Origin of the sequence: Streptomyces mayonensis (genome assembly GCF_018982965.1) — a bacterium.
GTDB lineage: Bacteria > Actinomycetota > Actinomycetes > Streptomycetales > Streptomycetaceae > Streptomyces > Streptomyces mayonensis.
The window spans coordinates 56726-113582 of record NZ_JACBYP010000007.1 but is presented as its reverse complement, the minus strand read 5'-3'; the positions used below and the strand labels follow the sequence as shown (position 1 = coordinate 113582).

50 protein-coding genes and 1 pseudogene (2 of these 51 cut by a window edge) are annotated in these 56857 nt (G+C 72.0%); 17 read left to right on the top strand and 34 right to left on the bottom strand.

Annotation, left to right across the window (positions count from 1 at the left end; all coding sequences use genetic code 11):
* A protein-coding gene (locus HZS56_RS04425) for a CaiB/BaiF CoA transferase family protein (protein WP_216719336.1) crosses the window boundary here: on the top strand, positions 1 to 582 show its end. It extends 618 nt beyond the left edge of the window; 582 of the gene's 1200 nt are visible here — the last part of the coding sequence; the start codon falls outside the window, past its left edge; its stop codon occupies positions 580 to 582.
* A 48-nt stretch (positions 583 to 630) separates the two neighbouring features.
* Positions 631 to 1797 (top strand): acyl-CoA dehydrogenase family protein, encoded by a 1167-nt coding sequence (locus HZS56_RS04420; protein WP_216719335.1) that lies wholly within the window; start codon positions 631 to 633, stop codon positions 1795 to 1797.
* A gap of 326 nt (positions 1798 to 2123) precedes the next feature.
* Here the strand turns inward: HZS56_RS04420 and HZS56_RS04415 are convergent, their stop codons facing one another.
* From HZS56_RS04415 to HZS56_RS04400, 4 genes are all read right to left on the bottom strand, one after another.
* Positions 2124 to 3449 (bottom strand): MFS transporter, encoded by a 1326-nt coding sequence (locus tag HZS56_RS04415; RefSeq protein WP_374201073.1) that lies wholly within the window; start codon positions 3447 to 3449, stop codon positions 2124 to 2126.
* Between the two features lie 247 nt (positions 3450 to 3696).
* Complete coding sequence (locus HZS56_RS04410; protein WP_216719334.1) at positions 3697 to 4863, bottom strand: M20 family metallopeptidase; 1167 nt, start codon at positions 4861 to 4863, stop codon at positions 3697 to 3699.
* Between the two features lie 17 nt (positions 4864 to 4880).
* Positions 4881 to 6116, bottom strand: a complete 1236-nt coding sequence (locus tag HZS56_RS04405; RefSeq protein WP_216719333.1) for a dipeptidase — start codon at positions 6114 to 6116, stop codon at positions 4881 to 4883.
* The gene (locus HZS56_RS04400; protein ID WP_308407992.1) at positions 6113 to 7237 is read right to left on the bottom strand and encodes a CapA family protein; all 1125 of its coding nucleotides are present in this window, start codon (positions 7235 to 7237) and stop codon (positions 6113 to 6115) included. Before HZS56_RS04400 ends, HZS56_RS04405 begins: the two co-directional genes overlap by 4 nt.
* 271 nt (positions 7238 to 7508) lie before the next feature.
* Between HZS56_RS04400 and rpmF the strand changes: the two genes are divergently transcribed.
* The 3 genes from rpmF (at position 7509) to HZS56_RS04385 (ending at position 9787) form a co-directional block, all read left to right on the top strand.
* Entirely contained in the window at positions 7509 to 7679 is a 171-nt protein-coding gene (gene rpmF / locus HZS56_RS04395) for a 50S ribosomal protein L32 (RefSeq protein WP_216719331.1), read from the top strand.
* A gap of 6 nt (positions 7680 to 7685) precedes the next feature.
* Positions 7686 to 8870, top strand: coding sequence for a GTP-binding protein (locus HZS56_RS04390; RefSeq protein ID WP_216719330.1), 1185 nt, complete (start codon positions 7686 to 7688; stop codon positions 8868 to 8870).
* An 89-nt stretch (positions 8871 to 8959) separates the two neighbouring features.
* Positions 8960 to 9787, top strand: coding sequence for a class I SAM-dependent methyltransferase (locus HZS56_RS04385; protein ID WP_216719329.1), 828 nt, complete (start codon positions 8960 to 8962; stop codon positions 9785 to 9787).
* A 183-nt stretch (positions 9788 to 9970) separates the two neighbouring features.
* On the opposite strand, the gene HZS56_RS04380 is transcribed toward HZS56_RS04385, so the two are convergent.
* Positions 9971 to 10273: a hypothetical protein gene (locus HZS56_RS04380; RefSeq protein ID WP_216719328.1), complete on the bottom strand. Its 303-nt coding sequence runs from the start codon at positions 10271 to 10273 to the stop codon at positions 9971 to 9973.
* 425 nt (positions 10274 to 10698) lie between these two features.
* Here HZS56_RS04380 and HZS56_RS04375 point away from each other — a divergent pair, with 425 nt between their 5' ends.
* Together HZS56_RS04375 and HZS56_RS04370 are read left to right on the top strand one after the other, a co-directional pair.
* Complete coding sequence (locus HZS56_RS04375) at positions 10699 to 11724, top strand: permease (RefSeq protein WP_216719327.1); 1026 nt, start codon at positions 10699 to 10701, stop codon at positions 11722 to 11724.
* Positions 11721 to 12473, top strand: a complete 753-nt coding sequence (locus HZS56_RS04370; protein ID WP_216719326.1) for a TIGR03943 family putative permease subunit — start codon at positions 11721 to 11723, stop codon at positions 12471 to 12473. The genes HZS56_RS04375 and HZS56_RS04370 overlap by 4 nt, the downstream gene beginning before the upstream one ends.
* Before the next feature lie 86 nt (positions 12474 to 12559).
* Here the strand turns inward: HZS56_RS04370 and HZS56_RS04365 are convergent, their stop codons facing one another.
* Entirely contained in the window at positions 12560 to 12979 is a 420-nt protein-coding gene (locus HZS56_RS04365) for a Fur family transcriptional regulator (RefSeq protein WP_216719325.1), read from the bottom strand.
* A gap of 198 nt (positions 12980 to 13177) precedes the next feature.
* On the opposite strand from HZS56_RS04365, the gene HZS56_RS04360 reads away from it, so the two are divergent.
* Complete coding sequence (locus tag HZS56_RS04360; protein WP_216719324.1) at positions 13178 to 13822, top strand: choice-of-anchor M domain-containing protein; 645 nt, start codon at positions 13178 to 13180, stop codon at positions 13820 to 13822.
* On the opposite strand, the gene HZS56_RS04355 is transcribed toward HZS56_RS04360, so the two are convergent.
* The 12 genes from HZS56_RS04355 to HZS56_RS04300 form a co-directional block, all read right to left on the bottom strand.
* A complete protein-coding gene (locus HZS56_RS04355) occupies positions 13809 to 14753 on the bottom strand; it encodes an anchored repeat-type ABC transporter permease subunit (protein WP_308407990.1) in 945 nt (314 codons plus the stop codon). The genes HZS56_RS04360 and HZS56_RS04355 overlap by 14 nt on opposite strands.
* Positions 14750 to 15577 carry an anchored repeat-type ABC transporter ATP-binding subunit gene (locus HZS56_RS04350; protein WP_216719323.1) on the bottom strand — a complete coding sequence of 276 codons (828 nt, stop codon included), beginning with the start codon at positions 15575 to 15577 and terminating at the stop codon, positions 14750 to 14752. The genes HZS56_RS04355 and HZS56_RS04350 overlap by 4 nt, the downstream gene beginning before the upstream one ends.
* On the bottom strand, positions 15564 to 16514 hold the full coding sequence (locus tag HZS56_RS04345; RefSeq protein ID WP_216719322.1) for a TIGR03773 family transporter-associated surface protein: 951 nt from the start codon (positions 16512 to 16514) through the stop codon (positions 15564 to 15566). The genes HZS56_RS04350 and HZS56_RS04345 overlap by 14 nt, the downstream gene beginning before the upstream one ends.
* Positions 16511 to 18079, bottom strand: coding sequence for an anchored repeat ABC transporter, substrate-binding protein (locus HZS56_RS04340; protein ID WP_216719321.1), 1569 nt, complete (start codon positions 18077 to 18079; stop codon positions 16511 to 16513). The genes HZS56_RS04345 and HZS56_RS04340 overlap by 4 nt, the downstream gene beginning before the upstream one ends.
* A gap of 200 nt (positions 18080 to 18279) precedes the next feature.
* On the bottom strand, positions 18280 to 20076 hold the full coding sequence (locus HZS56_RS04335; RefSeq protein ID WP_216719320.1) for a choice-of-anchor M domain-containing protein: 1797 nt from the start codon (positions 20074 to 20076) through the stop codon (positions 18280 to 18282).
* A gap of 73 nt (positions 20077 to 20149) precedes the next feature.
* Positions 20150 to 21805 carry a TIGR03773 family transporter-associated surface protein gene (locus HZS56_RS04330; RefSeq protein WP_308407989.1) on the bottom strand — a complete coding sequence of 552 codons (1656 nt, stop codon included), beginning with the start codon at positions 21803 to 21805 and terminating at the stop codon, positions 20150 to 20152.
* A 50-nt stretch (positions 21806 to 21855) separates the two neighbouring features.
* Entirely contained in the window at positions 21856 to 23118 is a 1263-nt protein-coding gene (locus HZS56_RS04325) for a choice-of-anchor M domain-containing protein (protein WP_216719318.1), read from the bottom strand.
* Positions 23119 to 23318: 200 nt separating this feature from the next.
* Complete coding sequence (locus tag HZS56_RS04320) at positions 23319 to 24503, bottom strand: NAD(P)/FAD-dependent oxidoreductase (protein ID WP_216719317.1); 1185 nt, start codon at positions 24501 to 24503, stop codon at positions 23319 to 23321.
* A 173-nt stretch (positions 24504 to 24676) separates the two neighbouring features.
* Positions 24677 to 25861: a MalY/PatB family protein gene (locus HZS56_RS04315; protein WP_216719316.1), complete on the bottom strand. Its 1185-nt coding sequence runs from the start codon at positions 25859 to 25861 to the stop codon at positions 24677 to 24679.
* Positions 25861 to 26634 carry an amino acid ABC transporter ATP-binding protein gene (locus HZS56_RS04310; protein ID WP_216719315.1) on the bottom strand — a complete coding sequence of 258 codons (774 nt, stop codon included), beginning with the start codon at positions 26632 to 26634 and terminating at the stop codon, positions 25861 to 25863. Before HZS56_RS04310 ends, HZS56_RS04315 begins: the two co-directional genes overlap by 1 nt.
* A complete protein-coding gene (locus HZS56_RS04305) occupies positions 26631 to 27566 on the bottom strand; it encodes an amino acid ABC transporter permease (protein ID WP_216719314.1) in 936 nt (311 codons plus the stop codon). Before HZS56_RS04305 ends, HZS56_RS04310 begins: the two co-directional genes overlap by 4 nt.
* The gene (locus HZS56_RS04300; protein ID WP_216719313.1) at positions 27553 to 28485 is read right to left on the bottom strand and encodes an ABC transporter substrate-binding protein; all 933 of its coding nucleotides are present in this window, start codon (positions 28483 to 28485) and stop codon (positions 27553 to 27555) included. Before HZS56_RS04300 ends, HZS56_RS04305 begins: the two co-directional genes overlap by 14 nt.
* 154 nt (positions 28486 to 28639) lie before the next feature.
* Between HZS56_RS04300 and HZS56_RS04295 the strand changes: the two genes are divergently transcribed.
* Both HZS56_RS04295 and HZS56_RS04290 read left to right on the top strand, forming a co-directional pair.
* Positions 28640 to 29536 carry a LysR family transcriptional regulator gene (locus HZS56_RS04295; RefSeq protein ID WP_216719312.1) on the top strand — a complete coding sequence of 299 codons (897 nt, stop codon included), beginning with the start codon at positions 28640 to 28642 and terminating at the stop codon, positions 29534 to 29536.
* A gap of 153 nt (positions 29537 to 29689) precedes the next feature.
* On the top strand, positions 29690 to 31009 hold the full coding sequence (locus HZS56_RS04290; protein ID WP_374201072.1) for an MFS transporter: 1320 nt from the start codon (positions 29690 to 29692) through the stop codon (positions 31007 to 31009).
* 118 nt (positions 31010 to 31127) lie between these two features.
* Here HZS56_RS04290 and HZS56_RS04285 read toward each other — a convergent pair whose 3' ends face one another.
* From HZS56_RS04285 to HZS56_RS04275, 3 genes are read right to left on the bottom strand one after another with little or no spacing between them, the layout of a single operon-like run.
* Entirely contained in the window at positions 31128 to 32135 is a 1008-nt protein-coding gene (locus tag HZS56_RS04285; protein WP_216719311.1) for an ABC transporter substrate-binding protein, read from the bottom strand.
* A gap of 15 nt (positions 32136 to 32150) precedes the next feature.
* Positions 32151 to 32924, bottom strand: a complete 774-nt coding sequence (locus HZS56_RS04280; protein ID WP_216719310.1) for an ABC transporter ATP-binding protein — start codon at positions 32922 to 32924, stop codon at positions 32151 to 32153.
* Position 32925: 1 nt separating this feature from the next.
* Positions 32926 to 33945: a FecCD family ABC transporter permease gene (locus HZS56_RS04275; protein WP_216719352.1), complete on the bottom strand. Its 1020-nt coding sequence runs from the start codon at positions 33943 to 33945 to the stop codon at positions 32926 to 32928.
* Between the two features lie 312 nt (positions 33946 to 34257).
* On the opposite strand from HZS56_RS04275, the pseudogene HZS56_RS38005 reads away from it, so the two are divergent.
* Positions 34258 to 34383, top strand: a pseudogene (locus tag HZS56_RS38005) (VOC family protein); the annotation flags it as partial.
* Positions 34384 to 34605: 222 nt separating this feature from the next.
* Positions 34606 to 34878 carry a DUF5132 domain-containing protein gene (locus tag HZS56_RS04270; RefSeq protein ID WP_216719309.1) on the top strand — a complete coding sequence of 91 codons (273 nt, stop codon included), beginning with the start codon at positions 34606 to 34608 and terminating at the stop codon, positions 34876 to 34878.
* Between the two features lie 36 nt (positions 34879 to 34914).
* Here the strand turns inward: HZS56_RS04270 and HZS56_RS04265 are convergent, their stop codons facing one another.
* The 4 genes from HZS56_RS04265 to HZS56_RS04250 form a co-directional block, all read right to left on the bottom strand.
* Positions 34915 to 35967: an oligopeptide/dipeptide ABC transporter ATP-binding protein gene (locus tag HZS56_RS04265; RefSeq protein WP_216719308.1), complete on the bottom strand. Its 1053-nt coding sequence runs from the start codon at positions 35965 to 35967 to the stop codon at positions 34915 to 34917.
* On the bottom strand, positions 35964 to 37829 hold the full coding sequence (locus HZS56_RS04260) for a dipeptide/oligopeptide/nickel ABC transporter permease/ATP-binding protein (protein WP_216719307.1): 1866 nt from the start codon (positions 37827 to 37829) through the stop codon (positions 35964 to 35966). The genes HZS56_RS04265 and HZS56_RS04260 overlap by 4 nt, the downstream gene beginning before the upstream one ends.
* A gap of 179 nt (positions 37830 to 38008) precedes the next feature.
* Positions 38009 to 38995, bottom strand: a complete 987-nt coding sequence (locus HZS56_RS04255; protein ID WP_216719306.1) for an ABC transporter permease — start codon at positions 38993 to 38995, stop codon at positions 38009 to 38011.
* A gap of 147 nt (positions 38996 to 39142) precedes the next feature.
* Positions 39143 to 40744 (bottom strand): ABC transporter substrate-binding protein, encoded by a 1602-nt coding sequence (locus tag HZS56_RS04250; protein ID WP_216719305.1) that lies wholly within the window; start codon positions 40742 to 40744, stop codon positions 39143 to 39145.
* 519 nt (positions 40745 to 41263) lie between these two features.
* On the opposite strand from HZS56_RS04250, the gene HZS56_RS04245 reads away from it, so the two are divergent.
* The 3 genes from HZS56_RS04245 to HZS56_RS04235 are packed head-to-tail and all read left to right on the top strand — an operon-like array spanning position 41264 to position 42609.
* Positions 41264 to 41575 carry a DUF5132 domain-containing protein gene (locus tag HZS56_RS04245; RefSeq protein ID WP_216719304.1) on the top strand — a complete coding sequence of 104 codons (312 nt, stop codon included), beginning with the start codon at positions 41264 to 41266 and terminating at the stop codon, positions 41573 to 41575.
* 21 nt (positions 41576 to 41596) lie between these two features.
* The gene (locus HZS56_RS04240; RefSeq protein ID WP_216719303.1) at positions 41597 to 41827 is read left to right on the top strand and encodes a hypothetical protein; all 231 of its coding nucleotides are present in this window, start codon (positions 41597 to 41599) and stop codon (positions 41825 to 41827) included.
* Positions 41824 to 42609, top strand: coding sequence for a thioesterase II family protein (locus HZS56_RS04235; RefSeq protein ID WP_216719302.1), 786 nt, complete (start codon positions 41824 to 41826; stop codon positions 42607 to 42609). Before HZS56_RS04240 ends, HZS56_RS04235 begins: the two co-directional genes overlap by 4 nt.
* Positions 42610 to 42771: 162 nt before the next feature.
* Here the strand turns inward: HZS56_RS04235 and HZS56_RS04230 are convergent, their stop codons facing one another.
* Positions 42772 to 43425, bottom strand: a complete 654-nt coding sequence (locus HZS56_RS04230; protein WP_216719301.1) for a hypothetical protein — start codon at positions 43423 to 43425, stop codon at positions 42772 to 42774.
* 228 nt (positions 43426 to 43653) lie between these two features.
* Between HZS56_RS04230 and HZS56_RS04225 the strand changes: the two genes are divergently transcribed.
* Both HZS56_RS04225 and HZS56_RS04220 read left to right on the top strand, forming a co-directional pair.
* A complete protein-coding gene (locus HZS56_RS04225) occupies positions 43654 to 44859 on the top strand; it encodes a sensor histidine kinase (protein ID WP_216719351.1) in 1206 nt (401 codons plus the stop codon).
* A complete protein-coding gene (locus HZS56_RS04220) occupies positions 44860 to 45537 on the top strand; it encodes a response regulator (protein ID WP_216719300.1) in 678 nt (225 codons plus the stop codon).
* A 45-nt stretch (positions 45538 to 45582) separates the two neighbouring features.
* On the opposite strand, the gene HZS56_RS38000 is transcribed toward HZS56_RS04220, so the two are convergent.
* From HZS56_RS38000 to HZS56_RS04180, 8 genes are all read right to left on the bottom strand, one after another.
* On the bottom strand, positions 45583 to 48057 hold the full coding sequence (locus HZS56_RS38000; RefSeq protein ID WP_253913706.1) for an SWIM zinc finger family protein: 2475 nt from the start codon (positions 48055 to 48057) through the stop codon (positions 45583 to 45585).
* Positions 48054 to 51107, bottom strand: a complete 3054-nt coding sequence (locus tag HZS56_RS04210; protein WP_253913705.1) for an SCO1167/SCO6262 family helicase — start codon at positions 51105 to 51107, stop codon at positions 48054 to 48056. The genes HZS56_RS38000 and HZS56_RS04210 overlap by 4 nt, the downstream gene beginning before the upstream one ends.
* 117 nt (positions 51108 to 51224) lie before the next feature.
* A complete protein-coding gene (locus HZS56_RS04205) occupies positions 51225 to 51806 on the bottom strand; it encodes a sugar kinase (protein ID WP_216719299.1) in 582 nt (193 codons plus the stop codon).
* Positions 51803 to 52951: an ROK family glucokinase gene (locus tag HZS56_RS04200; protein WP_216719298.1), complete on the bottom strand. Its 1149-nt coding sequence runs from the start codon at positions 52949 to 52951 to the stop codon at positions 51803 to 51805. Before HZS56_RS04200 ends, HZS56_RS04205 begins: the two co-directional genes overlap by 4 nt.
* An 88-nt stretch (positions 52952 to 53039) precedes the next feature.
* Positions 53040 to 53855, bottom strand: coding sequence for an ATP-binding cassette domain-containing protein (locus tag HZS56_RS04195; protein ID WP_308407988.1), 816 nt, complete (start codon positions 53853 to 53855; stop codon positions 53040 to 53042).
* A complete protein-coding gene (locus HZS56_RS04190; RefSeq protein WP_216719297.1) occupies positions 53852 to 54892 on the bottom strand; it encodes an ABC transporter permease in 1041 nt (346 codons plus the stop codon). Before HZS56_RS04190 ends, HZS56_RS04195 begins: the two co-directional genes overlap by 4 nt.
* On the bottom strand, positions 54889 to 55893 hold the full coding sequence (locus HZS56_RS04185; RefSeq protein WP_216719296.1) for a sugar ABC transporter substrate-binding protein: 1005 nt from the start codon (positions 55891 to 55893) through the stop codon (positions 54889 to 54891). The genes HZS56_RS04190 and HZS56_RS04185 overlap by 4 nt, the downstream gene beginning before the upstream one ends.
* A gap of 324 nt (positions 55894 to 56217) precedes the next feature.
* Positions 56218 to 56857: the 3' portion of a myo-inositol degradation transcriptional regulator gene (locus HZS56_RS04180; RefSeq protein ID WP_216719347.1), read on the bottom strand. 98 nt of this gene lie beyond the right edge of the window; the window shows 640 of its 738 coding nt (coding positions 99–738); its start codon lies off the right edge, out of view — the gene reads right to left on this strand; it ends in the stop codon at positions 56218 to 56220.

Below are 56857 nucleotides of genomic sequence, written 5' to 3'. Positions count from 1 at the left end.
CTGGCCGAGTGGGTCAGCCAGCCCGCCTACTACACCCGCTTCGGCGGCACCCAGCCTCCCCGCGTCGGCACGCAACACGCCACCATCGCCCCCTACGGCGCCTACACGGCTGCCGACGGCAAGGACGTACTGCTCAGCGTCCAGAACGAGCGCGAGTGGGCTGCGCTGTGCGAGCGCTTCCTGCACCGCCCCGAGCTGGTCGCGGACGAGCGCTTCGCCTCCACGTCCGACCGGGTGGCTCACCGGGCGGAACTGAACGCGATCCTGGCCGCCCGCTTCACCGAGCTGAGCAGCGCGGAAGCCATGGAACTCCTGGACCGGACGGGCATCGCCAATGCCGGCGTCAACGACATCGAGGACCTCCTGGCCCATCCCGTACTGGAAGAACGTGACCGCTGGCGGGATGTGCGGCTCCCCGGCGGAGTGACCGTGCCCGCTCTGCTGCCCCCGGCCGATCTGGCCGGCGTCCTTCCGCGCATGGGCGCCGTGCCCGCGGCGGGCGAACACACCGCCGGCGTCCTGAGCGGGCTGGGATACGGCTCGGCCGCCATCGACCGGCTGCGTGCCGAGCACGTCATCTGAACCACCCGCCGACATCAGCCCCGTGGCTCTGGAAGGGAGCGCGACAGCATGAGCACTCTGGACATCCTGTCCGACGACGAACAGTTCATGGTCAGGACGGTGCAGGACTTCGTCGACAAGGAGGTGAGGCCCGTCGTCCAGGAACTTGAGCACTCCAACACCTACCCCGAGGCCCTCATCGAGCAGATGAAGCGGCTCGGTATCTACGGTCTCGCGGTACCCGAGGAGTACGGCGGCACTCCCGTCTCCACACCCTGCTACGTCCTCATCACCGAGGAGTTGGCCCGCGGCTGGATGAGCCTGGCCGGCGCGATGGGCGGACACACCGTGGTCGCCAAGCTTCTGCTGCACTTCGGCACCGAGGAACAGAGGCGCCGCTGGCTTCCGGGGATGGCCACCGGTGAGATCCGGGCGACCATGGCGCTGACCGAGCCGGGCGGCGGCTCGGATCTGCAGGCCATCCACACGGTCGCCCGCAAGGACACCGACGGCTACGTCGTCAACGGGGCCAAGACCTGGATCACCAACTCCCGCCGCTCGCAGGTGATCGCGCTGCTGTGCAAGACCGACCCCGCGGCGAGCCCGGCACACCGGGGCATCTCCATCCTGCTCGTCGAACACGGTCCGGGGCTGACCGTGTCACGGGACCTGCCCAAGCTCGGCTACAAGGGCGTGGAGAGCTGCGAGCTGTCCTTCGACGACTTCCGCGCCCCGGCGGAAGCCCTGCTCGGCGGAGTCGAGGGCGAGGGTTTTGCCCAGATGATGAAGGGGCTGGAGACCGGCCGTCTTCAGGTCGCGGCCCGCGCGCTCGGTGTGGGTCGCGCGGCGCTGGAGGACTCCCTCGCCTATGCCCAGGAGCGCGAGTCGTTCGGCAAGCCGATCTGGAAGCACCAGTCGATCGGCAACTACCTGGCGGACATGGCCACTTCGCTGACGGCGGCCCGTCAGCTCACCCTGTACGCGGCCCGGGAGGCCGAGGCCGGCCGGCGCGTCGACATGGAGGCCGGCATGGCGAAGCTGTTCGCCTCCGAGACCGCCATGCAGATCGCCCTCAACGCCGTCCGTGTGCACGGTGGTTACGGCTACTCCACCGAATTCGACGTCGAACGCTACTTCCGCGACGCGCCCTTGATGATCGTCGGCGAGGGCACCAACGAGATCCAGCGGAACGTCGTCGCCAGCCAGCTCGTCAAGCGGGGCGGCCTGGAGGCCTGAGGATCGTCGTCACCTGAAGTGCGTCCTTGCCGAGGCGGTCGGCAAGGACGCGTCGCCGTCGGGCCCGTCCCGGCCGACGGCACGGTCGGGGCCCTGTCGGCCGCCTTCTCCGACGCCGCCACCGGGGTGATCGCGGGTCGGGAGCAGGTGGACCGCTGCGGGGACGGCCACGCAGCCACCCAGCCCCTCGGCCGCCGGTGTGACGGGTGAGACCACCGCACCGGCGGCGAGGGGCTCCGCCATGTCGCCGCCCGCGCCGACCACGTCGTTCCGCCTCCGCGGCACAGGACGCAAGAGGTCCAGTGGCGGGATCGGCGTCATCGGCGTCAGTCGACGACCTTGTTCTTCGTCTCCGGCATGGTCAGGTAGACCACGAGCCCGATGACGGCGGTCGTCGCGCAGTAGAACGCGACCCAGTTCGTGTGGCCGTGGGTGGTCAGCCACGTCACGAGGTACGGCGTGGTACCACCGAAGAGGGCGACGGAGACGGCGTACGGCAGGCCGATGCCGGTCGCACGCACTTCCGGAGGAAACTGCTCGGCCATGATCGCCGCCACGTTGCCCGTGTACCCGAGGAGCAACACCAAGCCGACGACCTGCACCAGGAGAAGGGTCCAGAAGCTGCCGTCGAGGATCTGGAACGCCGGCCAGGCGAAGAGCAGGAAACCACCGGCGAAGGCCGCCATGGTGGGCTTGCGGCCCACCCTGTCGGAGAGGGCACCCGCGAACGGCAGCAGCACCACGTACAGGATGATCCCGACGACGTTGGCGATCAGGGCCTGGTTCAGCGGAATGCCCGTGGCGACAGCCGCGTACGTGGGCATGTAGGTGACCCACATGTTGTAGAGCAGCACCCCTGCGACATTGATACCGAACACTCGCAGCGTGGCTCTCGGGTGTTTCCGGATCATCTGCACGAACGCGTTGCCGCGTTCCCCGGAATCGGCGCTGCGGGATTCACCGCGGTGGAACGAAGGGGTTTCCTCCACCGACCGGCGCACCCAGAGACCGACCAGTCCCAGCGATGCGACCACCACGAACGCGAGCCGCCAGCCCCAGCTCTGGACGGCTTCCGAGGGAAGCGCCGTCGTGACGATCGCGCCCAGTGCCGATGCGGTGAGAATCCCGACACCCACCGATACCTGCTGCCACGAGCCGGCAAAGGCCCGGCGTCCGGGAGCAGCCGACTCCACGAGGAACGCGGAAGCCGATCCGAACTCTCCGCCGGCGGAGAATCCCTGGATCATCCGTGCCAGCACGAGGATGACCGGGGCTACGATCCCGACCTGCTGGTACGTGGGCGAGAGGCCGATCACCAGTGTCGCCCCCGCCATCAGGCCGATCGTGAGCACCAGGCTCTTCTTGCGGCCGTACCGGTCCGCGTACGCCCCCATGACCGCGGCACCCACGGGCCGGATGGCGAATCCCACGGCGAAGATCGCCAGTGTGGACAACAGTGCCGCCGCGTCGTTGCCCGGCGGAAAGAACTGGTGCGCGAAGACGGACGAGAAGGTTGAGTAGACCGCCCAGTCGACGAACTCGACGGCGTTTCCTATGCTTCCGGCGATGATCGCCTTGCGCTGTCTTCTCCCGGGACTGTCTGTGCCGACGGTTTCCGATTCGACTACGGTCCTGGGCGTCTCCTGCATCACTGGCGTCACGACCTCTCATGGGGATCGGTGTTGCGGCATGCCCGTGCCGTCCAAGGGCAGAGGGTGCTGTCCGGGCGACGGGAAGGTGCGGATGACCGAGTGGGGATTCCCCTGCACTCGGAGCGCGCGATACGAGAAGTCCGGGCAGGGCCCACCGCCGTTCGCGGGTGAGCCCCGCCCGGGGTCGACCGCCGCGGCGGGTGCCGAGCAGACGGTCCTGTGAGCGCCGGGCTGCCTGTGGGCCCGGCTAGTGGTCGAGTTCCGTACCGGCGGCGAGCCTGGAGGCTTCGGCCTTCAGCCGTGCGCGGACCGGCTCGGACCGCGCGACGTCCGCCACCGTGAGGGCCATCGCCAGTCCGCCGTCGTGCACGAACTTGTCCCCCTCCGGGCCGGCGGCGGCGACGGCGAAGTCGGCGGTGTGGGTGCCGACCCCCGGCGGAACGTCGAACGAGAGCATGGGGTGAAGTGCGGGGACCTCCAGCGACACGTTGCCCATGTCCGTCGAACCGAACAGCTTGTCCGGGTACTCCGGGAACGTCCGGCCGACGGCTTCCGCGTGGGACTGGAAGAGCGGAGCGAGATCCTGGTCGTGCCGGAACTCGCGGTACAGGGACGGCAGCAGTCCGATCTCCGCGCGGGTTCCGGCCGCGAGGGCGCCGGCCTCGAAGCACCGCTTCACGCGCTCCCACACCTCGTCGACCTCTTCGATCGTGTCGGCGCGGATCATGCACTCCATCACGGTGGTCGCCGGGACGACGTTGACGGCCCCTCCGGGGTCCTTCACGACGTGGTGCACCAGGATGCCGTCACGGAGCTGCTGGCGCAGCAGACCGATGGCGGTCTGCGCCACCACCGTCGAGTCGGCGGCGTTCAAGGTGTCCCACGGCCGCGACGCATGACCGCCGCGGCCGGTGTACGTGATCCGCCAGGACCGCGAAGCACGGAACTTCGGGTCGACGACGTTCCTCAGCGAAGGGTGCACCATCATGGCGGCGTGGGTCCCCCGGAAGACACCGCGCCGCAGCATGATCTCCTTGCCCGTGCCGTCCTCCTCGGCCGGCGTGCCGAACACCCGCAGGGTGATTCCCAGTTCGTCGACGAACGGGGCCAGTGCGAGCGCGGCTCCCACGGCCGACGCGGCGATGGTGTTGTGGCCGCAACCGTGGCCGATGCCGGGCAGTGCGTCCATCTCCGCACAGATGCCGAACACGAAGTCTCCGGAGCCCGCGGTCGCGACGAACGCCGTCGGCAGACCGGCCACCCCGCGCTCCACCTCGAAGGCGCCACCGGCCTCGAGGGCCGCGACGACGCGTGCCGACGTGTCGTGCTCTTCGAAGGCCGGCTCCGGGTGGGCGTTGATTTCGTGCGAGAGTTCCGTGACCGAGTCCAGGTTCTTCCGGAACTCACGCGTCACGCGTTCGCTCATTGCCGTCATCGCCACACCTCGTTCAGCACGCGGAGGATGTTCCCTCCGAGGACGGCTTGGATCTCACCGTCGCTGTACCCGTGCTTGACGAGCCAGCCGGTGATGTTGCGGAAGTTCTCGCTCGGGTTCTCCATGCCGTCGACGTGCGTCACGCGCTCGTATGCGACGTCTCCCGGGTCAAGCATCCCCGAGAGACCGAGGCCTCCGCTGATGGCCTGATGGAACCCGGCGTGGTCGCCGTAGAGTGAATCCGGGCCGAAGGCGACGTGCTCGATGCCCATCAGTTCGACCGCGTAGGTGAAGTGGTCCATCACCGCGTCGATCGTGTGAACCCGGTGGTCGTACGACACCGTCGTGTGCGGCGCGGCTTCGATGCCCAGCACACCGCCCCGCTCCGCGCACGCCTTCAGCACCTCGTCGGTCTTCATGCGCGGGGTCGGCCAGACCGAACGAGCACCGGCGTGCGTGATGGCGACCGACTTGGAGGAAGCCTCGATGGCGTCCAGAGATGTCCGGTCACCCGCGTGCGAGACGTCGATGAGGACGCCCAGCGCGTTCATGCGCTCCACCGCGCGGCGACCGAAAACCGTCAGGCCACCGTCGCGCTGTTCCTTCTGGCCGCCTCCGAGCGTGTTCGAGTCCGAGTAGACCAGGCCCATCTGCCTGACCCCCAGACCGTAGAGCACATCGATACGGTCCAGCTCGTTCTCGATCGGCCCCGCCGACTCGGTGCCCATGACGAAGGCGACGTGGCCGTCGCGCTTGGCGTCGAGCACGTCCTGCACGGTGCGTGCCACCACCGCGCTGTCCTGGTGGGCGAGGTCCGCGAGGCGCAGGCCGAGCGCCGTGATCAGATCGTCCCACTTCCAGCCGGACTTGGAGGTGGTCCCGAGGACGCCGAACCAGTTGTCGAAGACGGCCGTCATACCGGACTTCCGCAGCTCGGTGAAGGCCGTGAACACCTGCGGGGTCCGCAGATACGTGGGCGCGTCCGCCATGTCCGCGGGAAGCAACTGCGGGTGGTCGTGGAAGCTGATGACCACGTTCTCCGCGAGCAGCCGTTCGGCGCGCGCGGTCTGCTCCGCGTTCAGCCCGGGGGTGAACCGGCTCCGGCGGTGCCGGGGGTCGGACAGCTCGACGGACGGGAAGTCGACACCGCGCCGTACGTAGGGAAACGCCTCGTAGTCCGCTGGTGCGGCGGCAGGACTGGCCGTCGAAGGGGACCTTTCCGGCTTGCTCATACCGACTCCCCCTCCGGACGACCCTCGCGTCGCACGGATCCGTCGGCATCCACGACGACGGACGGATCCAGCCCCCGCGACGCCTCCGCGAACCGGGCGAGGATCGACCGTGCCACCTCGGGCCTCGGCATGATCGGCTGGCTGTCCGAGTCGAGTTCCACGGGGTCGAGGCGGAGCCGGGGCCCACCCGGCTCACCCAGTTGGACACGGAACACCGCTCCCTCGTACCAGGGTCCCTTCATGAGAGCCGGCTGGTAGGGCGCGGAAGGATGTGCGTCCTCCTTCGCGACCATCGAATCCGGGCTCCACCCGTCGCACCAGTCGAAGACGAAGTTCCCTGTCGAGTACAGGATCAGCCCGTTCTCGTAGAACTCCACGGGGTGGACGCAGTGGGGATGGTGCCCGATGACGAGGTCCGCCCCCGCGTCGATCAGCCGCCGCGCAAGCGGCTGCTGGTACTGGGCCAGCGGTCCCTGCGCATCAGGCAGGTAACAGAACGGCACACCCCAGTGCAGTGCCACGACGACGACGTCGTTGCGCTCCCTGGCTTCCCGGATCACGCTCTCGGCTGCCCGGACGTCCGGTTCGTGCGCACTGGAGTGCACGAAGGGCGGGGTGCCGGGTGTCTCGTCCATGAAGCCGCTGTCGTACTCGAAGGACTGACGCACGCGGATCGCGCCGATGCCCGCCCGCTCGGCGGTTGCGTTGTATCCCAGCGGAAGAGCCGAGCAGAAACTGAAGAAGGCGAGGCTTCTGTCACCGACGGACACCACCCGAGGGCGCGTCGCCTCGGCAACCGACTCCCCGAATCCCGCGTGCAGGACCCCGGCGCCGTCCAGCGCGTCCACCGTGTCGCGCATGCCGGCCGCCCCGTAGTCGAGCGCATGGTTCGTGGCCAGCGACACCAGGTCGAAGCCGAGCTCCGCAAGCTCTGCCGCACCCGACTTCGGTGTGCGCATGGCGACCAGCTTCTCGGCCCGCTCCCCCGAGTCCGTGAGCGGAGCCTCCAGATTGCCGATGGTCAGATCGCCGCCGCGCAGCAGGCCGAACGCCGAGTCACCCGGTCCGGCGCCCTCCACAGGCCGACGCCGAGGGAACCCCGATACGACGACATCTCCCACGATGGTCAAGTCCACGACGACACCCGTTCCGCTATACGACACGACGTGCCGCAAGATAGTCCGGTCGATCCGCCGCCCGCAAGGGCCGGAGCCGTGCCGCCCGAGAGACAGGTGCACGGGGGGCCGCCGGGGCGGCAGGAAGGAGAGACCCTCACCCGGGCGGCCGCGCCCCCCAAAAAAGGGCCCAGTAAGGGCACTCCGTAATGGAATCCATTTTCATGTAGAGTCTGAGTCGCCCACCGTCGCCGCTCACCGTCACACGGAGGTCCTCATGGCCGTGCCCAAGCGCAAGATGTCCCGCAGCAACACCCGCCACCGCCGCGCCCAGTGGAAGGCCACGACCGCCCAGTTGGTGACGGTCACGGTCGACGGTGTCGCGTACCGCGTGCCCCAGCGGCTCGCCAAGGCGTACGAGCGCGGCCTGCTCCGCCCCGAGGGCTGACACCGCATGGACCACGCCTCCCCGCGGCGCCTGCCCGTCACCGTTCTGTCGGGCTTCCTCGGCGCCGGCAAGACCACCCTGCTCAATCACGTCCTCGGCAACCGCGAGGGCCTGCGCGTCGCCGTCGTCGTCAACGACATGAGCGAGGTCAACATCGACGCCTCCCTGGTGCGCGGCGGCGAGGCCGCCCTGTCCCGCACCGAGGAGCGCCTGGTCGAGCTGACCAACGGGTGCATCTGCTGCACGCTCCGCGACGACCTGCTCGAGGAGGTGGACCGGCTGGCGCGCGAGGAGCGTTTCGACTACCTCCTCATCGAGTCCTCCGGCATCTCCGAGCCCATGCCGGTGGCCGCCACCTTCGCCTTCGCCCGCGACGACGGCGCCACCCTCGGCGAACTGGCCCGCCTGGACACGATGGTCACGGTGGTCGACGCCGCCAACTTCCTGCCGGAGCTGGCCGACGGCGACGAACTGGCCGAACGGGGTCTGGACCAGTACGAGAACGACGAACGCACCGTCAGCGACCTCCTGATGGACCAGATCGAGTTCGCCGACGTCATCGTCCTCAACAAGCTCGACCTCGTCGACGCCGCCTCCGCCGACCGTCTGCGGGCGACCCTGGCGCGGCTCAACCCCGCCGCCCGGGTGGTGACCGCCGTGCGGGGCCGCGTACCGGTGGGCGAAGTCATGGGCACCGGCCGCTTCGACCTGGAACGGGCGCAGCAGGCACCGGGCTGGGTCAGGGAACTCAACGGCGACCACGTGCCCGAGACGGAGGAGTACGGCATCTCCTCGACCGTCTTCCGCTCCGCGACGCCCTTCCACCCCGGGCGGCTGTGGACGTTCGTGACCGAGTCGATGGACAGCGGCGCCCACGGAGAGGTCCTCAGGTCCAAGGGCTTCTTCACGCTCGCCAACCGCCCCTCGGTGACGGGGCTGTGGTCCCAGGCCGGGTCGGTGGCCCGCTTCGAGCCGTCCTCGGCGCGTGACACCGACAGCCCCTTCGCCCAGGAACTCGTCTTCATCGGGACCCACCTGAACTCCGGGTCCCTGCAGGCGGCGCTGACCGACTGCCTCATGCGGGACGGGGAGCAGCAGCCCGGCTCCGACCCCTTCCCCGCCTGGGACACCTACGGCCTCGACGAGACCTGCGAGCACGAGCACGAGCCCCTCACCGCCGTGACGGGGTGACGGGACACTGAGACTCCGGGCCGGGCGGTGGTCGCAGCCACGGCACCGTCCGGCCCGGTACACGATCCGGCGTCAGGGAGGCAGCACCCATGGACAGGAAGAAGCCGCACCTGGGGACGGTCCAGGAGACCCTCCTCATCCCGCTGTACGCACGCGCGGTGGAGAACCGCAAGGAGTTCCCCCTGCTGCGGGACGCCCGGGCCGAGGAGATCGTCGCCGCGATCGACTACGACTTCGAGCGCTTCGACGGCCTGCCCAGCCTCACCGGCTCGCTGTTGCGCACCGTGCTCTTCGACCGGTGGGTGGCGGACTTCCTGGCCACGCATCCGGGCGGCACCGTGGTGGAGATCGGCACCGGCCTGAACACCCGTTACGAGCGCCTCGACAACGGCCGGGCCCGGTGGTTCGAACTCGACCTGCCCGACGTCGTGGACCTGCGCGGTTCCTTCTTCGAAGACACCCCCCGGCGGACGACGCTCGCGGCCTCGGTGACGGACGACGCCTGGGCCGCCGAGGTGGCCTCGGGAGCCGGCGGGCCGTTCCTGTTCGTCGCGGAGGCCGTACTGCCCTACCTGGACGAGGCCGACGTACGCCGGGTCTTCGACCTCCTGTCCGAGCGCTTCCGCGGTTCGCTGCTCGCGCTCGACACGGCCGGTGACGGATTCTTCGACACCCAGGAGGAGCACGACGCCCTGAGCAAGGTCGCGGCCCGTATGCGCTGGTACTGCCCCGACCCGGCCGCGCTCACCGCCTGGCGGCCGGGCATCGGCGTACTGGCCTCGCACACGCTCACGAGCCTTCCCGGGCCACTGGTCGAGGAACTGCCGGTCCCCTACCGGGAAATGCTGTCCGTACTCGCCGCGCAGCGACTCCCGCAGGCCGAGGGTTACCGGCTCAATCTCCTGCGTCTGCCCTGAGGCGGAATCCGCGCATTCCGCACCACCCGGACGAGCGCGCGAGCGGCACGTATTCCGGTGCGGATTGCCGTGCGGATTGCGGTGCGGATTGCCGTGCGGATTGCGGTGCGGATTGCCGTGCGGATTGCGGTGCGGATTGCGGTGCGGATTCGATTCGCTTTCCCGGCCCGCCGGGAAGAACGCTCAGTGGTCGTCCCAGTGGCCGTCGTGGGCCGCGTGCCGGTGGCCGTCGTGCACGTAGTCCATGTGGTCCCCGTGCGGTACGGCCACGTGCCCGCAGCCCTGCCCGTGCGCGTGGTCGTGACCGCCGTGTTCGCGGTGCTCGCCGACCTCGCACTCGTCCGCGTGTCCCTGGTGGTCGCGGTGCAGGTGGCCGTCGTGCGCGTAGTCGACGTGGTCGCCGTGCGGCACCGCCACGTGCCCGCAGCCCTCCCCGTGCGCGTGGTCGTGTCCGGGGTGCGGCCGGTGTTCCGAGGCTGTCGTCATACTGATCAACTCCGCGGTTTCGTGCCGCCGCGCACTGCGCGCGGCGCGTCGGAATTCTTCCTATCCGCTGGCGACACGTTTGCACAGGAGACACGCGTCGGCAAAATATCCAACCCACGGCTCCGGAAACGGTTTTCAATGCGATGTCGGATCGATTTCCGGATCGTTTTCCGGGCCGGGTCCCGGGTTTGCGATACCGGATCGATTGCCGGGTGCAACGTCAGGACGGGTTCGCGTGTTACGGGGCACGTCCGCGCTCCTGCCGTCCGCCGGTGCGGGGCGGCCGCACACGGCGCCACCGCACGGAGCCGCCTGCGGCGTCACAGGGTGGCTCATTAAGCTGTCCCGGTCCCGGCAGCACGCGGGCGCCGTCGCGCGGCGGCCGCCCGGGGAGCGGGTGCTGCCGGACCGGCGAAGCGAGGAACGTGAGCGATCAGAAGCACGCCGAGAGGCGCGGCGGACTCGCGGACGCCGTGCGCCTGGGCACGCGGGCGGGCGTGTACGTGCTGCTGGGCGGGTTCTCGCTCCTCGCGATCACCACGGTCGTGGGCGTCCTGGGGCCGATGCTCGCGCTCGACCTCTACACTCCGCCCGTCGCCGCATGGTGGACGGTGTTCACCGCGGTCGTCGTCCAGGGTGTCCCGTTCCTCCTGCTGGGCGCATGCGTCTCCGCGGCCGTCGGCGTCCTCGTGCCCGAGCGGGTCTTCACCCGTCTCCTGCCGCGCCGCCAGGTCCTCGCCGTACCGGTCGCGGGCGCGGCCGGTGCGGTGCTTCCGGGGTGCGAGTGCGCTTCCGTGCCGGTGGCCGGCAGCCTGATGCGGCGCGGGGTCGCCCCGGCCGCCGCACTGGCGTTCCTGCTCTCCGCCCCCGCGATCAACCCGGTCGTCCTGGTCGCCACGTCCCTCGCGTTCCCCGGCCGGCCCATGATGGTGGTCGCCCGGCTCGTCGCCTCGCTGGGCACGGCCGTGGTCATGGGGTGGCTGTGGGCGCGCTTCGGACGCGAGGAGTGGCTGAGACTTCCGGCGAAGGCACCGGCCGGCACCGGCGCCTCCCGCGTGTCCGCCTTCACGGCCTCGGTCCAGCACGACTTCCTGCACGCCGGGGGTTTCCTGGTGCTGGGGTCGGGCGCGGCGGCGACCTTCAACGTCACGGTGCCGCGTTCGGTGCTGGACGCCTTCACGGCGTCCGCCTGGGTCTCGGTGCTGCTCCTGGCGCTCCTCGCCGTGGTGCTGTGCGTGTGCAGCGAGGCCGACGCGTTCGTGGCGGCCTCACTGAGCGGCTTCGGACCGGTGGCGCAGTTGGCGTTCATGGTGGTCGGTCCGATGGTCGACCTCAAGCTCTTCGCGCTCCAGGCGGGCACGTTCGGGCGGGAGTTCGCCGTGCGCTTCTCGTCCGCGACCTGGGTGGCCGCGGTGGCCGTCAGCGTGCTCGTGGGGTGGTGGGTGCTGTGACCCGGTACGGTCCCGCGGCCCTCCTGCTGCTGGTCGGCGCCGCGGTGCTGCGGATCTCGCTGTTCAGCGACCTGTCCCTGCGTTACGTACAGGCCGGGCTGCGGCCGTATCTGATCGTGTCCGGGGTGCTGTTGGCACTGCTCGGAGTGGTACGGGCGGTGTCGGCGGCGCGCTCGGCGCGGGGCGGCACGACCGCCGCGGACGGGGACCCGCGTCCGGCGGAGGACGACGGGGGCCACGCACACTCGCACGCGAGCGGTCCGCGTGTCGCCTGGCTGCTCTCCCTGCCCGCGGTCGCGCTGCTGTGCTTCCCGCCCCCCGCACTCGGTTCCTACAGCGCGGCGCGCGAGGAGGCCGCGCGCGCCGCGGAGTACGTCGGCGCCTTTCCCGCCCTGCCGGCCGGGGACCAGGTGGAGTTGAGCCTGACCGAGTTCGGCTCCCGGGCCGTCTACGACAGCGCGTACTCGCTGCGAGGCCGTACGGTCCGGCTGACCGGGTTCGTCACCCGCGGCGACGGCGACACCTGGTACGTGACCCGGCTGCGGGTCGCGTGCTGCGCCGCCGACGCGACGGCGGTCAAGGTGGAGATCCGCCGAGCGGCCGCACCGCAGGGCGACGCCTGGGTGACGGTGGCCGGCACTTGGCACCCCGAGGGGGAGCTGGGGTCGGAGGCCGCCTGGCCCCCGGTGCTGGATGCCACGACGGTCCGGCGGATCGCGGCGCCGTCGAATCCGTACGAGTCACGCTGAGGCGGGCTCACGGCGCCCGCCCGCCGGACGCCGTGGGCCACCCACCGCTCCCACCGGCCCAGTCCGGCCCCGTCGGCCCCATCCGCTCAGTCGGCGGCGCGCTGGCACCGCGCGCAGACACCGGCGAGTTCGACGGTGTGTTCCACTGCGGCGAACCCCGATTCGGAGACCACCGAGGCGACCCACGCCTCGACGGCCTCCGCCCCCACCGGGCGGCTGGCCGCGCACACGCGGCAGACCAGGTAGTGCCGGTGCTCGCCACCGCGCCTCCACCGGTACCGCTTCTCCCCCGTTCCCGCCTGGACGACATCGACCCTGCCCGTCTCCTCCGCGTCCCGCAGGGCCCGGTACACGGTCGACAGGCCGATACGTGTGCCCTCCGCGACCATGCGCATGTGCAGTTCCTGCGCGGAGACGATCCGGGGGCAGCCCTTGAGGGCCTCCAGGACAGCGGTGCGTCGGTGAGAGGGCCTCAACTGTCCGTCCGCCGTCGACACCGGGCTCATCTCCCCACAGGTTTATGAACATGAATGTCATAACCATGATGCCACGCAAGGACCGCATCACCTGCCGCCACCGCGGGCCATTGCCAAACCTTGGGTCGACTATCGGCCAGACTTTTCGTCGTTATTGAACATGATTATCAGTCCACCTAAGCTGAGCATGTACACGTCAGCACTACATGCCAACCAAGGAGATCCGACATGCTCCGCTCCACACCCCGCGCGGCGCTGCTCGCCGGTGCCGTCGTCGCTTCGCTCGGGCTCGCCGTCGCGCCCGCGCAGGCCGCCCCGATCACGCTCTCCGAGGGGCACGTCGACGTCGTCGACATCGGGTACGAGGACGGGACCCTCGAACTCGCCCTGGCCGACGGCACCACCGGTACGGAGGTCGAGCGCGACCCGGCCGACGTCCTGCTGCACGTCAAGCCCGAGGCGGAGACGACCGTCCCCGGCGACTCCGCCTACGCGTTCCTGGGATCGCCCGGCGACGCCGTGTGGATCCTCCCGCAGAGCCTGAACGCCGATCTCCTGTTCGCGGGGTGGTCCGCCCACGAGGTGGACACCGGCGTGTTCCAGGGCGACTCCGTGCAGCTGCGGCTCACCGCCGCGAGCGGTCCCGCCGACGTCAGCGTGTACGACATCGTCGACGGCAGTCCGGAGAGACGGTTCGACAGCGGTGACGGCCTGCCGGACTCCGTGAACGTCGCGGCGGGCGAGCACCACCACACCAACTGGGCCTTCGAGGCGGAAGGAGACTACACGCTCACGTTCGAGGCGACCGGCACGCTGCTGGACGGCACGACCGTGGACTCGGCCCCGGTGGACTACCACTTCACCGTCGGCTGACCCGGGCTCCGGGCACGTCCGCCGTCTCCGCCGGGCGCGCGGAGACGGCGTCCCGGTCCGCCTCCTCCCCGTCGTCCGCCCTCCCGCGGCGGCTCCGGCCCGTCAGGAGGCCGTGCCGGGGGGCGAACAGCCAGCACAGGACGAACACGGCCGTGACGACGAGGACGATGAGCCCGCCGGCGGCGAGGTTGAAGGTGTAGGAGAGGTACAGGCCCGTCACGGCGGAGGCACCGCCGATGACCGGCGCGAGCAGCATCATCACGCCGATCCGGTCGGTGAGCAGCCGCGCGCAGGCGGCGGGCGTGATCAGCAGGGCGAGCACCAGGATGTTGCCGACCGCCTGCAAGGAGATCACCACCGTCACGGTGACCAGGACGTACAGGACGATGTCGAGGGCGAAGACCGGCAGCCCGGCGGCCCGGGCGGTCTCCCGGTCCAGGCTCACGGTGACCAGTTCCTTGTGCACCGCGGCCGCGATCGCCAGCAGGACCAGTCCCGTCACCGCCACGGTGACGACGTCCTCGTCGCTGATGCCCAGGATCTGGCCGAAGAGGAACGACTCGAGCGAGCCGCTGTAACCGGGTGCGGTACTGAGGATCACGATGCCGAGACCGAAGGCGGCGGCGAAGAAGACACCGATGACCGTGTCCTCCTTCAGGCGCCGGTTCTGGGAGAACACCGCGACGGCCAGCGCCGTCAACAGCCCCGCCACCGCGCCGCCGATGACGAGGTTGAACTGGAACACGAAGGCGACCGCGACCCCCGGGAAGACGGAGTGGGACACCGCGTCCCCGATGAACGCCATGCCGCGCAGCACCACATGGGCGCCGACGACCCCCGAGACCACGCCGCACATGACGGCGACCTCGATGGCACGCCGCATGAAGAGGTGCTGCCAGGGATCCGTCAGGAAGTCGATGACTGCGCTCACTTCGTCACTCCCGTCGTCACTCCCAGGGACGTCAGCAGCTGGTCGGAGCCGGTCACGCCGAAGGCGCGCAGCCAGACGGAGGGATCCCGCAGGGTGTCCGGGGGCCCGTCCGCGATCACCGTCCTGTTGAGCAGACACAGCCTGCTCGCCATGTCCGCGGCTCCCGGCAGGTCGTGGGTCGTCATCAACAGGGCTTTGCCCTCCTCACGCAGGCGCCCGAAGAGCGAGGTCAGCAGTTCCTGCGTGAGGACGTCGAGGCCCGTGAACGGCTCGTCCAGCAGGAGCAGGGTGGGTTCCAGCGCCAACGCTCTCGCCACCAGGACGCGTTGGCGCTGGCCGCCGGAGAGTTCGCCGATCGGGCGGTGCCGCAGGCGGTCCATGGCCACCCGTTGCAGTGCCTCCCGCACGGCTTCGTGGTCCGCCCGCCGGGCCCGGCGCAGCCATCCGATGCGGTGGACGCGTCCGGTGAGCACCGCCTTCTCCACCGACAGGGGGAAGTCCCAGGCGAACTCATGGCGTTGGGGTACGTATCCCACCCGGCCCCTGGCCCGCTGGACGGGACGTCCGTCGACCAGGACGGTGCCGGCCTGCGGGGCGAGCAGTCCCAGCACCGCGCGCAGGAGGGTGGTCTTCCCGGCACCGTTCGGTCCGATCAGTCCCACGAGTTCGCCGGTGCGGACCGTGAGGTCGACGCCGTCGAGGGCCCGCCGTCCGCCGAGTTCGACGGCGAGGGACCTTACGTCGAGTGCCGGCGTGTTGAGGGCCCCGGTGCCGATGCTCTCCGTCTCGACGGGCTCCGTGCTGGTGGTCTCAGGCCGGTCCATCGTTTTCTCCCTTCGCGCTGCCGGGGGCGGAGGCCTGTGTCGTGGCAGCCGGGTCCTGGTCGTCCCCGCGCCGCCTGCGCTGCAGGACGAACAGCCCCGCGCCCGCCGCGACGACCGCCGCCCCGGTCCCCCACCACAGCGGTGCCGAAGAGCTGTCGCCGCCGCCCGAGGAGGCTTCCGCCCGGACGCCGGAGGCACTTCGCGTCGGGTCCGGGCCGGAGGCGTCCGAGCCGGCTGCCGTGAAGGCCTTCTCCGGGTCCTGCGGGCCGACGGAGAAGTGCAGCGTGCGCCGGCTGTCGTGGGCCTTGCCGTCCTTCGTCGTGGCCTTCATCCGCACGTCGAGCAGGTATGTGCCCGGCTCGGTGAACGCCCAGTTGCCGTGCACGTGGCTGTTGACTTCTATCCCGGTCTCCTGGGGCAGCTTCCCCGAGCCGTCGAAGACGACCTCGGGCGTGCCGAAGGCACCGTTCAGGAAGAGCACGAAGTCGCCCGGTCCCGTGACGCCGGTCAGCTCCCAGGTCACCTCTCTGTCCACCGTCGCGGTGACCTGCGGGTCCTGGCTGTTCCAGCCGGGCCACACCACGCCCTCCTGCTGGGCCTGGGGAACGACCCAGACCTCGTCGCCCTGCGCGCCGAGGAAGCCGAACTCCTCGCCGCCCGGCGCCTGGATCTTCGCGGTGTCCCTGACCTGGAGCACGACGTCGTCGGTGTCCCGCCACACGGGAGGCTCGGCCGTGTCGTCGCGGATCTGGACGGTCCAGCCGTCCTCGGCGAACCGCGGCCCGATGTCCACGTGGCCGGAGCCGACGACCGTACGTCCGCCGGCCGTGCCGGGGTCGGCGGACTCGGCCCCCGCCGCGGGCGTCAGCGCGGACAGGGTGAGGCAGACGGCCGCGGCCAGGGCCGCGGCGGTGGAACGCAGCGCGGTGTTCCTCACTTCTTCTCACCTCCGAGGCACGACGCGAGCTCATCGGCGTTGTGGCGCATCATGTCGGTGTAGTGCCGCACGTCGTCGTCGAAGGCGTCGCCGTAGAGCATGCACACCTTCACGTCCTGGTCGTCCGCGACCTGGCCCAGGACGGTGGATCGCTGCACGAGGTTGGGTTCCATGAACACGGCCGGGATCTTGAGGTTCCCGATGGTGCGGGACAGTTTCCGCACGTCGTCCGCGCTGGGTTCCTGGGCCGGATTGGGCGCGACGAACCCGGCGACCGACATTCCGTAGGCGTCGGCCAGGTAGCCGAAGGCGTCGTGGGTGGTGACCAGTTGCCGCTTGTCGGAAGGTATGCCGCCGATCCGCTTCGCCACGTAGGCGTCCAGCTCGTCCAGTTCCCGTTCGTAGGAACGGGTGTGGGCGTCGTACTCCTCGGCGCCCCGCGGGTCCTCCTTCTTCAGCGTGTCGCGCATCAGCTGCGCGTACGCCTTGGCGTTCTCCACGTCCTGCCACAGGTGCGGGTCGATCTCCCCGTGCACGTGCTTGCCCAGCACTGCCTGGGGCAGCTGGTAGATCTCGGCACCGGGCTCGCCGAGGAAGGAGAACTGCTTCCCCGCAGGCACCTTGTCCAGCGCCCGGTTCGGCACGTCGATGACGACGTCGCCGGGCGGGATCTCCTCCTGCTTCTCGCCGTCGGTGCGCGAGTCGGTGAAGGCCGACATCCGGCCCGAGTCGATGTTGACGGTCAGGTCGGTGTGGCCGTCGCCGAGAATGGTGTCCCCGGAGTCCGCCACGGTGTGCGGGTCGACCCCCGCCGCGAAGGTGAAGGTGCCCTCACCGACCGGCTCGGCCTCGGCGCCCGCGTTCTTCAACCGGGCCTCGAGGGTCAGCCGGTAGACACCGGGCTCGGTGAAGGCCCAGTTCAGGTGGGTGTGCGCGGCCGGGGGCAGTGAGGTGGTGTCCTCCGCGGTGAGACCGTCCGACGAGTCGAAGTAGACGTTCGGCTGCCCCAGCGACTCCGTCAGGTAGGCCACGAGGTCACCGGGGCCTTCGACGTCGGTCGCGGAGAGCTGCACGTCGGAGGAGCGGGTCGCCCCGCGTTCCTCGCCCTCGCCGCGGACCCGCAGCCCCAGCCAGATGACGTCCAGGCCGACGTCCTCGACCAGCGGGATCACGTTGGCCCCGTACGTCTCGGACGCCTCGGCGAGCGACACGTTCGGGGCGCCCTTCCTCGCGTTGGAGTCGATCGTCTTGATCAGTGCGTGTTCCTCGAGCAGCAGGTGGTTGGTGAAGGTCACGTCGGCCTTGGACACCGCGTCCGCGTCCGCCGGAGTGGGCTCGTACGAGTGCGGGTCGCCGCCCGGCGGAACGATGGAGTCGACGTGGACCCGGTCCCCGCCGACCTGCCGGACCAGGTCGGCCAGGATCTCGGTGGTGGTCACCACGCGCAGGGCGGCGTCGGGGTTCTCGTCCGCGCCCGACCGGGCGTGGCCCTTGCAGCCGGTCGCGGTCACGGCGAGCAGGGCGAGCACGACCAGCGCCCGCCTTGCCGATCGGGGCACATGCATGGAAGGCAACTCCGGTGGCAGGGGCAGCGCCGGGTCGCCGGGGGGGGGACCCGGCGCTGCCTGGGGAGGGAGGACAAGGAGTACGGTGCTGAACGGCCGGTGGCCGTTCGGCCCGGTGCGCCGGGACGCCCGCCGGCCGAGCGGAGCAGGCGTCCCCGCGCTGGTGCTGGAACTGACTGGTACTGGTGCGGGCGTGGCCGTTATGCGGCCGTGGCTCCGCGCCCACGGCGTCGTACGAACCAGACGGCGACGGCCGCCGCGGCCACCAGGATGACGGCTCCGGCCGTCCACCAGGCGGCGGTTCCCGACGAGTCCGACGCGTCCTGGTCGGAGGCCGCGGTCTGCCGGGTCCCGGACTTCTTGCCGTCCGCCACGTCGAGCACCGCCACGGTGCCTTCGGCGACCACCTTCCCGTCGCCGTCCTTGACTGACGCCAGGACCTGCGCGCCGTTCCAGTCGGCGGGCACCTTCTGCTCCATCGTCGTGCCCCGGACGCCGGTGACCTCGTTGAAGGGGTTCTCCGCGTTCTGCCGCACCGACCACGAGACGGAGTAGTCCTTCGGAGCGTTGCTCACCCGCGCCGTGAACGTGGCCTTGGCACCGGCCCGGTGCTGTTCGGCGTCCTGGTCGACCTCGACGGCGACCGGGGACGCCTGGGCGCCCTTGTCGACCGAGAGGGTCAGGGGAGCGGACTCGGCGAGTACGGCGTGGTCGGCGTTGAAGAGCCGGGCGACGACCTGGGCACCGTCGAGGTCGTCGGTGACCGGGAGTTCCTGGTCGGCGAGCCTGGACTCCTCGATCCACTCGTAGGCGCTCTCGCCCTGGCGCTTGAGGTACCAGTGGTAGTGCTCGTCCTCGGTCTCCGGGCTCTGCGCGGAGGTGAACCGGGCGGTGTCACCCACCTGGTACGTCTTCTTGTCCGGGGTCACCGTGAGCCGTGTGGTGGGATCCAGTGCGCGCACGTGCACCGTGGTCTGCTCCGAGGTCTGCACAGCCTTGCCGTCCTCGACGAGTTCCGCGTAGACCTGCGTGCCGTCGACGGCACGGTCGGGCTTCGTCGTGTAGACCGCCGTCCGCTGCTCGGGATCCTCGGTGAAGGTGCTCTCACCCTTCTTCTTCACGTACCAGCGGTAGTCGGCGTCCTTCCCGGCCTTGTCCGAGGCGGCGGTCAGGTTGACGGTCTGTCCGACGAAATACTCCGCGTCCACCTTGCTCGGGGTGACCAGCAGTTTGTCGGCACCCTCGCTGTAGTGGCGGACCTTCTGGGGCTCGGGGGCGTCCTGCTCGTCGGGCACGTCGCCGACGATGAAGCGCACGGTGGCGGTGTCCTCCACCTCCTTGCCGCCGGCGAGTGTGGCACGGACGCCGAAGTCGATGTCGTAGGTGCCCTCGTCGGTGAAGATCCAGTTGGCGTGCGTGTGGGAGCCGACCTCTCCCGACACCTCGCCGAACGCCGAGCCGGGGACGATGAGCTGGCTGACCTTCTTGTTGCCGAACCCGCCGGGCTGGGTGACCGCGAAGGTCGGCGACTTCGCCTCGCCGGCGTAGGCGAAGCCCTCGAAGGCCATGCTGACGGTGCCCTTGAGCTTGCCGTTGGGGATGCCCTCGAAGGACCAGCCCGGCCAGACGACGGACATGTCCTGGGTCTGCGGGCTGATCCAGGCGTCGGAGCCCGGTTCGCCGAGGAAGGCGTACTCGTCCGGCAGCTTGATGTGGGAGGTCTTGGTGTCGGGTATGTGCAGGGCCACGTCGTCGGGGTCGGCCTCACCGTCGTCCGTCAGTGAACGGATGGTCAGGTCCTCGCCCTTGAGCACCGGGTACACGGCGTCGACGTGCTGACCGGCACCCAGCACCGTGCGGCCCTCGGCCGGGCCGGGGGCCGCCTCCGCGGGCGCGGCGACCGCCAGGGCGAGCACACCTCCCAACGACAGCAGCGAGAGCGCGCGGCGGGCGCGTCGGGGGACGCGTCGGGGGACGCGTCCCAGGAACAGTGTCATGAGTGCCTTCCAGGGTGGAGCGTTCGTTTGGCCGGACCATTCTGGCATTATTGAAAACGATTGTCATTACGATTCACGTGACATGCGTCTCCACTGCCGCTCCGCGCCTCTTGCGCCCCAGGACGGTCACAGCCGCGCCCACGACCACCAACGTCCCCGCGGCCAGCGCGAGCGGCAGCGTGCCCTCCGAGCCGGTGTGGGCGAGGCTTCCACCGCCGTCGGCCGCGGCGTCCGGGCCGGGGACACCGGCGGAGGGCGCGGCGCCGTCCGCGCCGGCACCCGCCCCGCCCCCGCCCGCGCCGGGGGCGGCCGTGGAGCCACCGTCCGTCCCATCGCCGCCCGGGGTCACCTTGCCCGGGTCGACGTCCCCCACCGCGAACGTGTAGGTACGGGTGTCCGAAGCGGTCCTGCCCGACGACGCGAGGGTGCCGCGGAGCCTGAAGGTCACCTTGTAGGTTCCCTCCTTGCTGAAGGCCCAGTTGGCGTGGGCGTGGACACCGAGGTCGACCTTCTGGCCGTCCGGCAGCCCGTCCTTGCTGTTGTAGATCACTTCCGGCGTCCCCAGCCCGGCGGTCTCCCAGACCGCGAGGGTCCCGGGGCCGCTCACCTTCGTGAGCGCCAGGTCGACGGGACCCTTCAGATCCTTGGCGGTCAGGTCCTCGGTGTTCCAGCCGGCCCAGACGACCCCTTGCTGCTGCACCTGGGGTATCAGCCAGAAGTCCGTCCCGGACCGCCCCAGGAACGAGTAGGAACTGCCCGCCGGCACTTGCTGTTTCGCCTGCGGTTTGACGTGCATCACGACGGACGACGGCTCGCGCCACACGATGCCGGACGGGTCGCGGCTGTCCTTGAAGAGCGTGCGCAGCGCGCCGTTCACCATCTTCCCGGCGACCGCGTCCACATGGCCGTCGTCGATGACGATCTTCTCGGTGCGGACGTCCGTCTTCGCCGTGTCGCCGGCGCTTCGGGCAGCGGTGGTCTCCGCGGCGGCGGCCGGGCGCCGCGCCGGCTCCGTGTCACCGGGTGACGGCGGCGCTGCGGGCGTCGGCCCTGGGGCGGCCGTGTCCTGCGCCTCCTCGCCCGCGACGGTCACCGTCCACTCCGCCGTGGCGGTGGTGCCGGTGCCGGACGTGAGCCGCGCGGACGCCTGGGACGTGATCCGGTACTCCCCCGGCGCCGTGAAGGCCCAGACGGCCGCGCCGGTGTCCCCCGCGGCCAGCGTCCGCGCGTCCGGCACCCCGTCGCGGCTGTCGAACAGCACCTGCGGACCGGTGTCCGCCGACGGTTCGAACACGGTCACGTCGCCCGGGCCGTGCACGCCGGTCAGCGCCCATTCGACGGTGCCGTCCTGGACGCTCCCGGCCGGAACGGCGGTCGTGTCCCACTCCGGGACCGCCGCTGCGGCACCCGTCCCGGCCTCCGTGCCTCCCAGCAGCCACACGGAACTTCCGGGACTGCCGAGGAAGTCGTACCGACCACCCCCGGGAACCGTGGTCCGGGACTCCGCGCCGACTTCCAGGTCGGCCCCGTCCCGCGCGCCCGGCTGCCTCAGGTCCAGGGACAGCGTGTCGTCCTCCAACGCCACGACCACCCCGGCCGGCCCGAGGGCCCGGGAGCCGTCGGCGCCCGCCTTGACCGAGTCCGCCGTCGCCGCGGGTGCCGCACCGACGGCCAGGACCACGGATCCCAGTGCGGCCGCGGCCCATCGACGATCCTTGAACGTACCCACCGTGCCCCATTCCCTTCCTCGACAACGGCGCGCCCTCGGCCCGCCGCGCTTCATCGGCCGTCGGACGCAGGCCGCCCCCGCCGGACCAGGTACAGGGCACCGGCTCCGAGCAGGACGGCGCCCGCCCCTCCCACGACGAGCGGCACGGCGGCTCCCGCCCCGGTGCGCGCCAGTTCCCCGCCGCCGGACCCGCTCGCCCGGGCCGCAGGACCCGTCCCCGTGCCCGTACCTGCAGTCGTTCCTGCGCTCGTGCCCGTACCTGCGCTCGTGCTCGTGCCCGTACCTGCGCTCGTGCTCGTGCCCGTGCCACCGTCCGAGCCGCCGCCCGCGACCGCACCGGTGGCCCCGCCGGCGTCCCCGCCCGAAGCGGCACCACTGCCGCCACCGGCGGCCCCACCGGAGTCCCCGCCCGAGCCACCGCCGCCGACTCCACCGACTCCACCGGAGTCACCGGAGCCGCCGGAGCCGCCGGCGGACCCACCGCCGGTCGCCTCTCCGGAGCCCCCACCGGAGTCACCACCCCCGGCCCCGCCCGAGACGCCGCCGGAGTCTCCTCCCGGGACGCCACCGGGGTCGCCGCCCGGGTCGCCCGGGTCGCCCGGCAGAGGCACGTCGTCGGGATCCACGTCCCCGACCGCCATCGTGTACGTCTGGCTGTCCTTCACTTCCTCGCCGGTGGCCAGCGTGGCGGCGACGGTGAACGTCATGCGGTAGACGCCCTGTTCGGTGAAGACCCAGTTGGCGTGCTCGTGCGTCACCGCCGGCACCGCGTAGGCGTCCGGCAGCCCGTCGCGGGAGTCGAAGCGCATCAGGGGTTCGCCGAACGGCGACCAGTTGAAGACCAGCAGGCTCCCCGGTCCCTCGACCTCGTCCAACGAGAAGCTGAACCGGCCCTGGACCGAGGAGGGTTCGAAGGCCTCGGTGCTCCATCCCGCCCACAGGAGGGCGGGGTCCTGGGTCTGCGGGAGGAGGTAGTAGACCTGCCCGGGCTCACCGATGAAGGCCGACCCGCCGGCGGGGTCGGGCACCACGTTCCTGCTCCCGGCCGTGAGGTGCATGATCACCGAACCGGGCTCGCGCCAGACGACGTCGCTCGTCCTGCTGTCCCGGAACAGCGTCCGCAGCCGGCCGTCGACCATGCGCGGCGCGACCGCGTCGACATGTCCCCGGTCGATGACGACGCGTTCGTCGAGTACGTCGCCGGCGGAGGTGTCCGCCGCTGCCGCGTGCGCCCCGCCCGCCGTCAGGACCGGACCTGCCAGTGCCGTACACAGTGCTCCCAGCACACACGCCACACGGGTCAGCGTCCTCATGCTTCCCACCCCATTCGTGACAGCTCACCGCGTGCACCGCCGTGCGGCAGGCAGACAGAGTGAGCGTGACCACGACAAGCTATACCGGGATGGTAATCATTATCAATAAAACCGCCTCATCGATCACCTCGCGCGGTGATCGATGAGGCGTGCGTGCCGGGCGGCCCTCCGGACGCCCTGGTCATCCCGTCAGCCCGTGTTCACTGGGCCGCGGGAAAGTGCAGCGTCGCGAACTTCGGGAAGTCGGCGGCGGTCTTGCCGACGAGCCGGTCCGGGGCGTAGTCGTGGAGCAGCGGTGAGCGGGTGCCGTCCAGCAGTTCGCCGCTGACGAGCCTGCCCAGCAGGGGAGCCAGCGTGATGCCGCTGTGGGTGGCGACGAGGTAGACGCGCGCGGAGTCGGGAACGAAGCCGACCGCGGGCAGCCCGTCGGCGGGCCGTGCGCGCTGGCCGACCTTGATCTGCTCGATGCGGGCGCCCGACGTGTTGTCGAACAGCCGGTTCAGCCGTTCCAGCATCTGCCGGCCGATCAGCGCGCCGGTGTCCGCCTGGTAGGCGGGGTCCGCGCGGTGGTCCAGGTCCGGTGTCTGCAGCAGCAGCCGTCCGCCGCCGTCGGGCCGGACGTTCAGCTCGGGCGTGATGAGGTTGGAGCTCAACTGGACGTACTGCGGGTCGGTGTGGCCGAGGAACCCGCAGGCGAACTTGTTGGGCAGGTCCGGGTCGATCATGGCGAACTGCTTGCCGAGCGTCCGCATGACCGACTCGCTCCACCGCCCGACGGCGCTCACCACGTAGTCGCCGCGCCAGGTGTCCCCGGTGCTCAGTTCCAGGGCGACTCCGCCCGCCTCCTCGGTGATGCCGAGGACGTCGACGGGGGCGCGCAGTTCGGCTCCGTTGCTCCTGGCCTCCGACCACAGCCGGGCCAGCAGCACGCTGGGGACCACGTATCCCTCGCTCGGGAAGTGCACGATCTCGGACGAGCGGGGGTGGATGCGCAGTTCCGGGATACGGGTGCGCAGTTCGTCGGCGGTGACCTTCCGTACGGGGTACCCGGCGTCGGTCAGCCGCTGCACGCGGGCCTGCAACCGCTCCGCGACCTCCGGCTTCGTGGTCCACTCGTAGGTGCCGGTCTGCTGGTACCACTGGGCCTCGGAGGGCGACGTCCGCTGCAGTTCCTCGTGCTCGCGCATGCCGGCCAGGTTCAGCTCGTGGTACGAGGCCGGGGACTTGCCGTTGGAGTTGACCCAGGCGAACGTTCCGGAGCTGGTTCCGGAGCCGATGCGGTGGCGCTCGAAGATCGTCACCTGCGCGCCGGACGACGCCAGGGACCGGGCGACGGAGAGTCCGATGACGCCTGCGCCGATGACGGCGATCGACGGTCGGTTCACAAGAGGGCTCGCTTTCTGCGTGTGGGGTCTGCGAGTTGGGGGGGGCGTGGGGCTGTACGGGCGTGGCGGCCGGTCGGACGGTCGTGCGTGACGGGCAGTCGGACAGCCGCGCGTGGCGGGCAGTCAGGCGATCGTGTGTGACGGACCGTCAGGCGATCGTGTGTGCCCAACAGTCAGGCGGTGGTCACGGACTTGCCCATCGCGGTGAGCATCTGTTCCAGGATGTGGGCGGGAGTGGCGTAGTTGAGGCGTACGAAGCCCTCGCCGGCCCTCCCGCAGAGCCGGCCGTCGGCCACCGACACCCCGGCCCGTTCCAGGAAGTGGGCACCGGCGTCCGTGTCCAGGCCGAGTCCGCGGCAGTCGAGCCAGGCGAGGTAGGTGCCCTCGGGCGGAGACCAGCGCACCCCCGGCAGGTGCTCGGCCACCAGGTCGCCGAGCAGCCGGCGGTTGTCCCCGAGGTACTCCATCACCTCCCGCAGCCACGGTGCTCCGTCGCGGTAGGCGGCGATGGTGGCCTCCGCGCCGAGCGTGGAGGCACCCCGCGAGGCGCTGTGCCGGATCCGGTTCCAGGTGTCCCGGTCCCGGGCACCGAGGATCAGTTGGGCGCACTTGAGTCCCGGGATGTTCCACGCCTTGGACGCCGACGTGGCGGTGATCGTGTGGCGGTCGGTGTGGTCGCCGAGCGGGGCGTAGCAGCGGTGCCGGGCGCCCGGGTGGACCAGTGGGGCGTGGATCTCGTCGGCGAAGACCCGGGCCCCGTGCCGTTCGACGAGTTCGGCGAGTGCGCGCAGTTCCGCTTCCCCGTAGACCTTGCCGATCGGGTTGTGCGGGTTGCACAGCACCACGAGGCCGGCGCCCGCCTCGAGTGCGCGGGCGATGTGGTCCAGGTCGAGTTCCCACGTTCCGGCGTCCTCGCGCAGGGCCACTTGGAGGACGCGGCGGTCCAGCCGGGCCGGTACGGTCAGGAAGGGCATGTAGGCGGGGGTGAGGACGACGACGGGCGATCCGGGCGGGGTGAACCACTCGATGGCGGTCTCCAGTCCGACGATGACGTCGCCGACCGCGTGCACCCGGTCCGGGTCGACGTCCCAGCCGTACTGGTCGCGCTGGTACCGGGCGGTCGCCTCCTCGAGCCGGCCGGTGAGTTCCGGCGGGAAGTAGCCGAACTCCCCGCGCCGCGCGGCCCGGACCAGCGCGTCCGTGACCGGTCCGGCGATTCCGAAGTCCATCTCGGCGACCGAGGCGCCGAGCGCACCGGGGACCCGGCACCACTTGGCGCTGCCGCGGCGGGCGAGTTCGCCGGGGCCGAGCGAAGCCAGCCGGTCCCGGTCCAGCGCGCCGGTCGTCCGCGGGGCCATCAGTGGCTCACGCTCGCGAAGAACCTGCGGGCCCGTTCCGTCGCGGGGTTGAGGAGGATCTGTCCGGGCGGCCCGGACTCGATGATCCTGCCGTCCTCCATCATGACCACCTCGTCGGCGATGTCGCGGGCGAAGGCGAGTTCGTGGGTCACGATCAGCATGGTGTATCCCTCCTCGGCGAGTTCCTTGATGACTGCGAGCACCTCGGCGACCAGCTCGGCGTCGAGCGCGCTGGTGGGTTCGTCGAACAGGAGCACGCTCGGCTTCATCGCCAGTGCCCTGGCGATGGCGACCCGCTGCTGCTGGCCGCCGGAGAGTTCGGCGGGATAGTGGTCGACCCGGTCGGCCAGGCCCACTCGCGTGAGCAACTCGTGCGCCTGGCGCCGGGCTTCGGCCCGGTCCGCACGGAGGACCTCGACCGGTCCGAGAGCCACGTTCTGGGCCGCGGTGAGTTGCGGGATGAGGTTGAAGCTCTGGAAGACCATTCCGAAGTTGACCGCCTGCCGGCGTTTCGTCTTCTTCGTCACCGGGCGGCGGTGATCACCCCGGCTGGTGAATCCGAGCATCTCCCCGCGCAGGTAGACCGCGCCGCCGTCGATGGTCTCCAGCAGGTTGACGGTGCGCAGCAGCGTGCTCTTGCCGGATCCCGAGGGGCCGACGAGACAGGTCACGGTCCCGGCGGCGAGGGTGAGACTCACGCCCTTGAGCGCGGCGAAGTCGCCGAAGTGCTTCTCCACCTCGTGGAGCCTGAGCAGGGGCTGTTCCTCGGTCATGCCGCTCCTCCCTGCGACGCGGGGCCCGCGGAGGCGGTGTTCGTGACGACCCGGCGGTTGAACCCGCGCCCGAACCGTTTCTCCAGGCGCGACTGGCCGAGCATGGCCAGGCTGGTGAGCACGAGGTACCAGATCACCGCGACCGTGAGCATGGGGATGGTCTTGAAGTTCTGGGAGTAGACCAACTGCACGGTGGTCAGCAGTTCCACGTACCCGATGACGGACACGAGTGAGGTGTTCTTGAACATCGTCACGACCTCGTTGGCCAGCGACGGGGTGATCACCCGGATGATCTGCGGGCCCACCACCTTGGTGTACGTCCGCCAGGTCGAGAGTCCGAGCGTGTGGCAGGCCTCGAACTGGCCCTGGTGGACGGAGAGGACACCGCCGCGGAAGATCTCGGCCGAGTAGGCCCCGAGATAGGCGGAGAGGCCGATGACGGCCGCCGAGAACTGCGAGATCACCTCGTTCGTCGGTACTTCGACGAACGGGTCGGCGAAGGGCAGTCCGAGGCTGAGTGTCGGGACCAGTGCGGCGAGGAAGTAGACGAACAGGATCAGCACGAGGCCCGGCGTTGCCCGGACCACCCACACGTACGCGGCGGCCATCGCGCGCAGTACGGCGAAGTTCGACAGACGGAAGGCGGCGATCAGCAGGCCGAGCGCCAGGCCCGCGGCCGTGGACACGAGCGTGATGACGACGGTGTTCAGCAGTCCCGACATGACGCGTTTGCTGAAGAGCCAGGCGCCGATGGTCGGCCAGTCCCAGTGCGGGTTGAGAGCGACGAACCGGAAGACCAGCAGCAGTACGACGGCGCCCAGTGCGTAACTCAGCCAGTGCGCGGCGCGCTTCGGGTCACGTATCGGCATCCGGTGCGGCGGTGTCTTCCCGTCCCGGGCGAGTCCGGATTCGAGGGGCTCATGCACGGTCATCGGCGGGCCCCTCGTTCAGTGGCATGTCCGTCAGCGCGTAGTCCGTCAGTCCGTAGTCGTCCAGGAGTTTCTGGTAGAGGCCGTCCCGCACGCACTTGCGCAGGGCGGCGCGCAGTGCGTCGCGCAGGGCCGTGTCCTGTTTGTTGACCCCGACGCCGTAGGGACCGGAGATCTCGCGGTACAGCTCCTTGTAGCGGCTGGGGTTGTTCTCGGCGTTGTAGGAGATGGACGGCGCGTCCCCCCACGCCGTGTCGATCTGCCCGCTCTGCACCGCCAGGATGGCGGCGTTGATGTCCTGGAAGGCGGTACCGGTCACCGGCTCGCCGCCGCTCTGCCGGCAGTTCTTGTCGGCCTCGGCGACGAGGTCCTGCTGCACGTTGCCCCGGACGTAGCCGACGGAGAGTCCGCACAGCTTCTCGGGGGTGACCTCGTCCTGCGGCAGCGAGGCGGCGCCGAGGATGGCGGTGCCGGTCTGGAGGTAGTCGATGAAGTCGGTCTTCTCCCGCCGGTCGGCGAGATCGTTGATGGAGAGGACGATGTCGAACCGGCCGGCTTCGAGGCCGGGGATCAGGGCGTCGAACGAGGTCTGCTGCATGACGACGTCGAGTCCCATCATCCTGGCGGCGGCGGTGACCAGTTCGGGGGTGAAGCCGGTGATGTGCCCGCCCTCGTCGACGAACTTGATCGGCGGTGACGAGGGGTTGACCGCGGCGGTGAACCGGCCGCGCCTCGCGAGGTCCTCCGGCACCATCGCGGCGATCTCCGGGTCCCGGTCCACCTTCTCGACGAGGTCCTGGGTGTCCTGGCCGACGCCTCCCTCGGCGCCGTCGGCGGGGTTCGCGCACCCCGCCAGCGCACACACGCAGGCCAGAGCGAGCGCCAACTCCCCCGTCGGCCGCTTGCGCAGAGGTTTTCTCATCGTGTGCCTCCTGCTTGTCAGTTGTGCCTGTCGGAGCTCCTGTCCTTCCGCTCTGCGGCGAGCGGTGCTTCGTGGTGCGGGTCATCACAGCTTCGGCGAACGCCGAGCCTTTCGGTAGACCGAATTCTCCTACCCCTGGCGTTAGGATCCGGCTATGCCTCACTCCTCGCTGGAGACCATGGACCTGGAAGTGTTCTCGGCCATCGCGCGACTGGGCAGCTTCAGCGCGGCCGCCGCCGAGCTGCGCCTGGCCGCCCCGTCGGTCAGCAACCGGATCGCCGGGCTCGAACGCCGCCTGGGCACCGCGCTGTTCGTGCGCGGGGCGCGCGGCAGCACACTCACCCCGGCCGGGCAGCGACTGGTGGGGTACGCCCGGCGGTGCCTGGACCTGCTGGACGAGGCGGTGCACAGTCTGGACACGGGCACCCCCGAACGACTGGTGCTGGCCGCGCCGAACAGCTTCGCCGCGACGGTGTTCCCGCTCGCCTTCGGAGCGTTGGACGGGCTGGCCATAGCGGCCCACGGTCGGGTGGCGCACAGCAGGGAGGTCGTGGAGCAGGTCCGTGACGGCAGCGCACACGGCGGGTTCCTGCTGACCCAGGTCGCGACGGGGTCCCTGCGCTCGGAGCGGCTGGGGTCCTCGCCGATGGTCGCCGTCTGCCGGCCGGGCCACCGGCTGTGCGGGGCGCCCGCGCTGACGCCGGACGACCTGGTCCGCAACACGCTCGTCGTCTACCGCTGGGACGCCGAGGGCGAACCGCTGGCCGCGATCTTCGACCATCCCGAGCGTCGGCGCGACACGCCTGTGCACACGACCGGTTCGCCCGAGGCCGCGATCAGGCGCGCCATCGACTCCGATCACGTCGTGGTCGTGCCCCGGTTCGCCGCCCGCAGCTTCCTGCGCCTCGGGCACGTACGGCTGCTGCCGGTGCAACTTCCCCGGTGGAGCGTGGAGTTGCGGTTCGTGCATCTGGCGGCGAACACGGACAACCCCGGCATCGCCGCCCTGCTGGACTCCCTGCCCCGGCTGCGCGACGAGCTGTGCGGGTGATCATTCCCCACCCGTGACATGCACTCGGAACGAGCGGAACGCACACAGAACACACCCCTAAACGCACACAGAACACACCCCTAATAGAAATGATTATCATTGGGATAGCCTGGGCCGGCGCGCCCGCCCCGTACCCGACAGGAGTGCGCCATCGTGCCCACACCCTCCGCCCCGCCACCGGCCGCCGGAGCCCTGCCCGGCAAGCGGCGCTCCGTCCTGCTCGACCTCGCCTTCCTCCGGCTGTGGACGGGTGCCACGGCGTCGGGCCTGGCCACCTGGGCGCTGCCGTTCGTGCTCGGTCTCGCGGTCCTGGACCGCACGCTCACCGCCACCGACCTCGGTCTGCTCCTCGCGGCCCGCACCGCCGGGTTCCTCGCGGCGGTGCCCACGGCCGGCGTACTCGCCGACCGGCACTCCCGTCGCGGCGTCGTCCTGTGGGCGGGGCTCGCCGCCGGAGCCGCGGCACCGGTGATGGCGGCCGGCCTCGGCCGCTCCGTCCTCCTGATGGCGGCGGGCGCCGCGGTCGCCGGGGCGGGTCAGGGTGCCTGCCGGCCCGCCTACCAGGCGCTCACCGCCGAGGTGGTCGATGCCGACCGCAGGCAGCAGGCCAACGCCGCCATGACCCTCGCGGTGCGGGTCACCACCCTCGTGGGGCCCTCGCTGGCCGCCCTGCTCGCGGTCTTCCTCGGCACCGGGGCGCTGTTGACGGGCATCGGACTGCTCTGGCTCGTCGCGGCCTGCGTCCCCGGGCGCGGTGCGCCCCGCGCCGCCGCGGACGGCACGCCGGAGGCCGCGGAAGGGCCCGCGGCCGGTGCGGTCCGGGCCTCGTTCCTCGCCGAGTTCGCCGAGGGCGTCCGCGAAGCCCGCAGGCACCCGTGGTTCCTGGCCGGCCTGGGTGCGCTGACGGCCGTCATCGCGACCGGCTACTCCGCGACCGGTGTCGCCCTTCCCCTGGTCAGCAGGGACGAGTACGGCACCGAGGTCGTGCTCGCCGGGGCGCTGACCGCCTATACCGCGGGGGCGTTGGCCGGGGCGCTGTTCATCGCGCGTTTCCGGCCCCGCTCCCCCGGCTGGGCCGCCCTGGCCGGGCTGGCCGCCTACGGATGCGCCCCGCTCAGCCTCGTCGTCCCGGTGCATCCGGTCGTCGTCATGGCCGCCTACGCCGTCGCGGGCGTCGGCATCGAACTGTTCAACGTTCCGTGGTTCACGGCCGCCCAGCGCGAGGTCGCCCCGGACAAGCTGGCCCGGGTCTCCTCGCTGGACTTCCTGCTCTCCTACGGTCTCGCCCCCGTCGGACTCGCCGTCATCGCCCCCGCCATCGACGCGTTCGGTGCCACGGCGGTCCTCGCCGTCTGCGCGGCCGTCTGCTTCGCGGCACCGGCCGCGGCCGCCCTCGCTCCCGGCGCCCGTACGTTCGCCCGCCCGCCCGACACGACGGCCACGGGCCTGCGGGGCAAGGAGCCGGCCCGGTAGCGCGTACGGCGATGGGACGGGGGTGCGCGGGACACGCGTACGACGGTGGCACGGGGCGGCGCGGGACGCGCGTACGGCGGTGGGGCGGGGGCGGCCGCCGCCGTGACGTGCCGACGGCTCAGCCCGCGAGTTCGCGCACGTACGCCGCGAACTTCTCCAGGCCGTCGATGTTGCGGGGTCCGCTGATCCCCTCGTTGTAGTCGAGGACGAAGAAGTTGTCCTTCCGCACGGCGGGGAGTTCCCTGGTGTGCGGGGACTTCTTCAGGAAGTCGATCTTCTTCTCGGCGGGCAGGTCACCGTAGTCGAGGATGACGACGACCTCGGGCTCGGCCTCCGCCACGGACTCCCAGTTGACCTGGGTCCAGCGCTCGTCGAGGCCGTCGAAGACGTTCCGGCCGCCCGCCTTGCCGATGATGTCGTTGGGCGGCACCTGGTTGCCCGCGGTGAACGGCTGGTCGGTGCCGGAGTCGTAGAGGAAGACGGGCACCGGATCACCGGGCGGGGTCTCGGCCTCGACCGCCGCCACCCGCTTCTTCAGGGCGTCGGTGACCTCGGCGGCCTTCTTCTCGACCCGGAAGATCCTGCCGAGCCTTTCGAGGTCGGTGTAGAGGGCCTCGAAAGGGGTCACCTTCTCCGGGTACTTCGGGTAGTTGAAGCAGCTCTCGGTGTGCATGAAACTCTGGATGCCGAGTTTGTCGAGGATCTCGGGAGTGATGCCCCGCTCGTCCTTGAAGCCGGAGTTCCAGCCCGCCACGACGAGGTCGGCCCGGGCCTCGACCACCACCTCCTTGTTGAGGAGGTCGTCGCTGAGCATCTTCACCTTCGCGTACTCGGACGCCCACGGGGACTCGCTCACCGGTGGGTTGGCCGGAGGCATCACGTAGCCGTGCACGTGCTCCGTCAGGCCCAGGGCGAACAGCTTGTCGGCGCTGCCGCCCTCGTAGGCGACGGCACGCTCGGGAACGGTGTACGGCACCGGTTCGCCGCAGCGCTCGACGGTGACCTCGCCGGACGCCTTCTCGTCCGGTTCGACCTCGGCACCGCATCCGCCGAGCACCAGGGCCGCGAGGACGGAGCCGAGCACGGCGCGCTGCCGGGCCACGGCGGAGGATCGGGGTCTACTCATGGGTGAAGCCGCCTTTCAGCGGGTGGAGTCGAGCGAATACAACAGCTGGGGGCCGCCCGTGAGCGGATGTTGCACGACACTGGCCCGCACCCCGAAGACATCACCGACCAGCTCCGGCGTGAGCACCGCCGCGGGCGCGCCGGAAGCGACCAGGCGGCCGCCGGAGAGCACGCCGATCCGGTCGCAGGCGGCAGCGGCCAGGTTGAGGTCGTGCAGCACGACGAGGACGGTGAGTCCCGACTCGCGCAGCAGCGAGAGCAGTTCGACCTGGTGGCGGACGTCGAGGTGGTTGGTCGGCTCGTCGAGGACGAGGATCTCCGGCTCCTGCACCAGCGCCCGGGCCAGCAGCACGCGCTGGCGCTCCCCGCCCGACAGGGTGAGGACGCCCCGGTGCGCGAGGTGTCCGATGTCGAGCCGGTCCATCGCCCGTTCGCACAGTTCGCGCTCCCGGCCGCTGAGCGCCTGGTTGCCGCGCAGATGGGGAGCACGGCCGAGGGCCACGACCTCCCCGACCGTGAAGTCGAAGTCGACCCCGCCGTCCTGCGTCATCGCCGCGACGGTCTGTGCGCTGCGGCGCAGCGGCAGCCGGGTCAGCTCCTGCTCGCCCACCCAGACGGTTCCGGAACTGGGGCGCAGCGCCCGGTACACGCAGCGCAGCGCGGTGGACTTGCCGCTCCCGTTCGGGCCGACCAGCCCCACGACCTGTCCGTCGGACACGTCCAGGGACAGTCCGCTCACGAGGCTCCTGCCGTCGGTCACGACGGAGATCGCGTCGAGTCTCAGGTCCATGTCAGCGTCCCCCGAACGTGTAGCCCCTGCGGCGCATCAGGGCGACGAAGACGGGCACCCCGACGAGCGCGGTGATGACACCGAGCGGCAGCTCGCGCGGAGCGACCAGGGTCCGTGCCGCCAGGTCCACCCACACCATGAAGACCGCTCCGGCCAGCGGGGCCACGGCGAGCACCCGGGCGTGCGACGCGCCGACGGCCATCCGCACCACGTGCGGCATGACGAGTCCGACGAACGCGATGGCGCCGCTGACGGCGACCATCACACCCGTGACGAGCGAGACGAGGACCAGCAGCACCTTGCGGTGCCGGTCGGGGCCGACGCCCAGGCTCGCGGCGGTCTCGTCGCCGAGGGAGAGGACGTCGAGCACCCGCCCGTAGCGCCACAGCGTCACGACTCCGGCCGTCACCACCACGGCCACGACGGGCAGCGCGCCCCAGGTCGCGGCGCCGAAGCTGCCCATCGTCCAGTACAGGACCAGGCTGGTCGCCTCGCTGTCCGGCGCGAAGTAGATGATCAGGCTCATCACCGCCTGGAAGCCGAGCGACATGGCGACGCCCGTCAGCACGAGCCGCAGCGGGGAGAGCGCGCCCCGGCTGGAGGCGGCGGCGTACACCAGGAGCGAGGCGGCGAGCGCGCCCAGGAAGGCGCCGGCGGAGACCGCGTAGATCCCCAGTGCCGCCAGCCCTCCGGTGACTGTCACGCCGACGGCGCCGACCGAGGCGCCCGACGAGACGCCGAGGACGAAGGGGTCCGCCAGCGCGTTGCGCACCATGGCCTGGATCGCCACCCCGACCGCGCTCAGACCGGCCCCCACCAGGGCGGCCAGCAGCACCCGGGGCGTGCGGATCTGCCAGATGATCTGGTACGTCGTCACCTCCCCGGCGCCGATGCGGCCGCCGCTGAGGGCCGCCCACAGATGGCGGGCGGTCTCCTGCGGGGTGATGACCGCGGGCCCCAGCCCGATGGCGACGACGACGGAGCCGAGCAGGAGCGCGGTCAGCGCCGCGCAGCCGGCCAGCAGAGCACCGCGGGTGGCGAACCGGCCCCCGGCGGTGGGCGCGGGTGCGGCCGGCGGCAGGCCGACCACGTCCGCAGCGGCCGCGCCCGAACGTGCCGACGGCGGGGAGGTCGAGGGCGGGGGCACGTGGCCTACCTACGCTTTCACTCGATAATGAAGACCATATTCAATACGGGAATCTAGCATGCCGCCATCCGCCGCCACGGCGCGCGGCGAGAGCCGGCTGCGGCCTTCGGTGAAATCCGCGGGGCGTCCGAGGGCCACCGCCTCGGCGCTCCAGCGCGGTCGGATGGGCGCCGAGGGTGTACCGGCCCCGGCCACACCGGGCCCGGCCGGATCAACCACCTCTTCGGCGGCCACGGCACCTACTTCGACGACCCGGACGGCCACAGCATGGGCCGCAGGATGGAGATCATGACGCGTCCGTACGTCCGGCCCCGGCCGGGAGCGGAGCGGACCCGAGGGGCCGGAAAGATCCGGGGCACTCACATGAGTGAACTCGGAGCAGCCGTTCGGCCCCGACGGACACGGCTCGGCTACGTTGGCGTATCAGCGGGTGCCTGACCTCGTCGATTGGGCATTCAACCCGGCTGGGAATCGCCGCGCGTTCGCGGCGACCGGGGTCCTTGCCGGTCCTGTGCGTAGTGAGGATGCAGCACCATGACACCCGTACCGCCCTCCTTCCTCTTCGGTCTGATCGCCGCACCACTGGCGAAACGCGTTCTCAAGCCGGTGTTGCGCGGGGTCGTCAGGACGTCCGTCGGTGTCGCGTACGAAATCAGGCTGGCGGCCGCCGAGGCCGGACAGAACGTGCACGGCCTCGCGGCCGAGGTGGCCGCCGAGATGGCGGCGGCGCAGACCGCGGCCGGAAACCGGAGTGCGGCCAGGGTGCCGAAGGCCCGCGCGGGCACGGGCGCCGGGCAGCAGCGCTGACCCACGCTCACGACCCGTCGGTGTCCGGCCGGACACCTACGCGTGCTCGGGACCGTCTCCCGCGGGATACGGGAAGTGACAGGCGACACGCGCCGTCTCGTCCCAGGGGTCCTGTACGGCGCACACTTCCCGGCCCGGACGCCGGCTCGGCCCGACCGGGCACCGGGGATGGAAGCGGCATCCGGCCGGCGGCGACGCGGGGTCGGGTGCCTCGCCCGACAGCGGGAGCGCCTCCCCGCCGGGTCGTCGTCCGGTGTGCAGGCTCGGCACCGCGGACAGCAGCGTCCGGGTGTACGGGTGCCGGGCGCCGCCGGGCAGGGCCTCGTTGGAGGCGGTCTCGACGATCCGGCCGAGGTACATCACGGCGACGGCGTCCGACACCTGACGCACGGCTGCGAGGTCGTGGCTGATGAACAGCATGGCGAAGCCCATGCGCCGCTGCAGCTCCCTGAGCATGCCGAGGAGCGCCGCCCGGACGGACACGTCGAGCGCCGAGGTGACCTCGTCGGCGACGAGCACCGCCGGGTCCACGGCGAGCGCACGGGCGACGGCCACGCGCTGGCGCTGACCGCCCGAGAGCTGCCCCGGCAGCCGGCCGGCGCAACCGGCGTCGAGTCCCACCAGCTCCAGCAGTTCGCCGACGCGCTGTTCACGGGCGCGGCGGTCCAGCCGGGCGAAGGCCCCAGCCGCTTCGGCGAGCGACTGGCGCACCGTCATGCGGGGGTCCAGTGCCGTGTCCGGGTCCTGGAAGACCAGTTGGACCCGGCGCCCCCACCGGCGCCGGTCGGCCGCCCGGCGCACCGGGTACTCCCGCCCGTCGATCGCGATCCGCCCGGCGCACGGGCGGTCCAGCCCGACGATCGCACGGGCGAGGGTGGATTTGCCCGACCCTGACTCCCCGACCAGTCCGACCGTACGGCCGCGCGCGATCTCCAGTGACACACCGTCCACCGCCGTGACGGGCCCGTACGGCCCGTGGTGGCGCACCGTCACGTCGTGCAGCGCCAGCCCTGCCCCCCGGGCTCCTCGGACTCCCCGGGCTCCCCGGCTCTGTTCGGGTAGTCCGCCCGGGCCGCGTACTCCGCTCATGTGTCGCACTCCTCGGTCTCGGGCCGTCCGGAGGACGCCGTCGGGGGCAGTGGCCGCCAGCAGGCGACCTCGTGGTGCGGGTCGAGCGCGGACAGTACGGGGATCTCCGCGGCACACCGGTCAAGTCGCTGCGGACAGCGGTCCAGGAACGGGCAGCCCGGCGCGGTGCCACCGGGGTCGGGCGGGGCTCCCCCGAGGCCGGGAGGGCTGCTCTCGCGGTCGGCGGTCAGGCCGCGGACCGAGGCGACGAGCATGCGCGTGTACGGGTGCCGTGCACCGTCCGCCAGGGCACGGGCGGGGAGGCTCTCGACGATCGTCCCCCCGTACATGACCAGGACCCGGTCGCAGGCGTCGGCCACGAGGGCGATGTCGTGGCTGATGAAGAGGATGGCGGTGGCGTCGTCGCGCCGGACGCGGCGCAGCAGGTCCATGATCTGCCGCTGCACGGTGACGTCCAGGGCCGTCGTGGGCTCGTCCGCGATGACGAGGTCGGGGCGCATCATCGAGGCGGCGGCGATCGCCACCCGCTGGCGCTGACCCCCGGACAGCTGGAAGGGGCGGGACCGCAGCAGCCGGCGCTCTCCGGGCAGCGCGACCCGCTGGAGCTGGACCCGGGCCTGTTCGACGGCCTGCTCACGAGGGATGCCGTGATGCGCGCGCACGGCCTCCGTCAGCTGCGTCTCGATCCGGAGCGCCGGGTTGAAGGCGGAGGCGGGGTTCTGGAAGATCATCGCCATCCCGGTCGCGAGCTGCCGGTGCCGTTCCCTGCGCGTCAACGACCCGACGTCCGCGCCGAGGAAGCGGTGGGCGCTCCAGGTGGCGCGGGCGCCGTCGGGCAGCAGGTCGGCGAGGGCGAGCGCGGTCAGGGACTTGCCGGAACCGGACTCGCCCACCAGGCCGACCATCTCACCGCGTCGTAGCGCGAGGGAGACGCCGCGCACGGGCCGGATCGTCCGGTCCCCCGCGGGCAGGGCGACCCGCAGATCCGCCACCTCCAGCAGGAGGTCCGCGCCGGCCGGCCGGCGGCCGGTGGGCGCCGGGGACGCCGCGGGTTCTCCCGTCTGCCGCGCAGGGGGGTGCTGCCGCGTGGCGGCCTTCGCCAGTACCTCGCCGAGCAGTTGGAAGGCCACGCCGGCGTAGACGATGGCGATGCCGGGGGCCACGGCGGGCAGCGGTTCGGTGTAGACGCGGTCCAGCCCCTGGCTGAGCAGCAGCCCCCAGTCGTACGAAGGGGGCTGCGCGCCCAGTCCCAGGAAGCTCAGCCCCGACAGGGCCACGAGCGCCGAGCCCACGGCGACGGTGGTGTTGAGGAGCAGCGGTTCGGCGACGTGCGGCAGGACGTGACGCCGGAGGAGCCGGTGGCGGCGCAGGCCGAGCACCCTTGCGGCCGCCATGAAGTCGGTTCCGGCCACCCCGGCGGCGAGGGTCTGCGTGAGGCGCGCGAAACCCGGTGCGCAGGCGACGGCGAGCGCGAACACCGCCCCGCGGGCTCCCGCGCCGAAGAGCACCGCGAAGAACATCGCGACGAGGAGCGCCGGAAAGGCCAGCAGGAGGTTGATGAACGCACCCAGCAGACGGCGGGTGCGCCCTCCCACGACGGCGGTCAGCGCCCCGAGGGTGACACCGGCCGCCGCTCCGAGGAGCGTGGCCGTGACCGCCGGCAGCAGGGACGACCAGGTCGAGGCGAGCAGCCTGGCGAGCAGGTCGCGTCCGAGGTGGTCGGTGCCGAGCGGATGACCGCCGGTGGGGCCCTGCAGTACCGCCGACGGATCCGGGCGGTCGGCGGCGGGACCCCACAGCACCGGGCCCACGACGGCCAGTACGGCGAGCGACGCCAGCATCGCCAGGGCGGTCACCCCCATGGGTGTGGCCCAGCACGACCGGGACAGGCGCGGCCCGCCGCCGTCGCCGCGCGCCGGGCGCGGGGTGGAGGCGGGCGAGAGGGGCGCGGGGGACGAAGAAGATGAATGCGACGAGGGAGGCGAAGGGGATGAGGGGGATGAGGGGGATGAGGGAGACGAAGGGGACGGTGTCATGGGGATCACGTCTCTCGGATGACCGAGCGGGGGTCGAGCAGGGCCAGGGCCAGATCGACGAGGAAGTTCGCGACGAGGACGGCCGAGCCGAGTACCAGGACCGACGCCTGGACGACCGCGTAGTCCTGGGCGACCACGGACTGTGCCATCGCCGAACCGATGCCCGGCCAGGCGAACACCTTCTCGACCAGCACGGTCCCCGCGATCAGGGCGGGCAGCAGACTTCCGGCGACGGTCAGCGACGCGGTCAGCGTGTTCGGCGCCACATGGCGGAGATGGAGCGTGGCGGCGGGCAGCCGTTTCGCGCGGGCGGCCCGCACATGGTCCATGGCGAGAACCCGCAGGGTCTCCACCCGCACGATCCGCAGGAGGACCGCGGTCGGAGCGAGCGCCAGCGCGAGCACGGGCAGCACGTAGGACTGGGGGCCGAGGTCGCCGGCCACCGGAAAGGCGCGCAGGCCGACCGCGAGGCCCGCGGTGAGACCCGCCGCCAGCACGAAGTCAGGTACGCCCGCCACCACGGACGTGACGACGGTGAGCGTCAGCTCCGTCCGGGGCCGCCGCCCGCCGCGGGTCCGGATCCCCGCGAGCATCCCTCCCGGAAGGGCCACGGCGAGAACGCAGACGAACGCCGGCACGGCCAGCCGCAGGGTGGCCGGCAGACGCGCCCTGATCAGCTCGGTCACCGGCTCACCGGTCACCAGCGAGACCCCGAGGTCCCCGTGGGCCAGCCGGCGCAGGTACGACCAGTACTGGGCCGTCAGTTCGCGGTCCAGGCCGAGGTTCCGCCGTTCGGCGGCGACGAGGTCCGGCGGGGCGTCCACGCCGAGAGCGGCCCGGACGGGGTCGCCCGGCACCAGTCTGATCATCGCGAAGGAAGCGGTGACGACCAGCAGGAGCAGGACGGTCAGCCGCACCGCTCTCCGGCAGCAGAACACCGCCCACGGATGGCGCCGGGACAGGGCACCGATCCGCGCGGACACGGTGGCCATGGGGAACCTCCTTCGTACTTCGGCTCCTTGGGCGGGGCGGCGACCGGTACGCCGCAGGGCGCACGGCGTCCGTGACCTGCCGCCCGCCCGCCGTCCGCCCACCGTCGGCACGTCCGGGTCGCGTCATCGGGGCATCGGGGCATCGCGTCATTCGTGCAGGCGGATGCTGGTCGGTACGATCTGGCCGCCGGGCACGACGGCGAAGGTGGTCCGGTTGCCGTACACCGTGCTCGTGCCGTCGGCGACGGGGAGCGCGTCCGCCGAGCGGAACAGCGCGGCGGCGGCCCTGTTCCAGTCGGCGCAGCTGTCCTCACCCGGCGCGCGCAGGGCGCGGCGGACGAACCGGTCGTAGGTGCGGTTGGTGACACGGGCGAAGTTCAGTCCTGCGGACGGCGCGGGCCCGGAGAAGTAGCCGACGAGTTGCGCGGGCAGCGGCGGGCCCGGCGAGCTGCCGACCACGACGTCGAAGTCGCCGCTCTGGTACATGGCCTGCACCACCGCGTTGCCGCTCTCGCTGACGAGGTCGACGTCGGCGCCCAGCTTCCGCCAGGAGACGGCCATCAGTTCGGCGACCGACGGGAGGGTGGAGCCGAAGTCGGCGCTGCTGAGCAGCCGCAACCGCAAGCGCCGTCCGTCCCTCACCAGCCTGCCCCGGTCGTCCTTCGTCCACCCTGCGCCTTCCAGGGCCTTCTGGGCGTCGCCCGACGGCAGGTTCGCGGCGGCCACGTCGGCGTGGCACACGGAGTCCTCGGCGGTCAGGTGCCGCGCGGGCGTTCCCGTCCCTCCCATCGCCACGTTGGCGAGTCCCTGCCGGTCCAGGGCGCCCACCAGCGCCTTGCGCAGCGTCGGATCGCTCAGGGGGCGGCCGGCCCGTTCGTTGAAGAAGGTCAGTCCCACCACGGTCGGCACCTCCGCCGCGGTCAGGCCGCCGCTGCCCGTCAGCCGGGCGCGGTCCGGGCCGCTCACCATCGCGATGTTCACACCGCCCGTCAGCAGCAGGTTCGCCACCGTGGACTCCTGCGGCACCACCGACACCACAATCCTCCCGGGTTGCCCCACCGTCGCGTTGGTCGCTCCCCGCGGCCCCCACGCGTACCCCTCGCGCCGCGTGAAGGTGTACGGACCGCCGGAGGCGTACCCGCTGAGGACGTACGGCCCGGTGCCCTCCGTCCTCCGGTCCAGCGCGGCGGGATCCGCAAGGCCGGCGGGGCAGACGATCGGCACCAGGCCGATCGTCCGCAGGACGAAGCTGTACGGTGACGCCATCCGCACCGACACCGTCCGCGCCGTGTCGTCGGCGGACACCGTGAACGGCGCACCGGGCAACGCCGTTCGGACGCCGACGAGTCGGTTGCGGGGGTCACTCGCGTACGTCAGTGACCGGGCCACCGCGGAGGCCGTGAGGGCCGAACCGTCGGAGCAGGTCACGTCCCCGCGGAGGGTGAAGCTCGCCGAAGTGGCTCCGGCCTGCCACTTCTCGGCCAGGCCCGACACCACACCGCCGTCCGGCGCCGTGTTGACCAACGAGTCGTACGCGTACCGCGCCAGGCCGGAGCCGAACTGCGAGTACGGGTGGAAACTCGATGTCTCGGAGGCGGTGGCGATCGTGACGGTGCCCTCCTCGACGAGGGGCGTACGGGTCGACGGCACGTCGCCGCCGTCGCAGCCGGCGGTCACACCCGACACGGCAAGGGCTGCCGCCACCGCGACCGACCGGGACCGGGGGAACGACGCGGTTCGGCGGTGCATGGCGCTCATCGTGTCACCGGCTTCCCAGGCGCCCCGCCGCATCGTCCGGACCTTCCACGAACGGGCGGAATGAATCGCCCGTCCGAGTGATACGCCCCGGAATCCGGGTTTGCCCCAGCGTCCGGCGAGGTGCCGGTAGAGGGCGCGGAGCCTGTAGTTCCGCATGCGGCACAAGGAACACTCCCGCGACACATGGAACGGCAGGTGGGCGTGCGGCGCTTCGTTACCGGGGTGTTGTCGGATTCCAGCCATCGTTGTCCTGAACAGGACGGCGGGACAAGGCTGTTGTACTCGAATGGGTGAAGGCGGCGGCAGAGTATGTACCTGCCTTGTCGGCCTCGGATACCGTCCATGGTGAAGGACTCGTTGCGATGAACGCCATGAACGCTGATGAACGCCATGAACGCGTTGAAGCGACGAATGCGATGAACGGGATCGGGCACGACGAAGGATTCGGGCACGTTTCCCGTCGCGACGAGAAGCCGCAGAGTAATCGGCGGAAGAGAAGGACGTAACGCCATGCCGCCCGTAGTACCTCCTTTCCTCATCGGCCTGGTCGCCGCAACCCTGGTCAAGCGACTGGGCAAGCCGGTGTTCCGGGGCCTCGTGAAAACCTCGGTCAGCCTGGGGATCGAAGCCAAGAGGGCGGTGGACGAAGCCAGTGCGGGAATGCACGACCTCGCGGCCGAGGCAACCGCCGAGATCCTCGCCGCCCAGATGGCGCGCGGAGCCGAGCCCGCTGCCGTCACCGAGGCCCCGAAGAGCGGAAGCGGACCCAAGCCCGCGAGCAAGACACGCAGCACCGGTTCGGCCACCGCCAAGTCGCGCTGAATTCCCGGCCCGGTGGAAGGCATGACCGAAAAAGAAGGCACCCTGACGGAGGCGGGTCAGAATCCGGTGACCGGAACACCCCTGTATTCCGCCGAACTCCTCCAAGAAGGCGGCACTTACAAACTCGTCGTGACCGATCGCCTGCGCCACACGGTGCAGACCACCTACGTGTCCCGAAGAGCGGTGGAGCAACTGCCCACCTTCCTCGCCAAGCTCAACTCCCTGCAGCCGGGCGGTATGCGGCGGCGATGACCACGCACGACACGACGCCGGGGCACGCTGCGAACGCATGGTTCCGCGTCCGTCGGCGCGCCGCGGAGCCCCGACTGCGCCTGGTGTGTCTCCCCCACGCGGGCGGGACGGCACAGCTGTTCCACCGCTGGCCCACGCTGTTGCCGGAGGACATCGAGGTTCTCGCCGTGCGGTACCCCGGCCGTCAGGACCGGCTCGCGGAAGCCTGCGTCGAGGACATGACCACGCTCGCCGACGCGATCGACGGCGCGCTGCGCCCCTGGCTCGACCGGCCGCTGGCGCTCTTCGGCCACAGCATGGGCGCCTGCGTCGCCTACGAGCTGGCGTTGAGGCTTGAGGACCGCGGCTTCGTCCCCGAACACCTGATGGTCTCCGCGCACGCGGCCCCTCAGCGCGCCGGACACAGCGCACTGCACTCGGCCGGCGACGAAGCCCTCGTCGCCCACGTCCGGAGCCTCGGAGACCTTCACGGCGACGCCTACGACATTCCGGAGCTGCGTGAACTCCTGCTGCCCGCCCTGCGCGCGGACTACCGGCTCATCGAGGGCTACCGTCCCCGGCGGCCGGCTCCGGTCAAGGCGCCGATCACCGCGTACGTGGGCCGGGACGACGTGAGTTGCCCGCTCGACGACGTCCTCGCGTGGTCCGGACTCAGCGCGTCCGGCTCCTTCGACCTCGGCTCGTTCCCCGGGGACCACTTCTACCTCGCGGAGCGGGAGGCGGACGTCGTCGCCGACGTGGCGGCGCGTCTCACGCACACGTCCGGCGCGGTGCACGTCTGACGGTCGCGCTCGGCCGGCGGGCACATGCGTCGCCGACGTGATACGCCGTGCGCTCGGCCGGGGACCGGGCCGGAACGGCCGTCGCCGTCGTTCCGGCGGCCGCGGGCCCGAGGAGCTGAGCGCCGCACCGGCCGGGGGGGGGTGGTCCTGGGACGGCCGGAGTCAGCCGGCCCCGCCGTCGAGGAGCAGGCTGTAGCGCAGGCGCAGCGCACGCTCGGTGCTGGCCGCCGCCGTGACCAGCCCGACCGCGGTGTTCGCCCAGCCGGAGAGGTGGACGGGCGAGGTGAAGGTCCCGACGTACTGGGCGATCTCCTGCGGCCGGGTGAGCTGTTCGGCGAGCTGGACGAGGAGGACGAGCAGGGCCACGACGAGGACGGCCGCCGAGACGGCACCGGTCCAGCGGCTCAGTGCGGGGTGCTTGCGGTCGAAGTGGGCACGACGCCCTTCGGCCGAGTCGCGGTCCGGGACGAGCTGGTGCTCGGCACCGTCGTCGGTGACGTAGTGGCACCGTTTGAGCCCGAAACTGCTCGCGCGCACTTCGACGGCACCTCCCGGAACGGGGAAGACGGCCGGCAGCCGTGACTCGGCGTGGTGCCTACCATCCAGGTACAGATGGGCCCTGACGTGGCCGTTCGAGTCCTGTCTGCCGTGCTTGACGTCGACGGCCCAGACCGACTGCCGGCCGTCGCCCGCCGTCAGCCGGAGATAGAAGAGGGCGCGGGACAACGACTGCCACCAGCGGAAGCGCTTCAGTGGCCGCCCGTTCCCGGGCACGACCCTCTTCAGTGCCCGCTGCCGCCTCAGGTTCTCGAACATGCCTCCCACTTCCTCCGGTTCTCCTCCGTCCGGATCTCGCGGTCGTCCGGACCTGCCGACGAGTCTGTGGGAGCCGCGCGCCCGGCACATCGGCCCAGCGGCCCGACCCGTCCCCGACCGCGGGCGGGACGGGCATTCGACCTGGGTCCAAGGCGCCTCCCACCTCGGTATGACCCGGCGGCCGCACACTTTCGCGATACTGAACCGGTGAACATCGACACCGGCCGTGTGAACCCCGGCGCCGCGCCACCGCTCGGGTGGTGGCGGCAGACCTGGCGGCCGGCGGCAGCCGCGGCCGTGGGCGCGTCGGGCTGGTTCTCCACCGGTGTGGTGCTGGCTCGGGAGCAGGGGACCGGCGCGGACTCGTGGTTCCTCGTCGGAGACCCCCTGGTGGGGCTCGGCTGTCTGGTGCTTCTGCTGTGGCGGCGGCGGCTCCCGGTGACGGTCGCCCTGGTCACCACCGCGGCCTCGATCCCGTCGGCCATCGCCTCGGGTGCCGCTCTGGTGGCGCTGGGCTCGGTCGCCACCCGTCGACGTCCGGTGGAGATCGGTGCGGTGGCGGCGGCCCACGTGGTCGCCTCGCAGTTCGCGCTCCAGTTCTACGCGGTCGACAGCCCGCCGGACGCGTGGTGGCTGCGGCTCACCCTGCCGGTGCTGACCGCGGGCATCGCGGTGGCGCTGGGCACGGCCGTCGGGGCCCGGCGGGTCGAGGTCCGGTCCCTGCGGGACCGTGCGGAGAGCGCGGAGCGGGAACAGTCCGCGCGGGCGGCGCAGGCACGGGCCCTGGAACGCAACCGCATCGCCCGCGAGATGCACGACGTGCTCGCGCACCGTATCTCCCTCGTGGCCATGCAGGCCGGGGTGCTGGACCACCGGGACAACCTCAGGGCCGAGGAGAGCCGTGTGCTGGTCCGGGGCATCGCCGAGGGCTCCCACCAGGCCCTGGAGGAACTGCGGGACGTGCTCGGTGTGCTCCGGGCCGATCCGGGCCGGCCCGAACCGCCCCAGCCCTCCCTCGACGGGATTCCCGGCCTGGTGGCCGACACCCGCGCGTCGGGACTCGACGTCACGCTGACCACCACCGTGGCGGGGACACCGCCCGACCTTGTCGGACGGACCTGCTACCGGGTCGTCCAGGAAGGTCTGACCAACGCCGCCAAGCACGCGCCGGGCGCCCGCGTGCGGGTCACCGTCGAAGGAGCGGCGGGCGACCGGCTCGAGGTCGGCGTGCACAACGCACCGGCCGCCCGTGACTCCTCCTCGCTGACTGCCGAGCTCGCGCCGCCACCGGCGTCGGGCTTCGGTCTGCTCGGGCTCGGCGAACGGGTCGGGCTGGCCGGTGGAGAACTCAGCCACCACCCCACCCCCGGCAACGGATACGTCCTGACCGCGCGGCTGCCCTGGCCGAACACCCCCCACGAGAGGAAAGCCTGAGTGGACACCGGGCGGGAGCCGGTACGTGTCGTCGTCGTCGACGACGAACAGCTGGTGCGCATGGCGCTGCGGCTCGTCATCGACGGCGAGCCGGACCTGAGAGTCGTCGGCGAGGCGGCGGACGGGGACGCGGCGGTCGCCGCGGTGGACGCGCTGCGTCCGGACGTGGTCCTGATGGACGTGCGGATGCCGGGCCGCGACGGCCTCAGCGCGACCCGGGAGCTGCTGGGCCGGCCTGCTCCGCCGCGGGTGCTGATCCTGACGACGTTCGACTCCGACGACCTCGTGCTCGACGCGCTGCGCACCGGCGCGCTCGGGTTCGTACTCAAGGACACCCAGCCGCCGCAGCTGCTCGACGCGGTGCGGGCGGTCGCCGACGGCAATCCCGTGCTGTCCCCGGCGGCCACGGCCCGGGTGATCGCGGCGGCCACCGGTCCGCACTCCTCCCACGCCCGCGACGCGTCCCGCGAGGCGGCGCGGAGGCAGCTGTCCGTACTGACCGACCGGGAACTGGAGACCGCCCGGGCCGTCGCGGACGGGCTGGCCAACCCGGAGATCGCCAGACGGCTGCGGATCAGTGTGGCGACCGTCAAGGCGCACACGGGCAGCCTGTTCGCCAAGCTCGCGGTCGAGAACCGGGTGCAGATCGCGCTCCTGGTCCGGGACGCCGAAGTCTGACCGCGGCCGGTCCGTGGCACCGCCGGGGTGACACCGTCCGGACGGTCATACGTCGCCGGTCCCGCCCAGGCCGGTGAGGGCGCCGACCGGGTCCGGGTCGGGGGTGCCGCGCGGCCACCAGTCCTCACGGCCGGGCTCGGACTCGTAGGCGTACCAGAGTCCTGTCCTGCCGAGCCGGAGCTGGACATGGCCCTGGGGGTGTGTCAGGCGGTTGCGCCAAGGGCGGAAGGCGGGGAGGTCGGCGGCGAGCAGCAGCGGGCGGGCGCGGTCGAAGCGGCCGGCCGGCGGGTCCCACGGCTCCTCCAGCACGTCGAGTCCGTCCGGGCCGCCCTGGCGCCAGGCGGCCACGGCCCTCGCCAGCTCCGCGGGATCGCGCCCGGTCGCTCCGGCCAGGGACGCGTACAGCGCGCGGGTGCCGGCGGTGAGGCCGGAGCCGGGCCGGGCGGCGGCGAGACGGACGGCGTCCTGCCACAGCGTCAGGCTCCCGACCGGGTCGCGTCCCGTGACGAGCAGGGCGTGGGCGCGGGCGGCGGCGTCCGTGGCCAACTGGTCCAGGGAGATGGGGTCGGGGCCGCCCGGTGCCGCCGGGTAGGAGGGGGGCTGCTCGGGGTGAGGAGGCGTGGGCAGGGGCGCGGGGAGGGGCGGCAGGGCTCGCTCGGTGAGCGCCGCGCCGGCCCGGACGCCGGGCAACGGCGCGGGGCCCCGGTCCTGGGCGGCGCGGGCGGCGCGGGCCGCGTTCAGCCGGGAGAGGGCGTCGAGCAGTTCCCGTTCGCCGCGGCCGCGCAGCAGGAGGAGGACGAAGGGGTCGGCGTCCAGCAGGCGTGCCGTCTGGTAGCAGAGCGCGGCGGCGTGCTTGCAGGGGTGGCCGGAGTCGGGGCAGCTGCACTGCGGCGCGAGGTCGCCGGGACCCGGGAGCAGGGGGACGCCGCAGTCGGCCAGCGAGTGGGGCAGCTCCTTGTCGAGCAGCGCCGCGATGTGTCCGGGGCGCTCGACGGCCGTGTCCAGGAAGCGCCGCCAGTCGTCGTCGCCCAGGGTGCGCAGCCGGACCTGCACGCGGTACGGCCGTGGGCGGCTGCCCTGTACGTAGGCGAGGACCAGGCCGGGTGTGACGGTGACGGCGTCGACGTGCCCCCGCTCGGCATAGCCGCGCCCTCTCGCCAGCCGAGCGGCGTCCAGGGCTCCCTCCTCCAGCGCGGTCACCCATGCGTTCCCCCACCAGGTACCGGCGAGTCCGGCGCCCGCCGGCCGGGGCGGCAGCGCGGGGAAGGTCCGGCGGTGCTCGCCGTCCCGGACCCCCCGCACGATGGCCGCTCCCGACCGGGACGGCACGGACTGTGACGTCGCCGGGTCTGTCCCCACCGTCTCCGTGTCCGCGAGTCCTCGTCCCGCCGCCGTGTTCGTGTTCGCCCGGCCTCCTCCCACAGCCGGCTCCCGGTCCGCCCGGCCTCCTCCCACAGCCGCCTCCGTGTCCGCCGGCTTGCGTCCCGCCGGTTCTGCGCCCTCCTTCGCCAGCCCCACCGGGTCAGTGCCCGCCAGGCCCGGCCCTGCGGCGTTCCGTCCGGCCGACCCCGGTCCCGGCGGGTCCGACCCCACATCCCGGCCGTCCGATCCCGACCCCGCCGGGTCCGGCCCCACCGCATCCCGGCGGACCGACCCCGGCTCCGCGGCGTCCCCTTGCGCCGTGCGCGCCTCCGCCGGGGCCGGATCCGGCGAGCCCGGCCCCGACAGGTCCGGGCTCGGCGGGCGTTCGTCCCCGGTGGCCGTCGTCGGGGTCGTGCGCGACATGTTCCGCCGCGTCGGGGCCTGCTGTGGCGGGGCCTCATGCGTCCGCTTCCTCATCGGCGCGTCCGCGCCCGCCCCGGCCCGCGCAGCCGCCTCCCCCGCTCCGGCATGCGGTGTTGTCTGGACGTCCGGTGTCGATCCGGCGTCCGAGTCCGGTGGGAGCCGGAACGCCTCCGCGGCGAAGGCACGGACGGTGCGGGCGCGGGCGTCCGCCGTGCGGGAGCCGGCCGTGGCCTGCGGGTGACGGGGCGTGCCGGGGCGTGGCCGTACGCCCGTCGCCGCTTCCGCCTTCGCCCGGCGGCGAGCCGCCCGCAGGGCCTCGCGGGCCACGTCCGCCGGCCGGCTGCCGTCCTCGTCGGCGGGATCGGGGGCGGCGGGGCCGCTCGCGCCGCCGTCCGGTTCGTCCTCCTCTTTCGCCGCATCGGCGGCACCGGTGTCCGTCGCCGCGTGCCGCTGGGTGGCCCGGGTGCTGCGCAGCGCCGCCCGGGCGACATCCCCGGGGCGCGGCTGCCGTTCCGGGGACCGGTGCGGCTCGGGTCCGCGGTCCGCGGTGCCGGTGTCCGGGTCCGTCCCGGTGTTCGGACCAGTCCCCGTGTCCGTGTCCGGGTTCCCCGTGTCCGTGTGGCCGACCCGCGGCCCTTCGTCGTCCCGGTCGGGGGTGCCGTCGGGGTCCGTGTCGCCGCGCAGGCGGGCCTCCCGCAGGGCGCGGCGCGCCTCGTCGGCGGGGCGGGGGGTCATGACGGCCTCCGCAGGGACACCAGGTCGGACAGCTCGCGGGAGGTCAGCTCGGTGAGGGCCGACTCGCCGGAGCCGAGGATCGCGTCGGCCAGGGCGCGCTTGGAGCGGAGCATCTCGGCGATGCGGTCCTCGACCGTGCCCTCGGTGACGAGCCGGTGGACCTGGACCGGTTGGGTCTGTCCGATGCGGTAGGCCCGGTCGGTGGCCTGTTCCTCCACGGCCGGGTTCCACCAGCGGTCGAAGTGCACGACGTGGCCCGCGCGGGTGAGGTTCAGGCCGGTGCCCGCGGCCTTCAGGGACAGGACGAGGACGGGGGTCGCCCCGCTCTGGAAGCGGTCGACCATGCGCTCGCGCTCCGGCACCGGCGTACCGCCGTGGAGCAGGTCGACGGGGACGGCTCGGGCGGCCAGGTGGGAGGCGATGAGCCGGGCCATACCGACGTACTGCGTGAAGACGAGCGCCGAACCGTCCTCCGCCAGCACCGTGTCCAGCAGTTCGTCCAGCAGTGCCAGCTTGCCCGAGCGGGCGGTCGTCCGGTCGGCTCCGCCCGGCGGGTGCTCCTCCTTCAGGAACAGCGCGGGGTGGTCGCAGATCTGCTTGAGCGAGGTCAGGAGCTTGAGGACGAGGCCCCGGCGGCCCATGCCCTCGGCCGACTCGATGGCGAGCATCGACTCGCGCACCACCGCCTCGTACAACGCGGCCTGTTCGCGGGTGAGCGGGACGGGGTGGTCCGTCTCGGTCTTCGGCGGCAGCTCGGGGACGATGCCCGGGTCGGACTTCCTGCGGCGCAGGAGGAAGGGGCGGATCAGCCGGGCCAGACGCTCCGCGGCCTCCTCGTCCTCGCCGTTCTCCACGGCGCGCGCGTGCCGGGCGCGGAAGGACTTGAGCGGGCCGAGGAGCCCGGGGGTGGTCCAGTCGAGCAGGGCCCACAGCTCGGAGAGGTTGTTCTCCACCGGGGTGCCGGTCAGGGCCACGCGCGCCGGGGAGTCGATGGTGCGCAGGGCCTTCGCGGTCGCCGAGTACGGGTTCTTGACGTGCTGTGCCTCGTCGGCGACGACCATCCCCCAGCTCTGCGCGGCCAGTGTCCGGGCGGCGGACCGCATCGTGCCGTACGTGGTGAGGACGAAACCTCCGGTCAGGTCGTCCAGGGTGCGCTCGGCGCCGTGGAAGCGGCGGACCGGCACACCGGGGGCGAACCGGGTGATCTCCCGCTGCCAGTTGCCCAGCAGGGAGGCCGGGCAGACCACCAGGGTCGGTTCGCTGCGGGCCCGCTCGAGGTGCAGCGCGATGACGGTGACCGTCTTGCCGAGGCCCATGTCGTCGGCGAGGCAGCCGCCGAGGCCGAGGGAGGTCATGAGGTCGAGCCAGGCCAGGCCGCGGAGCTGGTAGTCGCGGAGGGTGGCGTCCAGGCCCGGGGGCGGTTCGGCGGGGCGGACTCCCGCCGTGAGCCGGTCGCGCAGGGCGGCCAGCGCCCCGGCCGGCACCACGTCGACGGTCTCGCCGTCCGCCTCGGCGGTGCCGGTGAGGGCGACGGAGAGCGCGTCGACCGGGTCGAGCAGGCCGAGGTCGCGCTTGCGCGCCCGGCGGACGAGTGCGGGGTCGACCAGCACCCACCGGTCGCGCAGCCGGACGACCGGGCGGTGGGACTCCGCGAGGGCGTCCATTTCGGCCTCGGTGAGCGGGTCGCCGCCGATCGCCAGCTGCCAGCGGAACTGGAGGAGGTCCTCGCTCTCGAAGAAGCCGGTGCCGTCGGTCGCGGAGCCGGGGGCGGGCCGGACGACCGCGGTCGCGGTGAGGTCCTGGGCCAGGTCGCGGGGCCAGTGCACGGCGACCCCGGCGGCGGCCAATCGGCCGGCCGCCACGCCGAGCAGGTCGGTGACCTCGTCCTCGGAGAGGGCGAGGACGTCGGGCACGTCCTGCTCGGTGAGCCGGTCGAGCGGCGGCCAGATCCGCGCCGCGCGCCGCACGGCGAGGGCGGCGTCCACACGGGCCCGGGTGCCGAACGCCGCGTCGGCCTCACCCGACCACAGGTCCGCGGCGTCGGCCACGAGAGTGGGGTCGGCGAGGCTGTGCACCTGCACGATCGCCGCGCCCGCGCTGCGCACGCCGTCCGGGGCGGCGTCCGCGTCGAACAGGTCGTACGCCGACAGGTCCAGGCGGAGCGAGATCCGTACGCCCGCGTCCATCCCGGCGGCGACCTCCGCGGCCCAGTCGTGCGCACCGGGCAGTCGCTGGGCCGTGCGCGCGGCGAACGGGCGCCCCGAGACGTGCGGCGCGGCGGGGCTGCGCGGCAGGGTGTCGGCGACCGCGTCCAGGAAGGCCCGGATCAGCGCCTCCGGCTCGGGCAGTCGGAGCGGGCCGGGGCCGTCCAGGGGAACCGCGTGGCCCTCCGGGGGCAGGGCCGCGGCCACGGCGCGCAGGTGCGCGATGTCGTCGGGGTCGAGCGGACCCGCCCGCCAGGCGTCGTGTCCGCTCGCGGTCAGGCCGGGCAGCAGCCGGCCGCGCGCGGTGAGCCGCAGGGCGTGCAGGGCGGCGGCGCCCCAGCAGGCGGTGGCCGGGTGGGCGGCGGGGTCGTGCCGGGCGCGGACGAGGAGGGGCAGCGCCTCGGCGAGGGGCAACGACAGCGCGGGCGTCCTGCGGCGTCGTGCACCCGCGCCGTGCCGCCGTACGACGGTGAGCTCCGTGGGCGCGGGCCCCGGGGCGTGCGGCACGTCCGCTGCGAGCGCCTCACCGGCGCGCCCCGCCGCGGCCTCGTGACCGGTGCCGACGGGACCGGTGGGGACAGGACCGGCCTCGTGACCGGTGCCGACGGGACCGGCACCGTGACCGGTGGGGACAGGCCCGTCCCCGGGGTCCCAGAAGGCGACGCGGCCGTCGCGCGGGAGGGGTGCGGGCAGGAAGACGGCTGCGAGCCGGAGCGGAACGGGTGTGCCGCGGGCGCCCGCCTCTCCAGCGGCATCCGTCCCCCCGGAGGCTCCCGGCGCTCCCTGCCGGTCCCGGTCCCCCGCCCGCACGGTGGCCGTCGGGTCCGCCACGGCTCCGTCGTACATACGTCCTGTCACCTCCCGCCCCGTCCTCCGGATCAGATGTCTTCGACTCTACGGGCGGGGTCTGACAATCGGCTCCGGCGGCCTGCCCGAGCCTTGTCTGCGCGGGGCGGCGGTCGGTCAGGGGACCGTGTGCGAGACGAGGTACACCATCGGGTAGTCCGGGTTGTCCAGGTCCACGACGATGTCCTGGGTCGGCGCCGGGTTCTCCTGTGTGTTGACGACGCCCCACCAGGTGCTGGACTCGCGGAACTTCCAGCCGGTGACCTGCTGGGCTCGGTCGCTGATGGTGACCTTGTCCTTCTCCAGTGCGTCCCGGTCGAGCCCCAGCCCGGCCAGGAAGACGTCGAGACCGGCGGCGGTGGTCTCGAACTGGACGTAGAGCCGGCTGGTCTTCCAGTTGTTCGTCTCGTAGTACGCGATCTTGTCGGAGGGAACCGGGACCGGCACCTCGTAGATGCGGCGCTGGAGTTTGGACGGCCAGCCCCTGGTCATGCCGGTCGCCGCGTACTTGGCCTCCTTGTCCCGGCCGCTGTCGCGGCTCTGGCCGGCGGAGATCGCGAGGTAGCCGGCGGGGACGCCGATCAGCAGCACGATGATGAGCAGCGTGAGTGCGCGGCGGCGGATCATGTGCCGGCGGTCCTCGCCCGGGGGCCCGGGCTCCTCCGGGGACGGCGCCTGGTGCGGCAGGGTCTCCGTCACAGCGACTCCCCGGAGGTGCGGCGGGCCTCGGCGTACCGCTCGTAGCGCTCGTAGCGCTCCACGCGGCGCCGCTTGGCCCGGCGGAAGCGGCGGGCGACCAGCCGGGCCAGGTCGGCGGCGCCCACCATGCCGGCCTCGGGGCCGAGCTGGGCGCGGACGATGTGGGCCTCGGGACGGTAGCCGCGGCCGGTGAGCTGGCGTTTGAAGGCGTCGCGCGCGGGGCCGATCAGCAGGTCATCGGCGGCGCTGACCCCGCCGCCGATCACGAAGCAGGACGGGTCGAGGGCCGCGGCGAGGTTGGCGATGCCGACGCCGAGCCACTGGCCGATGTCCTGGAGCAGCTCGACGCACATCGCGTCGCCCTCGCGGGCCAGCTCGGTGATCATCGGACCGGAGATGTCGCCGATGCTGCCCTTGACGTGCTCGATGATGCCGTAGGCGACCGGCGAGTCGGCGGCGGCCAGCTCGCGGGCCTCCCTGACCAGGGCGTTCCCCGAGCTGTACTGCTCCCAGCAGCCGCGGTTGCCGCAGGGGCAGCGGTGGCCGCCTGGCACCACCTGCATGTGCCCGAACTCGCCGGCGACCCCGTACTTGCCCCGCTTGACCTGGCCGTCCTCCAGGATCGCACCGCCGATGCCGGTGCCGAGCGTGATCATGACGAGGTGGTCCTCACCGCGGCCGGCGCCGAAGCGCCACTCGGCCCAGGCTGCGGAGTTGGCGTCGTTGTCCACCAGGACGGGGACGGCGAGGCGGCCGGCGAGGCGGTCGCGCAGCGGTTCGTTGCGCCAGGACAGGTGGGGGGCGAACAGCACGCGGTTGCGGTCGGCGTCGACCCAGCCGGCCGCGCCGATGCCGACGGCGTGCACGTCGTGCCGGTCGGACAGGTCCAGGACCAGCTCGACGATGGTGTCCTCGACGACCTTGGGGCTCTTGGACTTGTCCGGGGTCTCCGTGCGGAGCCGTTCCAGGATGTTCCCGTCGGCGTCGACCACGCCCGCCATGACCTTCGTGCCGCCGATGTCGATGCCGACCGTCGGCACGCGCGGTGCCGTCAGGTGCGAGCGGCGTTCCCTCGTGCCCACGGTGCGCAGGACCGGGGCACGGCGGGATCCGATGGGGGCGGTGAAGTCGCGGTAGGTGCTCATCGGGTGCGATTGTGCCGCACGGCTGTGCCGGGTGCCGAATGGGACGGGTACCGGGCCCGGTTTCGTCGCCGCATACGGTGCGCCGTGGTTACGCGCGCCGGTCCCCGCGCCCCTGGGTGCGCTGGAGCTCGTGGCGGAGATCGTCCAGCTCCGTTCCGCCCGCCATCTGCGTCGTCAGCTCGTCCAGGGTGATGTCCTCGCGCTCGTGGTTGCCCACCATCGTGCCGCGTTTCAGCAGGACGAACCTGTCTCCGACCAGGTACGCGTGGTGCGGGTTGTGGGTGATGAGGACGACACCGAGGCCCTGGTCGCGGGCCGCCGCCACGTACTTCAGGACGACTCCCGACTGCTTGACGCCCAGGGCCGCCGTCGGCTCGTCCAGGACCAGGACCTTCGCGCCGAAGTGCACCGCGCGGGCGATGGCCACGCACTGGCGCTCGCCTCCCGAGAGGGTGCCGATGGGCTGGTCGACGTCGCGCAGGTCGATGCCCATGCGCAGGAGTTCCGCGTGGGTGGTGCGGCGCATGTGGTCGACGTCCATGCGCTTGAAGGGGCCCGCCCCCTTGCGCGGTTCGGAGCCGAGGAAGAAGTTGCGCCAGACCGGCATCAGCGGGACGACGGCCAGGTCCTGGTAGACGGTGGCGATGCCGCGGTCCAGGGCCTCGCGCGGGGAGGCGAGGCGGGTCTCCGCACCGTCGAGGCTCAGCGTGCCGCCGTCGTGCTGGTGCAGCCCGGCGATGATCTTGATGAGCGTCGACTTGCCCGCGCCGTTGTCACCCAGCACACAGGTGATCTCTCCGGCGCGGACCTCCAGGGACACGCCCTCGAGGGCACGGACGTTCCCGTAGTTCTTGCTGACGCCGGACAGCTCGACGAGCGCTTCGGCTGCTGGGGTCTGCGTCACTTGGTGGCCTCCGCGCGCTTGCGGACCCAGGCGTTGAGCAGGGTCGCGAGGAGCAGCATCGCTCCGAGGAAGAACTTGAACCAGTCGGGGTTCCACTCGGCGAAGACGATGCCCTTGCTGGTCATGCCGAAGATGAGGGCGCCGACCGCCGAGCCGACGGCGCTGCCGTAGCCGCCGGTGATCAGGCAGCCGCCGATGACGGCGGCGATGATGTAGATCAGCTCGTTGCCGACGCCCTCGCCGGACTGGACGACGTCGTAGGAGAAGAGCAGGTGCTGGCCGGCGATCCAGGCGCCGAGAGCGACCCCCATGTAGAGGCCGATTTTCGTCCTGGTGACCGGAACGCCCACCGCGCGGGCGGCGTCCTTGTTGCCGCCGACCGCGAAGATCCAGTTGCCGGCGCGGGTGCGCAGCAGGATCCAGCTGGCGACGGCGACCAGGGCGAGCCACCACAGGATGGTGACCTTGAAGCCGACGCCTGCGACGGTGACCGTGGAGGCGAAGACGTCACGGGCTGAGGGGAAGCCCTCCATGTCGGCGATCGACTTGGTGGAGACGGTGCCGTCGATGAGCTTGGTGAAGCCCAGGTTCAGGCCGGTCAGCATGAGGAACGTGCCCAGCGTGATGATGAAGCTGGGGAGTTTCGTGCGGGTGAGCATGAAGCCGTTGAAGGCGCCGATCGCCAGGGTGACCAGCAGGGACACGCCCACGCCCACCCAGACGTTGGCGGTCGCCTGGTAGCTGAACATCGACGACACGAGGGCCGAGGAGGTGACCATGACGCCCGCGGACAGGTCGAACTCGCCGCCGATCATCAGCAGCGCCACGGGCACGGCCATGATGCCGATCGTGGAGGCGGCGTAGAGGACCGTGCTGAGACTGGAGGCGCGCAGGAAGCTGTCGGCGAAGAACACGAAGAACACGAAGACGGCGATGGCGCCGACGACGGAGCCGAGTTCGGGGCGGCCCAGGAGTTTCCGCAGCGGAGAGGTCCGCAGAATCCTTTCGTCGGCTTCCTTGACCTGCGTGGTGCTCATCGCGTGCCCCGCTTGGTGTAGTCGGCCAGCGCGTCGGCGTCGTCCTTGGTGACGACCTGCGGTCCGGTGAGCACCGGGCGGCCGCCGCCGAGGACGTCGGCGTTGTACTTGTGGAGCCACAGCAGGTCCACGGCCTCGTACCCCTGGAGGTAGGGCTGCTGGTCGACGGCGAAGCCGAGGGTGCCGTCCGCCAGCCCGGCGGCCACCTTGGCGTTGAGGTCGAAGGTGTCGACCTCCGCCTTGCTGCCCGCGCCCTGCTTGGCCTTGACGGCGGTGTCGGCGTAGGGGGCGCCGAGGGTGACCACGGCGTCGACGGACTTGTCGGTCTGGAGTTTGGCCTCGATGGCGGACTGCACGTCCGGCATGCTGGTGCCGTTGACGTAGAGCCGCTGGACCTTGCCGTCGAAGGACTTCTCGACACCGTCGCAGCGCTGCTCGTGGCCGACGTTGCCCTGCTCGTGCAGCACGCACAGGGCCTGCCCCCGGCCCCGCTCGTTCAGTTCGTCGCCGACCGCCTCGCCCGCGATCGTCTCGTCCTGGCCGACATGGGTGAGGGCGCCGAACGCCTTGGACTCCTCGGACCCGGAGTTCACGGTGATCACCGGAATGCCGGCCTTGGCCGCGCGGGCCAGGGCGGACTTCATGGCGTCGGGCTTGGCGAGCGTGACGACGATGCCGTCGACCTTCTTGTCGATGGCGGCGTCCACGAGCTGGGCCTGCTGCTGGGCCTCGTCGTCGTGCGAGTAGAGGAAGTTGATGTTGTCCTTGACCGCGGCCTGCTCGGCGCCGCTCTGGACGATGTCCCAGAAGGTGTCGCCGTCACCCGAGTGGGTGATCATGGCGAAGGTCCAGCGCGGTGTGTTCACCGCCGCCTTCCCCTGGGCCGAAGCGGCCTTGCGGGCATCCTCGGCGCGCTTGCCGCCGGTACTGCTGCAGCCGGCCAGGGACACCGACAGTGCCCCTGCCAGCGCGATGCCCACCCATGTCCGAAACCGTGCCACGAGGCCGTGCCCTTCTTGCTGTGCCGTGCTGTGCGTGCCGGGCGCCCGGAGCCCCGGCCGGGTCCGCGGGACCCAAACGCCCCATTGTCCGACACACAAGCGGAGCGCATGCTTCCGGGGATCGGCCGACGGTCACATTGTCCGGACATTACGGCGAACCCGCACGGCGCGGGCCACCACTCGGCCGAGCCGCCGGGCCGTGCCGAGCCGCCGGGCCGGGCGGCCGGGGAGGACACGTACGAGCCGGGCCGGGCGGCCGGGGAGGACACGTACGGGCGGGGCCGGGCGGCAGGGGAGGGTGGGTGCGTACGGGCGGGCCGGGCGTCAGGACCGTACGAGCAGCTGGAACTCGAACGAGTAGCGGGACGGCCGGTAGGTGTGCGTGCCGAACTCGACCGCGCGCCCCGTGTCGTCGAACGTCGTGCGCTCCATGGTGAGCAGCGGGGCGCCCTCGTCCTCGCCGAGCCGGTCGGCCTCGCCGGCGGTGGCGGCCCGGGCCCCGATGGACTGGCGGGCGCTGTGCAGCGTGATGCCGACGGCCCGCATCAGCCGGTACAGGCCGGTGACCTCCAGCTGCCCGGTGTCCAGGTCGAGGAGGCCGGGCGGCAGGTAGTTGCACATGTACGCCATCGGCTCGCCGTGGGTGAGCCGCAGCCGTTCCACGCGGTGCACGTCGCTGTCCTCGGCCACGGAAAGTGCCGCAGCGATCTCCGCGGTGGCCGGAACGACCGTGTTGACCAGGACCTTCGTGGCCGGGCGCTGCCCCGCCGCCTCCAGGTCGTCGAAGAGGCTGCTGAGTTCGAGCGGCCGTCTGACCTTGCTGTGCACGACCTGGGTGCCCACGCCCCGGCGGCGTACCAGGAGGCCCTTGTCGACCAGTGACTGGATGGCCTGGCGGACGGTGGGCCGGGACAGACCGAGCCGCGCGGCCAGCTCGATCTCGTTGCCCAGCAGGCTGCCCGGG

Bases quoted from the DNA above. Each gene is read 5' to 3' on its own strand.
- HZS56_RS04420 (WP_216719335.1), top strand. From the start codon at position 631: ATGAGCACTCTGGACATCCTGTCCGACGACGAACAGTTCATGGTCAGG.
- HZS56_RS04405 (WP_216719333.1), bottom strand. From the start codon at position 6,116: ATGAGCAAGCCGGAAAGGTCCCCTTCGACGGCCAGTCCTGCCGCCGCA.
- rpmF (WP_216719331.1), top strand. From the start codon at position 7,509: ATGGCCGTGCCCAAGCGCAAGATGTCCCGCAGCAACACCCGCCACCGC.
- HZS56_RS04390 (WP_216719330.1), top strand. From the start codon at position 7,686: ATGGACCACGCCTCCCCGCGGCGCCTGCCCGTCACCGTTCTGTCGGGC.
- HZS56_RS04385 (WP_216719329.1), top strand. From the start codon at position 8,960: ATGGACAGGAAGAAGCCGCACCTGGGGACGGTCCAGGAGACCCTCCTC.
- HZS56_RS04380 (WP_216719328.1), bottom strand. From the start codon at position 10,273: ATGACGACAGCCTCGGAACACCGGCCGCACCCCGGACACGACCACGCG.
- HZS56_RS04365 (WP_216719325.1), bottom strand. From the start codon at position 12,979: ATGAGCCCGGTGTCGACGGCGGACGGACAGTTGAGGCCCTCTCACCGA.
- HZS56_RS04360 (WP_216719324.1), top strand. From the start codon at position 13,178: ATGCTCCGCTCCACACCCCGCGCGGCGCTGCTCGCCGGTGCCGTCGTC.
- HZS56_RS04350 (WP_216719323.1), bottom strand. From the start codon at position 15,577: ATGGACCGGCCTGAGACCACCAGCACGGAGCCCGTCGAGACGGAGAGC.
- HZS56_RS04340 (WP_216719321.1), bottom strand. From the start codon at position 18,079: ATGCATGTGCCCCGATCGGCAAGGCGGGCGCTGGTCGTGCTCGCCCTG.
- HZS56_RS04335 (WP_216719320.1), bottom strand. From the start codon at position 20,076: ATGACACTGTTCCTGGGACGCGTCCCCCGACGCGTCCCCCGACGCGCC.
- HZS56_RS04325 (WP_216719318.1), bottom strand. From the start codon at position 23,118: ATGAGGACGCTGACCCGTGTGGCGTGTGTGCTGGGAGCACTGTGTACG.
- HZS56_RS04315 (WP_216719316.1), bottom strand. From the start codon at position 25,861: ATGGCCCCGCGGACGACCGGCGCGCTGGACCGGGACCGGCTGGCTTCG.
- HZS56_RS04310 (WP_216719315.1), bottom strand. From the start codon at position 26,634: ATGACCGAGGAACAGCCCCTGCTCAGGCTCCACGAGGTGGAGAAGCAC.
- HZS56_RS04305 (WP_216719314.1), bottom strand. From the start codon at position 27,566: ATGACCGTGCATGAGCCCCTCGAATCCGGACTCGCCCGGGACGGGAAG.
- HZS56_RS04300 (WP_216719313.1), bottom strand. From the start codon at position 28,485: ATGAGAAAACCTCTGCGCAAGCGGCCGACGGGGGAGTTGGCGCTCGCT.
- HZS56_RS04295 (WP_216719312.1), top strand. From the start codon at position 28,640: ATGCCTCACTCCTCGCTGGAGACCATGGACCTGGAAGTGTTCTCGGCC.
- HZS56_RS04285 (WP_216719311.1), bottom strand. From the start codon at position 32,135: ATGAGTAGACCCCGATCCTCCGCCGTGGCCCGGCAGCGCGCCGTGCTC.
- HZS56_RS04280 (WP_216719310.1), bottom strand. From the start codon at position 32,924: ATGGACCTGAGACTCGACGCGATCTCCGTCGTGACCGACGGCAGGAGC.
- HZS56_RS04270 (WP_216719309.1), top strand. From the start codon at position 34,606: ATGACACCCGTACCGCCCTCCTTCCTCTTCGGTCTGATCGCCGCACCA.
- HZS56_RS04265 (WP_216719308.1), bottom strand. From the start codon at position 35,967: ATGAGCGGAGTACGCGGCCCGGGCGGACTACCCGAACAGAGCCGGGGA.
- HZS56_RS04260 (WP_216719307.1), bottom strand. From the start codon at position 37,829: ATGGGGGTGACCGCCCTGGCGATGCTGGCGTCGCTCGCCGTACTGGCC.
- HZS56_RS04255 (WP_216719306.1), bottom strand. From the start codon at position 38,995: ATGGCCACCGTGTCCGCGCGGATCGGTGCCCTGTCCCGGCGCCATCCG.
- HZS56_RS04250 (WP_216719305.1), bottom strand. From the start codon at position 40,744: ATGCACCGCCGAACCGCGTCGTTCCCCCGGTCCCGGTCGGTCGCGGTG.
- HZS56_RS04245 (WP_216719304.1), top strand. From the start codon at position 41,264: ATGCCGCCCGTAGTACCTCCTTTCCTCATCGGCCTGGTCGCCGCAACC.
- HZS56_RS04240 (WP_216719303.1), top strand. From the start codon at position 41,597: ATGACCGAAAAAGAAGGCACCCTGACGGAGGCGGGTCAGAATCCGGTG.
- HZS56_RS04235 (WP_216719302.1), top strand. From the start codon at position 41,824: ATGACCACGCACGACACGACGCCGGGGCACGCTGCGAACGCATGGTTC.
- HZS56_RS04230 (WP_216719301.1), bottom strand. From the start codon at position 43,425: ATGTTCGAGAACCTGAGGCGGCAGCGGGCACTGAAGAGGGTCGTGCCC.
- HZS56_RS38000 (WP_253913706.1), bottom strand. From the start codon at position 48,057: ATGACCCCCCGCCCCGCCGACGAGGCGCGCCGCGCCCTGCGGGAGGCC.
- HZS56_RS04210 (WP_253913705.1), bottom strand. From the start codon at position 51,107: ATGTACGACGGAGCCGTGGCGGACCCGACGGCCACCGTGCGGGCGGGG.
- HZS56_RS04200 (WP_216719298.1), bottom strand. From the start codon at position 52,951: ATGAGCACCTACCGCGACTTCACCGCCCCCATCGGATCCCGCCGTGCC.
- HZS56_RS04190 (WP_216719297.1), bottom strand. From the start codon at position 54,892: ATGAGCACCACGCAGGTCAAGGAAGCCGACGAAAGGATTCTGCGGACC.